At 62.8% G+C, this 55,179-nt stretch carries 54 protein-coding genes (2 of these 54 cut by a window edge); 34 read left to right on the top strand and 20 right to left on the bottom strand.

Going from position 1 to position 55,179, the window contains the following annotated elements:
- Positions 1 to 2,474 carry the 3' portion of an RNA polymerase-associated protein RapA gene (gene rapA, locus SJI00_RS12630; RefSeq protein ID WP_322462040.1) on the top strand. The gene continues 373 nt to the left of window position 1, outside the view, so only the last 2,474 of its 2,847 coding nucleotides appear in the window; its start codon lies off the left edge, out of view; its stop codon occupies positions 2,472 to 2,474.
- Between the two features lie 74 nt (positions 2,475 to 2,548).
- On the opposite strand, the gene SJI00_RS12625 is transcribed toward rapA, so the two are convergent.
- Complete coding sequence (locus SJI00_RS12625; RefSeq protein WP_322462039.1) at positions 2,549 to 3,436, bottom strand: NAD(P)-dependent oxidoreductase; 888 nt, start codon at positions 3,434 to 3,436, stop codon at positions 2,549 to 2,551.
- 156 nt (positions 3,437 to 3,592) lie between these two features.
- Positions 3,593 to 3,904 (bottom strand): DUF2288 domain-containing protein, encoded by a 312-nt coding sequence (locus tag SJI00_RS12620; RefSeq protein WP_322462038.1) that lies wholly within the window; start codon positions 3,902 to 3,904, stop codon positions 3,593 to 3,595.
- A 359-nt stretch (positions 3,905 to 4,263) separates the two neighbouring features.
- Between SJI00_RS12620 and SJI00_RS12615 the strand changes: the two genes are divergently transcribed.
- From SJI00_RS12615 to SJI00_RS12585, 7 genes are all read left to right on the top strand, one after another.
- Complete coding sequence (locus SJI00_RS12615) at positions 4,264 to 5,379, top strand: branched-chain amino acid ABC transporter substrate-binding protein (RefSeq protein ID WP_322462037.1); 1,116 nt, start codon at positions 4,264 to 4,266, stop codon at positions 5,377 to 5,379.
- A 225-nt stretch (positions 5,380 to 5,604) separates the two neighbouring features.
- The gene (livH, locus tag SJI00_RS12610; RefSeq protein ID WP_312934823.1) at positions 5,605 to 6,528 is read left to right on the top strand and encodes a high-affinity branched-chain amino acid ABC transporter permease LivH; all 924 of its coding nucleotides are present in this window, start codon (positions 5,605 to 5,607) and stop codon (positions 6,526 to 6,528) included.
- A complete protein-coding gene (locus SJI00_RS12605) occupies positions 6,525 to 7,781 on the top strand; it encodes a high-affinity branched-chain amino acid ABC transporter permease LivM (protein ID WP_322462036.1) in 1,257 nt (418 codons plus the stop codon). Before livH ends, SJI00_RS12605 begins: the two co-directional genes overlap by 4 nt.
- Complete coding sequence (gene livG / locus SJI00_RS12600) at positions 7,778 to 8,545, top strand: high-affinity branched-chain amino acid ABC transporter ATP-binding protein LivG (RefSeq protein ID WP_322462035.1); 768 nt, start codon at positions 7,778 to 7,780, stop codon at positions 8,543 to 8,545. Before SJI00_RS12605 ends, livG begins: the two co-directional genes overlap by 4 nt.
- Positions 8,546 to 9,247, top strand: a complete 702-nt coding sequence (locus SJI00_RS12595) for an ABC transporter ATP-binding protein (protein ID WP_322462034.1) — start codon at positions 8,546 to 8,548, stop codon at positions 9,245 to 9,247.
- Between the two features lie 122 nt (positions 9,248 to 9,369).
- Positions 9,370 to 10,044: a COG3650 family protein gene (locus SJI00_RS12590; RefSeq protein ID WP_322462033.1), complete on the top strand. Its 675-nt coding sequence runs from the start codon at positions 9,370 to 9,372 to the stop codon at positions 10,042 to 10,044.
- Between the two features lie 105 nt (positions 10,045 to 10,149).
- Positions 10,150 to 11,766 (top strand): NAD(P)/FAD-dependent oxidoreductase, encoded by a 1,617-nt coding sequence (locus tag SJI00_RS12585; protein ID WP_322462032.1) that lies wholly within the window; start codon positions 10,150 to 10,152, stop codon positions 11,764 to 11,766.
- A gap of 122 nt (positions 11,767 to 11,888) precedes the next feature.
- On the opposite strand, the gene SJI00_RS12580 is transcribed toward SJI00_RS12585, so the two are convergent.
- From SJI00_RS12580 to dinG, 6 genes are all read right to left on the bottom strand, one after another.
- Positions 11,889 to 12,353: an outer membrane lipoprotein gene (locus tag SJI00_RS12580; protein WP_322462031.1), complete on the bottom strand. Its 465-nt coding sequence runs from the start codon at positions 12,351 to 12,353 to the stop codon at positions 11,889 to 11,891.
- A 194-nt stretch (positions 12,354 to 12,547) separates the two neighbouring features.
- Positions 12,548 to 13,195 carry a pyridoxamine 5'-phosphate oxidase gene (gene pdxH / locus SJI00_RS12575; protein ID WP_322462030.1) on the bottom strand — a complete coding sequence of 216 codons (648 nt, stop codon included), beginning with the start codon at positions 13,193 to 13,195 and terminating at the stop codon, positions 12,548 to 12,550.
- Positions 13,196 to 13,213: 18 nt separating this feature from the next.
- Entirely contained in the window at positions 13,214 to 14,224 is a 1,011-nt protein-coding gene (locus SJI00_RS12570; protein ID WP_322462029.1) for an OmpA family protein, read from the bottom strand.
- A gap of 98 nt (positions 14,225 to 14,322) precedes the next feature.
- Positions 14,323 to 15,468: a serine hydrolase domain-containing protein gene (locus tag SJI00_RS12565; protein ID WP_322462059.1), complete on the bottom strand. Its 1,146-nt coding sequence runs from the start codon at positions 15,466 to 15,468 to the stop codon at positions 14,323 to 14,325.
- A 123-nt stretch (positions 15,469 to 15,591) separates the two neighbouring features.
- A complete protein-coding gene (locus tag SJI00_RS12560; protein WP_322462028.1) occupies positions 15,592 to 17,829 on the bottom strand; it encodes a beta-galactosidase in 2,238 nt (745 codons plus the stop codon).
- 82 nt (positions 17,830 to 17,911) lie between these two features.
- Positions 17,912 to 20,056: an ATP-dependent DNA helicase DinG gene (gene dinG, locus SJI00_RS12555; protein WP_322462027.1), complete on the bottom strand. Its 2,145-nt coding sequence runs from the start codon at positions 20,054 to 20,056 to the stop codon at positions 17,912 to 17,914.
- Between the two features lie 95 nt (positions 20,057 to 20,151).
- On the opposite strand from dinG, the gene SJI00_RS12550 reads away from it, so the two are divergent.
- On the top strand, positions 20,152 to 20,616 hold the full coding sequence (locus tag SJI00_RS12550) for a CopD family protein (protein ID WP_322462026.1): 465 nt from the start codon (positions 20,152 to 20,154) through the stop codon (positions 20,614 to 20,616).
- A 12-nt stretch (positions 20,617 to 20,628) separates the two neighbouring features.
- On the opposite strand, the gene SJI00_RS12545 is transcribed toward SJI00_RS12550, so the two are convergent.
- Positions 20,629 to 20,895 carry a DUF1145 domain-containing protein gene (locus SJI00_RS12545; protein WP_322462025.1) on the bottom strand — a complete coding sequence of 89 codons (267 nt, stop codon included), beginning with the start codon at positions 20,893 to 20,895 and terminating at the stop codon, positions 20,629 to 20,631.
- A gap of 183 nt (positions 20,896 to 21,078) precedes the next feature.
- On the bottom strand, positions 21,079 to 21,783 hold the full coding sequence (locus tag SJI00_RS12540; protein WP_322462024.1) for a PA1041 family peptidoglycan-binding anchor lipoprotein: 705 nt from the start codon (positions 21,781 to 21,783) through the stop codon (positions 21,079 to 21,081).
- A gap of 163 nt (positions 21,784 to 21,946) precedes the next feature.
- On the opposite strand from SJI00_RS12540, the gene SJI00_RS12535 reads away from it, so the two are divergent.
- From SJI00_RS12535 to SJI00_RS12520, 4 genes are read left to right on the top strand one after another with little or no spacing between them, the layout of a single operon-like run.
- The gene (locus SJI00_RS12535; protein WP_322462023.1) at positions 21,947 to 22,441 is read left to right on the top strand and encodes a DUF6231 family protein; all 495 of its coding nucleotides are present in this window, start codon (positions 21,947 to 21,949) and stop codon (positions 22,439 to 22,441) included.
- 4 nt (positions 22,442 to 22,445) lie between these two features.
- Positions 22,446 to 22,922 carry a YchJ family protein gene (locus tag SJI00_RS12530; protein WP_322462022.1) on the top strand — a complete coding sequence of 159 codons (477 nt, stop codon included), beginning with the start codon at positions 22,446 to 22,448 and terminating at the stop codon, positions 22,920 to 22,922.
- A 3-nt stretch (positions 22,923 to 22,925) separates the two neighbouring features.
- Positions 22,926 to 23,402 (top strand): LEA/WHy family protein, encoded by a 477-nt coding sequence (locus SJI00_RS12525; protein WP_322462021.1) that lies wholly within the window; start codon positions 22,926 to 22,928, stop codon positions 23,400 to 23,402.
- A gap of 6 nt (positions 23,403 to 23,408) precedes the next feature.
- A complete protein-coding gene (locus SJI00_RS12520) occupies positions 23,409 to 23,624 on the top strand; it encodes an SEC-C metal-binding domain-containing protein (protein WP_322462020.1) in 216 nt (71 codons plus the stop codon).
- A 30-nt stretch (positions 23,625 to 23,654) separates the two neighbouring features.
- Here the strand turns inward: SJI00_RS12520 and SJI00_RS12515 are convergent, their stop codons facing one another.
- Positions 23,655 to 24,431, bottom strand: a complete 777-nt coding sequence (locus tag SJI00_RS12515) for an EAL domain-containing protein (RefSeq protein WP_322462019.1) — start codon at positions 24,429 to 24,431, stop codon at positions 23,655 to 23,657.
- Positions 24,432 to 24,693: 262 nt separating this feature from the next.
- On the opposite strand from SJI00_RS12515, the gene SJI00_RS12510 reads away from it, so the two are divergent.
- The 6 genes from SJI00_RS12510 (at position 24,694) to pdeM (ending at position 34,356) form a co-directional block, all read left to right on the top strand.
- Positions 24,694 to 27,132, top strand: a complete 2,439-nt coding sequence (locus tag SJI00_RS12510) for a penicillin acylase family protein (protein ID WP_322462018.1) — start codon at positions 24,694 to 24,696, stop codon at positions 27,130 to 27,132.
- 72 nt (positions 27,133 to 27,204) lie between these two features.
- Positions 27,205 to 28,221 carry a ligase-associated DNA damage response exonuclease gene (locus SJI00_RS12505; protein WP_322462017.1) on the top strand — a complete coding sequence of 339 codons (1,017 nt, stop codon included), beginning with the start codon at positions 27,205 to 27,207 and terminating at the stop codon, positions 28,219 to 28,221.
- Entirely contained in the window at positions 28,218 to 29,876 is a 1,659-nt protein-coding gene (locus SJI00_RS12500; protein WP_322462016.1) for an ATP-dependent DNA ligase, read from the top strand. The genes SJI00_RS12505 and SJI00_RS12500 overlap by 4 nt, the downstream gene beginning before the upstream one ends.
- A 98-nt stretch (positions 29,877 to 29,974) precedes the next feature.
- The gene (locus SJI00_RS12495) at positions 29,975 to 31,090 is read left to right on the top strand and encodes a succinylglutamate desuccinylase/aspartoacylase family protein (RefSeq protein WP_322462015.1); all 1,116 of its coding nucleotides are present in this window, start codon (positions 29,975 to 29,977) and stop codon (positions 31,088 to 31,090) included.
- A 109-nt stretch (positions 31,091 to 31,199) separates the two neighbouring features.
- The gene (locus tag SJI00_RS12490) at positions 31,200 to 33,656 is read left to right on the top strand and encodes a ligase-associated DNA damage response DEXH box helicase (RefSeq protein ID WP_322462014.1); all 2,457 of its coding nucleotides are present in this window, start codon (positions 31,200 to 31,202) and stop codon (positions 33,654 to 33,656) included.
- A 76-nt stretch (positions 33,657 to 33,732) separates the two neighbouring features.
- Positions 33,733 to 34,356, top strand: coding sequence for a ligase-associated DNA damage response endonuclease PdeM (gene pdeM / locus SJI00_RS12485; protein WP_322462058.1), 624 nt, complete (start codon positions 33,733 to 33,735; stop codon positions 34,354 to 34,356).
- Here pdeM and SJI00_RS12480 read toward each other — a convergent pair whose 3' ends face one another.
- Complete coding sequence (locus SJI00_RS12480; RefSeq protein ID WP_322462013.1) at positions 34,357 to 34,572, bottom strand: hypothetical protein; 216 nt, start codon at positions 34,570 to 34,572, stop codon at positions 34,357 to 34,359.
- Between the two features lie 99 nt (positions 34,573 to 34,671).
- Positions 34,672 to 35,238, bottom strand: coding sequence for a dCTP deaminase (dcd, locus tag SJI00_RS12475; RefSeq protein WP_312936554.1), 567 nt, complete (start codon positions 35,236 to 35,238; stop codon positions 34,672 to 34,674).
- A 323-nt stretch (positions 35,239 to 35,561) separates the two neighbouring features.
- Here dcd and SJI00_RS12470 point away from each other — a divergent pair, with 323 nt between their 5' ends.
- The gene (locus SJI00_RS12470; RefSeq protein WP_312936556.1) at positions 35,562 to 35,771 is read left to right on the top strand and encodes a cold-shock protein; all 210 of its coding nucleotides are present in this window, start codon (positions 35,562 to 35,564) and stop codon (positions 35,769 to 35,771) included.
- A gap of 132 nt (positions 35,772 to 35,903) precedes the next feature.
- Here the strand turns inward: SJI00_RS12470 and apbC are convergent, their stop codons facing one another.
- A complete protein-coding gene (gene apbC / locus SJI00_RS12465) occupies positions 35,904 to 36,998 on the bottom strand; it encodes an iron-sulfur cluster carrier protein ApbC (RefSeq protein WP_322462012.1) in 1,095 nt (364 codons plus the stop codon).
- Between the two features lie 158 nt (positions 36,999 to 37,156).
- Between apbC and metG the strand changes: the two genes are divergently transcribed.
- From metG to SJI00_RS12450, 3 genes are all read left to right on the top strand, one after another.
- A complete protein-coding gene (metG, locus tag SJI00_RS12460; protein WP_322462011.1) occupies positions 37,157 to 39,190 on the top strand; it encodes a methionine--tRNA ligase in 2,034 nt (677 codons plus the stop codon).
- A 117-nt stretch (positions 39,191 to 39,307) separates the two neighbouring features.
- Positions 39,308 to 39,946 (top strand): endonuclease III, encoded by a 639-nt coding sequence (nth, locus tag SJI00_RS12455; protein WP_322462010.1) that lies wholly within the window; start codon positions 39,308 to 39,310, stop codon positions 39,944 to 39,946.
- Positions 39,947 to 40,049: 103 nt separating this feature from the next.
- On the top strand, positions 40,050 to 40,223 hold the full coding sequence (locus tag SJI00_RS12450) for a PA3496 family putative envelope integrity protein (RefSeq protein ID WP_322462009.1): 174 nt from the start codon (positions 40,050 to 40,052) through the stop codon (positions 40,221 to 40,223).
- 30 nt (positions 40,224 to 40,253) lie between these two features.
- On the opposite strand, the gene SJI00_RS12445 is transcribed toward SJI00_RS12450, so the two are convergent.
- Positions 40,254 to 40,877 carry a response regulator transcription factor gene (locus SJI00_RS12445; RefSeq protein WP_322462008.1) on the bottom strand — a complete coding sequence of 208 codons (624 nt, stop codon included), beginning with the start codon at positions 40,875 to 40,877 and terminating at the stop codon, positions 40,254 to 40,256.
- Between the two features lie 312 nt (positions 40,878 to 41,189).
- Here SJI00_RS12445 and SJI00_RS12440 point away from each other — a divergent pair, with 312 nt between their 5' ends.
- Positions 41,190 to 41,642 carry a hypothetical protein gene (locus tag SJI00_RS12440; RefSeq protein ID WP_322462007.1) on the top strand — a complete coding sequence of 151 codons (453 nt, stop codon included), beginning with the start codon at positions 41,190 to 41,192 and terminating at the stop codon, positions 41,640 to 41,642.
- Positions 41,643 to 41,706: 64 nt separating this feature from the next.
- Here the strand turns inward: SJI00_RS12440 and SJI00_RS12435 are convergent, their stop codons facing one another.
- On the bottom strand, positions 41,707 to 42,924 hold the full coding sequence (locus SJI00_RS12435) for an argininosuccinate synthase (protein ID WP_322462006.1): 1,218 nt from the start codon (positions 42,922 to 42,924) through the stop codon (positions 41,707 to 41,709).
- Positions 42,925 to 43,056: 132 nt separating this feature from the next.
- Positions 43,057 to 44,082 (bottom strand): flagellar protein MotY, encoded by a 1,026-nt coding sequence (locus SJI00_RS12430; protein ID WP_322462005.1) that lies wholly within the window; start codon positions 44,080 to 44,082, stop codon positions 43,057 to 43,059.
- 154 nt (positions 44,083 to 44,236) lie between these two features.
- On the opposite strand from SJI00_RS12430, the gene pyrC reads away from it, so the two are divergent.
- Both pyrC and rnt read left to right on the top strand, forming a co-directional pair.
- A complete protein-coding gene (gene pyrC / locus SJI00_RS12425; protein ID WP_322462004.1) occupies positions 44,237 to 45,283 on the top strand; it encodes a dihydroorotase in 1,047 nt (348 codons plus the stop codon).
- Positions 45,280 to 45,954: a ribonuclease T gene (gene rnt, locus SJI00_RS12420; protein WP_322462003.1), complete on the top strand. Its 675-nt coding sequence runs from the start codon at positions 45,280 to 45,282 to the stop codon at positions 45,952 to 45,954. The genes pyrC and rnt overlap by 4 nt, the downstream gene beginning before the upstream one ends.
- A gap of 71 nt (positions 45,955 to 46,025) precedes the next feature.
- Here rnt and SJI00_RS12415 read toward each other — a convergent pair whose 3' ends face one another.
- Positions 46,026 to 46,628 carry a peroxiredoxin gene (locus tag SJI00_RS12415; protein ID WP_322462002.1) on the bottom strand — a complete coding sequence of 201 codons (603 nt, stop codon included), beginning with the start codon at positions 46,626 to 46,628 and terminating at the stop codon, positions 46,026 to 46,028.
- Between the two features lie 210 nt (positions 46,629 to 46,838).
- On the opposite strand from SJI00_RS12415, the gene SJI00_RS12410 reads away from it, so the two are divergent.
- Positions 46,839 to 47,060 carry a bacterioferritin-associated ferredoxin gene (locus SJI00_RS12410; protein ID WP_322462057.1) on the top strand — a complete coding sequence of 74 codons (222 nt, stop codon included), beginning with the start codon at positions 46,839 to 46,841 and terminating at the stop codon, positions 47,058 to 47,060.
- 199 nt (positions 47,061 to 47,259) lie between these two features.
- On the top strand, positions 47,260 to 47,733 hold the full coding sequence (gene bfr / locus SJI00_RS12405; protein WP_322462001.1) for a bacterioferritin: 474 nt from the start codon (positions 47,260 to 47,262) through the stop codon (positions 47,731 to 47,733).
- A gap of 100 nt (positions 47,734 to 47,833) precedes the next feature.
- On the opposite strand, the gene grxD is transcribed toward bfr, so the two are convergent.
- Positions 47,834 to 48,169 (bottom strand): Grx4 family monothiol glutaredoxin, encoded by a 336-nt coding sequence (gene grxD, locus SJI00_RS12400; protein ID WP_322462000.1) that lies wholly within the window; start codon positions 48,167 to 48,169, stop codon positions 47,834 to 47,836.
- A 416-nt stretch (positions 48,170 to 48,585) separates the two neighbouring features.
- Between grxD and argF the strand changes: the two genes are divergently transcribed.
- On the top strand, positions 48,586 to 49,506 hold the full coding sequence (gene argF, locus SJI00_RS12395) for an ornithine carbamoyltransferase (RefSeq protein WP_322461999.1): 921 nt from the start codon (positions 48,586 to 48,588) through the stop codon (positions 49,504 to 49,506).
- Complete coding sequence (locus tag SJI00_RS12390) at positions 49,503 to 50,612, top strand: ABC transporter ATP-binding protein (protein ID WP_322461998.1); 1,110 nt, start codon at positions 49,503 to 49,505, stop codon at positions 50,610 to 50,612. Before argF ends, SJI00_RS12390 begins: the two co-directional genes overlap by 4 nt.
- A 41-nt stretch (positions 50,613 to 50,653) precedes the next feature.
- On the opposite strand, the gene ybaK is transcribed toward SJI00_RS12390, so the two are convergent.
- Positions 50,654 to 51,124: a Cys-tRNA(Pro) deacylase gene (gene ybaK, locus SJI00_RS12385; protein WP_322461997.1), complete on the bottom strand. Its 471-nt coding sequence runs from the start codon at positions 51,122 to 51,124 to the stop codon at positions 50,654 to 50,656.
- Between the two features lie 294 nt (positions 51,125 to 51,418).
- On the opposite strand from ybaK, the gene SJI00_RS12380 reads away from it, so the two are divergent.
- The 4 genes from SJI00_RS12380 to glpD all read left to right on the top strand — a co-directional run.
- A complete protein-coding gene (locus tag SJI00_RS12380) occupies positions 51,419 to 52,264 on the top strand; it encodes an MIP/aquaporin family protein (protein WP_322461996.1) in 846 nt (281 codons plus the stop codon).
- Positions 52,265 to 52,324: 60 nt separating this feature from the next.
- On the top strand, positions 52,325 to 53,824 hold the full coding sequence (gene glpK, locus SJI00_RS12375; protein WP_322461995.1) for a glycerol kinase GlpK: 1,500 nt from the start codon (positions 52,325 to 52,327) through the stop codon (positions 53,822 to 53,824).
- 144 nt (positions 53,825 to 53,968) lie between these two features.
- Positions 53,969 to 54,724 (top strand): DeoR/GlpR family transcriptional regulator, encoded by a 756-nt coding sequence (locus SJI00_RS12370; RefSeq protein ID WP_322461994.1) that lies wholly within the window; start codon positions 53,969 to 53,971, stop codon positions 54,722 to 54,724.
- A gap of 172 nt (positions 54,725 to 54,896) precedes the next feature.
- Positions 54,897 to 55,179, top strand: partial view of a glycerol-3-phosphate dehydrogenase gene (glpD, locus tag SJI00_RS12365; protein WP_322461993.1) — the 5' portion only. It continues 1,256 nt past the right edge of the window; the window shows 283 of its 1,539 coding nt (coding positions 1–283); it begins with the start codon at positions 54,897 to 54,899; its stop codon lies beyond the right edge, outside the window.

The following is a 55,179-nucleotide window of genomic DNA, read 5'->3' as shown; positions in this document are numbered from 1 at the left end:
GGTTCTCACTGCGCTACAACACCTTGCTGCACACCAGCAAGCAGATGCAGTCGTCGCTCTGGGGATTGGGCGGTGTGCGTGCGCAGCCCATCGCGCACCAATTGCACATTGCCCGCGAAGTGGCGGACCGCATCGCGCCGCGTGTTTTGCTGGCAGACGAAGTCGGCCTGGGCAAAACGATTGAAGCTGGCCTCATCATCCACCGCCAACTGCTATCGGGCCGCGCCAGCCGTGTACTGATTCTGGTGCCGGAGAACCTGCAGCATCAGTGGCTGGTGGAAATGCGCCGCCGCTTCAACCTGGAAGTGGCGCTGTTCGACGCCGAGCGCTTTATCGAGAGCGATGCCAGCAACCCGTTCGAAGACGCCCAGTTGGCGTTGGTCGCGCTGGAATGGCTGATCGAGGACGAAAAAGCCCAGGATGCGCTGTTCGCGGCAGGCTGGAACCTGATGGTCGTCGACGAGGCGCACCACCTGGTGTGGCATGAAGAGCACGCCAGCCGCGAATACGCACTGGTGGAACAACTTGCCCAGGTGATCGACGGTGTCCTGCTACTGACCGCCACCCCCGAGCAGCTGGGCCAGGACAGTCACTTCGCCCGCTTGCGCCTGCTGGACCCCGACCGTTTCCATGACCTGGCCACCTTCCGCGCCGAGAGCGAGCACTACCGGCCAGTGGCCGAGGCGGTGCAAGAGCTGCTTGACCAAGGCCGACTGTCCAGCAAAGCCCATGACACCATTCAAGGTTTCCTCGGCGCCGAGGGCGAGGCATTGCTCACCGCCGTCGACGATGGCGATAGCCAGGCCAGCGCCCGCCTGATTCGCGAACTGCTCGATCGCCACGGTACCGGACGCGTGCTGTTCCGCAACACCCGCGCGGCGATTCAAGGCTTCCCCGAGCGTCAGTTGCATGCTTATCCGCTGGCCAATCCGCCGGCGTATGCCGCGCTCGACCCGAGTGAACGTGCCGAGTTCTACCCGGAAGTGGCGTTCCAGGCCCAGGCCGAGAGTGCGGAAGATGAGCGCTGGTGGCGCTTCGATCCACGCGTGGATTGGCTGATCGATACGCTGAAGATGCTCAAGCGCACCAAGGTACTGGTGATCTGTGCCCATGCTGAAACGGCCATGGACCTGGAAGACGCCTTGCGCGTGCGTTCGGGCATTCCGGCCACGGTGTTCCACGAAGGCATGAACATCCTTGAGCGCGACCGCGCTGCGGCCTACTTTGCCGATGAAGAGTTTGGCGCCCAGGTGCTGATTTGCTCGGAAATCGGCAGTGAAGGTCGCAACTTCCAGTTTGCCCATCACCTGGTCATGTTCGACCTGCCGGCACACCCCGATTTGCTGGAGCAGCGGATCGGCCGTCTCGATCGTATCGGTCAGAAGCACACGATCGAGCTGCACGTGCCTTATCTGCAGGACAGCCCGCAGGAACGCCTGTACCAGTGGTATCAGGAGGCGCTCAACGCGTTCCTGGCAACATGCCCGACCGGCACCGCCTTGCAGCATCAGTTCGGGTCACGCCTGCTGGCACAGCTCGGCGGCGGCGATCGCCAGGCCTGGGAAGCGCTGGTGGTCGAGGCGCGTGCCGAACGCGAGCGCCTGGAAGCCGATCTGCACAGTGGTCGCGACCGTCTGCTGGAATTGAACTCCGGAGGCGCCGGCGAAGGTGAAGCACTGGTGGAAGCCATTCTCGAGCAGGATGACCAGTTCGCCTTGCCGATCTACATGGAAACCCTGTTCGACGCCTTCGGCATCGACAGCGAGGACCACTCCGAGAATGCGCTGATCCTCAAGCCCAGCGAGAAGATGCTCGATGCCAGCTTCCCGCTCGGGGACGATGAAGGGGTGACCATCACCTATGATCGAGCCCAAGCGTTGTCACGCGAAGACATGCAGTTCATCACCTGGGAACACCCCATGGTGCAGGGCGGCATGGACCTGGTGCTGTCTGGCTCCATGGGCAACACCGCCGTCGCGCTGATCAAGAACAAGGCGCTCAAGCCCGGTACCGTGCTGCTGGAACTGTTGTATGTCAGTGAAGTGGTGGCGCCGCGTCACCTGCAACTGGGTCGCTATTTGCCACCGGCCGCCCTGCGCTGCCTGCTCGATGCAAATGGCAACGACCTGGCGGCCCGGGTAGCCTTCGAGACGCTGAACGAGCAGCTGGAAAGCGTGCCGCGGGCGAGCGCCAACAAGTTTGTGCAGGCTCAGCGTGACGCGCTGTCCAAACGGATTGCCGCTGGCGAAGAGAAAATCATGCCGGCCCATATCGAGCGGGTGGCACAAGCCCAGCGCCGCTTGGCGGCCGAGGCGGATGAAGAGCTGGCACGGATGACAGCCCTGAAGGCCGTGAACCCGAGCGTTCGCGATACCGAGCTCGATGCATTGCGCAAGCTGCGCAAAGACGGTGTGGCGATGCTGGAAAAAGCCGCGCTGCGTCTTGAAGCCATCCGCATTCTAGTGGCCGGCTGACACCCCCTCCGCGCACCGCGTTTCACGCGGTGCTGCGGTTCAGGCCAAGACTGTTCAGCTCAAGACTGTTCAACTCAAGAAAGCCCCCGATACAACTCCACTAATGTGGCTGGATCATGCTCCAGATGGCCCTGGCTGCCGTGCAGGCGCATCAGTTGCGCAGCCAAGCCTGTAACAGGCGTGGCCGAGCCTTGCTCGTGGGAGAGCTTCACCGCACTGTCCAGGTCTTTGAGCAATGTCTTGACGTGCCACTTGATCGGCGCGAAGCGACTTTCTGCCATTTGCCCCGCCAGTATCTGCAGCGGCTTGGAGTCGGCAAAGCCACCGGCCAGTGCCTGCGCCAATAATCGCGCATCGACGCCAGAGCGCTCGGCCAATGCCACTGCCTCGGCAATCACCAACGCGTTGCAGGCCACGATCATCTGGTTGCAGGCCTTGGTCACCTGCCCTGCCCCTACCCCACCCATGTGCGTGACACGCTCGCCCAGGCTCAGCAATACCTCACGCACGCGCCGCAAGGGCTCGTCTTCAGCCCCGACCATGATGGCCAGGCTGCCGGCTTCAGCGCCCTGAACGCCACCTGAGACTGGCGCATCGACCCATGCCATGGCACAGGTCGCTGCGAGCTCTGCCGCCATTTCTCGGGTTGCCGAAGGATCAAGGCTCGACAGGTCGACCAGCACATGATCCGCACTGCCGGCAGAGGCTATGCCCTGCTCGCCGAATACGACGCTGCGCACGGCTACCACGTCGGCCAGACACGTGAGCACGATATCGGCCTCATGGCAGAGCTGCGCGGGGGTTTCTGCAAAGCGTGCACCGGCCTCGAGCAGCGCATCACATTTGTCGGCGCTGCGGTTCCAGACGATCAGGGGATAGCCCGCAGCGAGCAGGCGTTGGCACATGGGCAGCCCCATCAGACCGACCCCGGCAAAGCCTAGTGAAGGTAGTGCAGTCGTCATGAATGACCTCGTGAGATGATCAGAAGTTATTACGCCCTGCGTAAGTTGTTACCTCAGTGTGCAAATCGACAGGGTGCTGTTACCAACCTGCACCGTTGCCGATCCGGACTGTGCTTCAAAATGGAATGTTTCTGAAGCTAGCCGCACCAAAAAAGCTCACATGTTGTTTCCAGTCTTTTCCTGAATCAGGATGAAGGGCGAGACAACCACGGCCCATATCTCTGGATCGCGGGTTTGCAGGCTCAGCGCGACCTCATCGGAGACTGCGCCGACAATGCCATCAGAACGCCATTTCGCCACGGTTTCGTGGTGATTCTCGGCCATTGCAGCGGCGGCTTCGATCAAGTCCAGGTGGGGGGCGACCCAAATCAGGTCACCTTTGGCCCAGAAACGCTCCAGCGCTTTCCATTCGATGATTGCGGTCTCGCCGAGCAATTTGGCATAGAGGGTGCTTGTGTGATCAGTCATGGGGCCCTTGCACGAAAAATAGCTTTACAAAAAGGCCGCTATTTTTGCAGAAAACCTGGGCTTCAAACACGTAATTGATCGATCAGCCTCGAACGCGTCCGTCTAATCGGTTCTGAAACTGGGCGTTATGGCGCTTTCTTGTATCTTTGTATCGATCACGCGACACCCCTTGAAAGCGTTGTGTCGTGCCGGCTTTTCAAGCGCGCAAACAGCGCTCTACACTGTACCGGTACAGTTCCGGGACACGTTGCAGGGGAACGTGGGCTTGCTGCGCGATGCGTTCGCACGGCGACCCCCGCCCCGGTCTGTAGCCCTGGCCGCCAGGACTATAAAAATTACAACAGAATGAGTGGAGCACTATGATCAAGATTTCCAAGCTGTTCGCTGCAATGGTACTGGCTGGCGTTGCTAGCCATTCGTTTGCTGCCGATACCATCAAGATCGGCATCGCCGGCCCCAAAACCGGGCCTGTGACCCAGTACGGGGACATGCAGTTCGTAGGCGCCAAGCAGGCTATCAAGGACATCAACGCCAAGGGTGGCGTCGATGGCAAGATGCTCGAAGCCAAGGAATATGACGACGCTTGCGATCCCAAGCAGGCCGTGGCGGTTGCCAACAAAGTGGTCAACGATGGCGTCAAGTTCGTGGTTGGCCACCTGTGCTCCAGCTCGACACAACCTGCTTCGGACATCTACGAAGACGAAGGTGTGATCATGATCACGCCAGCAGCCACCAGCCCGGAAATCACCAGCCGTGGCTACAAGATGATCTTCCGCACCATCGGCCTGGACAGCGCCCAGGGCCCTGCCGCCGGCAACTACATCGCCGACCACGTCAAACCCAAAGTGGTTGCCGTACTGCACGACAAGCAGCAATACGGTGAAGGCATCGCCACTGCGGTGAAGAGCACGCTTGAGAAAAAAGGCATCAAAGTCGCCGTCTTCGAAGGCCTGAACGCCGGCGATAAAGACTTCTCATCGGTTATCCAGAAGCTCAAGCAAGCCAACGTCGACTTCGTCTACTACGGCGGCTACCACCCGGAACTCGGTCTGATCCTGCGCCAAGCCCAGGAAAAAGGCTTGAAAGCCAAGTTCATGGGCCCTGAGGGCGTGGGTAACGATTCGATCTCGCAGATCGCCCAGAACGCCTCCGAAGGTCTGCTGGTCACCCTGCCGAAGTCCTTCGATGCCGACCCACAGAACAAGGCCATCGTCGACGCCATCAAGGCTGACGGCAAAGACCCGAGCGGCCCGTTCGTGTTCCCGTCCTACTCGGCCGTTGAAGTGATCGCCGCAGGCATCACCAGCGCCAAAAGCGAAGACACGGCCAAAGTGGCTGAGGCTATCCACAACACCACCACCAAAACGCCGACCGGTGACCTGTCCTACGACGCGAAAGGCGACCTGAAAGACTTCAAGTTCGTGGTCTACGAGTGGCACTTCGGCAAGCCGAAGACCGAAGTCTCTCCTCAATAACCGCCTGATCATCAGTTGACCTACAAGCCCACTGTGCGAGCAGTGGGCTTTGTTTTACGAGGTTCATGGGCCCGATTGCCGCGATCCGGCAGCCAACCCACCTGAAAATCTTAAAACCGTCACCCGCGGTTCACTGGCCAAGCCCCGCCATCGTCGCCCAGGCCACGAGGCGCGCCGGGTTACCCCCCGCCAGCGAATGCACATCAGGTTTTTAGGAGCGCTTCAATGCCTGAGCTCTATCACTTCTTCCAGCAATTGGTTAATGGATTGACCATCGGCAGCACCTATGCCCTGATCGCCATTGGCTACACGATGGTGTACGGCATCATCGGCATGATCAACTTCGCCCATGGCGAGGTGTACATGATCGGGTCCTACGTCGCCTTCATTGCCCTTGCCGGCCTGGCCATGATGGGCATCGACTCGTTGCCGATTCTGATGACCGTGGCGTTCGTCGCCACCATCTTCGTCACCAGTGCCTATGGCTATAGCATCGAGCGGGTGGCCTACCGGCCGCTGCGTAACAGCAACCGCCTGATTCCGCTGATCTCCGCCATTGGCATGTCGATCTTCCTGCAGAACACCGTACTGCTGTCGCAGGACTCCAAAGACAAATCCATCCCCAACCTGATCCCGGGGAGTTTCTCTTTCGGCCCGGGCGGCGCGGAGGAAGTCCTGGTGTCTTACATGCAGGTTCTGGTGTTCGTCGTCACCTTGGTGGCCATGACCCTGTTGACCCTGTTCATCTCCCGCTCCCGCTTGGGCCGCGCCTGCCGCGCCTGTGCCGAAGACCTGAAGATGGCCAACCTGCTCGGCATCAATACCAACAACATCATTGCCCTGACCTTCGTCATCGGCGCGGCACTGGCTGCCGTGGCGGCAGTGCTGCTGAGCATGCAATACGGTGTGATCAACCCCAACGCTGGCTTCCTCGTAGGGCTGAAGGCGTTTACCGCGGCGGTTCTGGGCGGTATTGGCAGCATTCCGGGCGCGATGCTCGGCGGTTTGGTGCTGGGGGTGGCCGAAGCATTCGGTGCCGATATCTTTGGTGATCAGTACAAGGACGTCGTAGCGTTCGGCCTCCTGGTCCTGGTCTTGCTGTTCCGGCCGACCGGCATTCTGGGCCGCCCGGAGGTTGAGAAAGTATGAACAGAAATCTCAAACAGGCGCTGTTCAGCGCCATCCTGGTGTGGGCGGTCGCGTTCCCCGTGTTGGGCCTGAAGCTGAGCATCGACGGCATCCGTCTGGTGGTGCACACCCAGAGCGACTTCACCTTGATGGTGATTGCCGTGTCTTCGGTGCTGATGTTCCTGCGCGTGCTGTTCGACCGACAGTGGAGCGCAGCCATGGGACAAGGCTCCGGGCGCAAGCTGGTGCCGGCCTCGGTGAGCAATTTCCTGACCCTGCCCAAGACCCAGCGCTGGATTATTCTCGGCCTGGTCGTGGCAGCGCTGGCCTGGCCGTTCTTCGGCTCACGCGGCGCGGTCGATATCGCCACGCTGATCCTGATCTACGTGATGCTGGGCCTGGGCCTGAACATCGTGGTTGGCCTGGCGGGGCTGCTCGATCTGGGGTATGTCGGTTTCTATGCCGTGGGTGCCTACAGCTACGCGATGCTCTCGCACTATCTGGGCTGGGGCTTCTGGATCTGCCTGCCGATTGCCGGCCTGATGGCCGCCACCTTCGGTTTCCTGCTGGGCTTCCCGGTGCTGCGCTTGCGCGGCGACTACCTGGCCATCGTCACCCTGGGCTTTGGCGAGATCATCAGGCTGTTCCTACGCAACCTCACCGACTGGACCGGCGGACCGAACGGCATCAGCAACATCGAAAAACCGAGCTTCTTCGGTTTGACCTTCGAGCGCCGCGCCGCCGAAGGCATGCAGACCTTCCACGAGTACTTCGGCCTGCCGTACAACTCGATGAACAAGGTCATCTTCCTGTACCTGGTCGCACTGGTACTGGCCTTGGTGGCGCTGTTCGTCATCAACCGGCTGCTGCGCATGCCCATCGGCCGCGCCTGGGAAGCGCTGCGTGAAGACGAGATCGCCTGCCGCGCGCTGGGCCTGAACCCGACGATCATCAAGCTCTCGGCCTTTACCCTGGGCGCCACCTTCGCAGGCTTTGCCGGCAGCTTCTTCGCCGCGCGCCAGGGCCTGGTGACGCCGGAGTCGTTCACCTTCATCGAATCGGCCATCATTCTGGCCATCGTGGTACTCGGCGGCATGGGCTCGCAGTTGGGCGTGATCCTCGCGGCCATCGTGATGATCCTGCTGCCGGAGCTGATGCGCGAGTTCAGCGAGTACCGGATGCTGATGTTCGGCGCCATGATGGTGCTGATGATGATCTGGCGCCCGCAAGGTCTGCTGCCTATGCAACGTCCCCATATGGAGCTGCGTCGATGAGCCGCGAAATTCTGCAAGTCAGCGGCCTGAGCATGCGCTTCGGTGGGCTGTTGGCGGTCAATGGCGTGGGCCTGACCGTCAAGGAAAAACAGGTGGTGGCATTGATCGGCCCGAACGGCGCCGGCAAGACCACCGTGTTCAACTGCCTGACCGGCTTCTACAAGCCCAGCGGCGGCAGCATCCTGCTCGACGGCCAGCCGATCCAGGGCCTGCCAGGCCACCTCATCGCTCGCAAGGGCGTGGTGCGCACCTTCCAGAACGTGCGCCTGTTCAAGGAGATGACCGCGCTGGAAAATCTGCTGATCGCCCAGCACCGTCATCTCAACACCAACTTCTTCGCCGGCCTGTTCAAGACCCCGAGCTTTCGCCGCAGCGAGAAGCAAGCCATGGAACGGGCGGCGTACTGGCTGGACAAGGTCAACCTGACCGAGTTCGCCAACCGCACCGCAGGCACCTTGGCCTATGGCCAACAGCGGCGCCTGGAAATCGCTCGGTGCATGATGACCCAGCCACGCATCATCATGCTCGATGAGCCAGCGGCGGGCTTGAACCCCAAGGAAACCGAAGACCTCAAGGCCCTCATCGGCTATCTGCGCGAATCCCACAACCTGACCGTGCTGCTGATCGAGCACGACATGAAGCTGGTGATGAGCATTTCCGATCACATCGTGGTGATCAACCAGGGCACGCCCCTGGCCGACGGCACGCCCGAACAGATTCGTGGCAACCCTGATGTGATCAAGGCCTACCTGGGGGAGGCGTAAATGCTCAAGTTCGAAAACGTATCCACCTTCTACGGCAAGATCCAGGCGCTGCACAGCGTCAACGTCGAGATCAACCAGGGTGAGATCGTCACCCTGATCGGCGCCAACGGCGCCGGCAAGTCGACCTTGCTGATGACCCTGTGCGGCTCCCCGCAGGCCCACAGCGGCAGCATCAAGTATCTGGGTGAAGAACTGGTCGGCCAGCCCTCCTCACTGATCATGCGCAAGAGCATCGCGGTGGTGCCCGAAGGCCGCCGGGTGTTCGCCCGTCTGACGGTGGAAGAGAACCTGGCAATGGGCGGCTTCTTTACCAACAAAGGCGACTATCAAGAACAGCTCGACAAGGTCCTGCACCTGTTCCCGCGCCTCAAGGAGCGTTACGTGCAACGCGGCGGCACCATGTCCGGTGGCGAACAGCAGATGCTTGCGATCGGCCGGGCACTGATGAGCAAACCCAAGCTGTTGCTGCTCGACGAGCCCTCCCTGGGCCTGGCACCGATCATCATCCAGCAGATCTTCGACATCATCGAACAGCTGCGCCGCGATGGCGTGACGGTGTTCCTGGTGGAGCAGAACGCCAACCAGGCGCTGAAAGTGGCCGACCGTGCCTATGTGCTGGAAAACGGGCACGTGGTGATGCAGGGCACAGGTGCAGCACTGCTGGTGGACCCGAAAGTGCGCGACGCCTACCTGGGAGGTTGAACGAAAGGGCCTACGGGCCCTTTTCTTTTGCCTGATAGCGGGCCATCGGTGCCGGCCCCTTGAGATCGCCGGCGTGCCTCGGTAACGTTGCCCGCTCTTTTCGTCTTAACGCTGGAGCTTCCATGCGCGCCACCCCTACGTTGTTGCTCGCCACCCTGCTGCCGCTGTTCGCGGGCTGCCAGATGTTCGCCGATAAGCCCAGCGATCCGAACATCGGCAGCACGCGCATGCAGGGCGAGCTGAGCGCTGGTAACGGCAAGCTACTGTTCAAGCCCTGCAACGAGAATCGCCGTTTCCTGGTCAACGATGCGGGCAACACCGGGCTGCTGCAGGAAGCCGACAGTCTGGCATCCAACGCCAAGACCCGCCTGTTCGCCGACCTGCGCGGCCGGCTGGGCGGCAGTCGCCAGGCTGACAGTGACGGCCAGTTCGACGTGCAGCGCCTGTACCGGCTAGAGCGTATCAGCAATGGCTGTGAAGACCCGAACTTCAAGCACCTGACCCTGCGCGCCGAGGGCCACTCACCCGACTGGGACGTCAAAGCCAGTGGCCGCGGGATGATCATCGATCGCGCAGGCAAAGATGCGCTTCCCCTGCCGTTTCTCGAAGAAGAAATTCCCGGTGGCGGTTTGAGCCTGTCCAGTGAAGCCAATGGGCAGCACGTCGAACTGTGGGTCGCTCCACAGCGCTGCGTCGAGCCTGCGAGCGGCGCCATCCGGCACCTGCGCGCCGAGCTGCGCATCGACGGTCAAGTGGCCCAAGGCTGCGCCTACTTTGGCGGTGCACGCGACAACTGATCGGCTATGTACGTTTTGCGCTGCCTGTCGAGGCGGGCAAGCGCTTATACTCGTTGGTTTGTATAAAGCCGCCGGCCGACCTGGGCCGGGATACTGGACCTTGTCATGTTACGAATCACCGAACTGAAGCTGCCACTGGATCATCCTGACGACGCCTTGCGCCATGCCATCGTGCAACGCCTGGGCATCACCGATGACCAGCTGCTCAGCTTCACGCTGTTCAAGCGCAGTTACGATGCGCGCAAGAAGAACAGCGAACTGCTGTTCATCTACACCATCGACCTCGAAGCCAGCAACGAGGCGCAGTTGTTGCGCACCTTCGAAGATGATCGCAACATCGGGCCGGCGCCGGATGTCACCTACAACTACGTTGGCCATGCGCCGAGCGAGCTTGTGGAACGGCCGCTGGTGGTCGGCTTCGGTCCCTGCGGCATCTTTGCCGCCCTGCTCCTGGCGCAGATGGGCTTCAAGCCGATCGTGCTGGAACGTGGCAAAGAGGTGCGTCAGCGCACCAAGGACACCTGGGGCCTGTGGCGCAAGGGCGAGCTCAATCCAGAATCCAATGTGCAGTTTGGCGAAGGCGGCGCAGGCACGTTCTCCGACGGCAAGCTGTACAGCCAGATCAAGGACACCCAGCACCACGGCCGTAAAGTGCTCGAAGAGTTCGTCAGGGCCGGCGCGCCGGACGAGATCCTGTACATCAACAAGCCGCACATCGGCACCTTCCGCCTGACTGGCATGGTCGAGACCATGCGTCAGGAGATCATCGCCCTGGGCGGTGAAGTGCGTTTCCAGGAAAAAGTCAGCGACATCCTCACCGAGGGTGACCAACTGCTTGGCGTGGTACTGGAAAGCGGCGAAGAACTGTTGTCGCGACACGTAGTACTGGCGCTCGGCCACAGTGCTCGCGATACCTTCCGCATGCTGCACGGCAAAGGCGTATTCATGGAGGCGAAGCCGTTTTCCGTGGGCTTTCGCATCGAACACCCGCAGACCCTCATCGACCAGGCGCGGCTGGGCAAGTATGCCGGCCACCCGAAACTCGGCGCGGCGGATTACAAGCTGGTCTATCACGCCAAGAACGGCCGCTCGGTGTACAGCTTCTGCATGTGCCCGGGCGGTACCGTAGTGGCTGCCACCAGCGAGCCGGGACGCGTGGTCACCAATGGCATGAGCCAGTACTCACGCAACGAGCGCAATGCCAACTCGGGCTTGGTGGTGGGCATCGATCCGGAGCGCGACTACCCTGGCGGTCCCTTGGCCGGCATCGAGTTGCAGGAGCGCCTGGAAACCCTGGCCTATGAAATGGGCGGCAGCAACTATCAGGCGCCTGCGCAGTTGGTGGGTGATTTCGTGGCCGGGCGTGCGTCAACCGCACTGGGTAGTGTCGAACCTTCCTACAAACCTGGCGTCACGCTGGTGGACCTGGCCAAGAGCCTGCCGGACTTCGCCATCGAAGCCATCCGCGAGGCGCTGCCGGCATTCGATCGGCAGATCAAAGGCTATAACCTGCATGATGCGGTGCTGACTGGTCTTGAGACACGCACCTCTTCGCCGCTGCGCATCACGCGCGGAGTCGACTTCCAGAGCGTCAATCTCAAAGGGCTGTTCCCGGCAGGTGAAGGCGCAGGGTATGCGGGCGGGATTCTGTCAGCCGGCGTTGATGGTATTCGTATTGCCGAAGCCGTCGCCCGCGCGATGCTCGACAGCCACGCGCACTGAACCTGTGGGTGGCCGGGCTGCGCGATACGCGCCCGGCTAGTGCCGAGCCACCCACAGCGCCCCAACGGCAGACGTAAAAAAACCCGACCGGCCTAGCCAGTCGGGTTTTTTAATGCCTCGAATCAGTGCGAAACGCGGCTGGTGCCATCCACCGTCATGATGCGCACGCGCTCGCCGACTCGGAACACTTCGTTCTGCTGCACCGACTGCACATAGGCGCGCATGCTGCCGTCGTCCTCACGCACCGTGATTTCAACACCCTGGGTGCGGGTGATGCCTTCTTCGGCCGCAGAACCTGCCAGGCCCCCTGCTACCGCACCGATCACGGCAGCCACCAGGCTGCCGCGGCCACCGCCGATGGCGCTGCCGGCGACGCCGCCGACCACTGCGCCAGCACCGCCGCCGATGGGTGTCTTGGTGCCCTCGATCTTGACCGGGCGCAGGGATTCGATGGTCCCCATACGGACGGTCTGCACGCGGCGGGCCTCGTCACGGGAATAACTGTCACCTGACAGATTGGAAGCACAGCCTCCAAGCAGCAGCGACGCGGTGGTGAAGGCCGCCATCAGCAAAGCGGATTTACGCATGGGTCAAATCTCCATTGGCAAGGTGTCCATTAGACGTCGAGCGATCACGGCTGTCACGACGGCAACACAGAAAAACCACGTGTCGTTCAGCCCACGTACAGCTTGGGCCAAGGCGACGCGGCTGCGTCATAGCCGTATGACCCTCCGTGAAGGCCTATCGTTGCATGCAGGGTGCACGCGACGGCGCCGGTGGATCAGGGCGCGAGCCGGTCGCGCTGCCATAGCCCTTGACTGAGGTGGTAGTTCAGCCGGTCATGCAGACGGCTGGAGCGCCCTTGCCAGAACTCGATGCGATCAGGGAGCAGACGGTAGCCCCCCCAATGCTCCGGGCAATGCGGCTGGCTGTCGGAAAACCGCGCTTCGGTGGCTTTGACCAGCGCTTCAAGTGCCTGACGATCCGCAATCACCTGGCTCTGTGGCGAGGCCCAGGCCCCCAGACGGCTACCTAACGGGCGTACCTGGAAATAATCGTCCGACTCCTGAGCCGAAACCTTCTCGATCCGCCCTTCGATGCGCACCTGACGCTCAAGCGCCGGCCAGAAGAACGTCATGGCGGCAAACGGGCGCGCCGCCAGTTGCTGGCCTTTGGCACTGTCGTAATTGCTGAAGAAGGTGAACCCTTGTGCATCCAGACCTTTCAGCAACAGCACCCGGCAGTGGGGGCGCCCGTCAGCATCGACCGTGGCCAGGGTCATGGCGTTGGCTTCGACTGGCGCCTGCTCGGTCTGGACCGCATCGCCGAACCACTGCTGAAACAGACTGAAGGGTTCGGCGGGAGCCTGGTCCTCGACCAGGCCATCGCGGGTGTAGTCGCGGCGCATATCGGCCAGAGACTGGGTCATCACACGGTTCCTTGACGATCAGTTGGTCTTGGCCGAGGTATTAGCGGCAACGCGCTTGTCGCTGTCGGCCTTCTTGGCAGCGGCCTTCTTGGCAGCCGGTTTGACCGGCGCCTTGGCCTTGGCGACAGGCTTCTTGGCAACCGGCTTGGCGGCCTTTTTCGCGGCCGGCTTGGCAGCGGCCTTGGCCGCAGGTTTGGCAGCCGGCGCAGCGGCGACAGGCTTGACGCTCTGCACGGCGACCATCGAGGCCGGGGTCGGCGCGGGTGCTGCCTGCTGATACTTGGCCATCAGGGCGAGCATGGTGTTCTGCGGGGTCAGCAGCAGCTCCACCCGACGGTTCAGTGCACGACCTTCCGCGCTGTCGTTGGCGGCACGCGGCATGACCGCGCCCATACCCTTGAGGATGAGCCGATCACGTTGCAAGCCGCTGAGACGGAAGATCGCCGACACCGAGGCGGCGCGTTCCAGGCTCAGGCGTTGGTTGGCTGCTGCAACGCCACTGCTGTCGGCGTGCCCCAACACCAGCACGGCGGTTTTCGGATCGCCTTCGACGACCTTGGCCACGCGTGTGATTGGCGCCAGGGTCACTGGCAACAGCATGTTCGGGCGATCAGGGTTGTACGAGCCATCGACCGGAATAGTCACCGCCAGCACGTCTTCGCGCCGCTCCAGCTCGAATTTGCTGTCTTTGAGCGCTTCACGCAGCTTGGGCTCGTACTGGTCGAGCCAGGCCTGAGTGGCTTTCTGGTCAATCTTGGGCACTGCGGCCACCGGATCTTTCGCGGCGCCATCATTGCCACCGAACGGCCACCACCAGCGGTTGCCGGCAGCATCCTTGCCGGCGGCTTTGGCATCGGCCTGGGCGACCTTTTCAGTCACGGCATCCTTGACGTCTTGATCGGCCACCTTGTCCGAGCCAAACGGCCACCAGCTACGACCGCTGTCGCCCGAGGCGTTCTGTGGCGAGTGCTGAGCGCAGCCAGTCATGGCCAGGCACAGGGCAAGAGCTAAGGTTTTATGTGAAGACATCAGCGATACACCATGAATTGAAAAGGAATTTTGCCAGCGCACATCGAGCAGTGGCCTTCAGGATAGACAAAGGACTCAGGCAATACAGCACAACCCGATCAAAGGCAGGCGCGCAGTACCTGCACCAGCCGCTGAGCGCGTGGGTCCATCAATATGTAGGGGCCCAGGGTGTTGGTGACAAAGCCAAAAGCCACGTCGTACTCGGGGTCCGCGAAGCCTACCGAGCCGCCAGCGCCGGGGTGTCCGAAGGCCCGCGCGCCAAGGCCGAAGGTGGCATTGGGAACCTCTGGCTGATCGAGCATGCAACCTAGACCGAAGCGCGTCTGGGTCAACAGCGTGCGATCCTGGCCAAGACTGTGTTCGCGCGTCAGCTCGTCAAGCAGCTCGGACTCCAGCAGGCTGCCGTCCAGCAGGCCGGCATAGAACCCCGCCAGGCTGCGGGCATTGCCATGGCCATTGGCCGCCGGCTGCTGCATGCGCCGCCACTCCGGTTTGTTGGTGCTGGTAAGAATCGCCGGTGGGTTGGTGAAGGCGCGGGTCGACAGCGCCTCGGGCTCACGCAGGGTCACCTGCAGCAGACGCTGGGCCGCCGCATCGCCCGGATTGCCTTTGCCACGAGCGATATGGGCCACGCGGTAGAACTCTTCATCCGCCAACCCGACATGAAAATCCAGCCCCAGAGGCTTGGCAGTGCGAGCAACGATCGACTCACCAGGACCACGCCCGTCGACTCGGCGGATCAGTTCGCCGATCAGCCAGCCATAGGTGATTGCCGCATAGCCGTGTTCGGAACCCGGAGTCCACCACGGGCGCTCGGCGGCCAGCGCTGCGGTCATCGCGTGCCAGTCATACAAGGCTTCTGGCGCCAGTAGCTCACGCAGGGCAGGCAAGCCGGCGCGGTGGCTGAGCAATTGGCGCAGTGTGATGGCGCCCTTACCGGCCTGGGCAAACTCGGGCCAGTACTGAGCAACGGGTACGTCGAACGCCAATTTGCCTTCGTCCACCAGTTGCAAGGCGGTCACTGCGGTGAAGGTTTTGGTGCAGGAGAACAGGTTGGCTAGGGTGTCGCTGTGCCAAGCCTGTTGGCCATCGCGGTCGGCGGTGCCGGCCCAGAGGTCGACGACTGTCTGGCCGCCGACTTGCACGCACAGGGCCGCGCCGCGTTCCTGGGGATTGTCGAACAGAGACGCGAAGGCCTCGCGCAGCGCCTCGAACTTCAGCTCGTAATGCCCCTGAATCTGCACGCGTTGACGCTCCTGACGGTGGGAAATGGCGTGCATTGTTTCAGCACTTGACCTGTTTGCATACAGGCCAAGTGCCTTGAGGGGCACCTCAGGCGCTGGGCCCGCACCTGGCGCTGATGTCGATCAAGGGGCAGGCGTGCCCAGCTGCTTGGCCAGATGTTCGCTGAGCAGCAGATTGCGCTTGCGCACCGCCTCGACGAAACCGGTCCAGGCCACATCGGTGATGGCCACCAGCCCAAGGTGACCGTTCTCGCCATCGAGCAAGCGGCCACTGGCAGGCTGATCGAGGTATTGGAACCAGTGCGCGCCGACGATCATCGGCTGCTCCAGCGCGGCCGTCAGGAAGGTGGCGTAGGCGGCGCCACGATCCTCTTCACGCGGCAACTCAAGCGGGCCAGGCCAGAATGGACCGCGGTCACGCGAGCCGAACTGGAACTCCGATACCAGCACCGGTTTGTCCAGTTCGGCCAACTGGGCAAAATCGTAGCCGTCCTGAGGTTTGAGGGTATAGAAGTTGAAGCTCAGGACGTCGCAGAACTCAGCGCAGGCCTTCACCGCCTCTGGCGAGGTAACGCCGTAACGCCCCCCGAGCAGCAAGTGGTTGGGCGCATGCCATTTCAGGGCATCGGCGATGGTCTTGAAGTAGGTCTGGGCGAAGACTTCCTGGAAATGCTGGTAATCGCGCTCGATCTCCGGGTGTTCAGGGTTGGGCAGCGGCGCCTCGAATCCTGGGTCTTCCATCAGTTCCCAGGCTTGCAGATCGATGCCCCACGCCTTGGACAGCCCCTGCTGGTTACGGTATTTGTCGCGCAGCTGCTTGAGGAAAGCGCGCTTGGCCGGCACATCGGTGGTCAGGCGCAAGGTGCCGAAAGCCAGGCCGTATCGGGCCTTGGCATCGGCGCCAGGCGCGGCCCACGCCAGTTCGTTGTCGGCGAAGTAACCGATCAGCCAAGGGTCGTCGCGGTGATCACGTGTGGCGATCGCCACAGCACGCTCGGTGGCCATGGCAAAGCGCGGATCGAACGGGTCAGGCATGCGCCCCCACCAGTCCATGCCAGTGCTGATGCTTGCGTAGTCGCCAACGATGGCCAGCGGCAAGGTATAGGGAATGCGTTGCGTCTGGCCCAGCGCCGGGTCGCTCCAGTTACCCAGGGTGTTGAAGCCCCAGGCGAGCAGCCGATCGATGGCCTGGGTCTGCCAGCGGTCAGTGTCAACGCCTGGCGCCGGACACGCGCCTGGCGGCTGCCCTTCGACCTGCGCCGGGCATGGGCTGGCATGGCTGCGATACAGATTGGCCGCATAGAAGTCGTACCAATTGCCCTGCTTGAAGCCACGGCCTTGCGAAGACGCATTGCCGTCGTCGTTGTTGCCTTTGCCGGAGAACGCGGCGAGCGGTTCGCCTGGCGCTGGCAACGCCTTGAACATGCCCTCGCGCCCGGTGACATAGGTCCGCCCACCGTCGGCCGCGACCGCATTGACACCCAGCGAGAAGAACCCGTGCCCGTCGGGCGTTACCAGGTACCAGTGACCGTTACGTTTCTCGGTGCGGAAAAACCCCCTGGCCTCGAAGGCAGGGCCTGCCAGCACTCCGCCATAAGGGTCGAGCTCGAGCGCGCCACGCTCGCCCAGCCATGCCTGCACGTGTTGATGCTCACGGCTGGCGGCCGCTTTGAGCTGCTCGTCATTGACGATCTTGTCTGGCCAGTTGCCGCGGGTCGACTGGCCGTAGCCGTCGATCAGGCCCGCATAGGCTGCCGTGTAGGCCTGGTCGTCGTCTTGCAGGCCGACCTTTTCGATCAGCAGGCTCTGCGCGACATTGGGCTTGGGAATGCTCAGGCTGACCGAGCTCACCTGCTTCAAGTCCACAGCCCCCGCGCTGCTGGTCAACAGCAGACGTTGCCCTTCATGGTTCCAAGGCATCGGCGGCCCGGCGCGCATGCCCTGGCTCAGTGCCGAGCGCGCCGTCAGCGGCACCATCACCGTTTGCGCGGGGCCCGAGGGCACGTCGATGCGGCTGGTCAGGGTCTGTCCATCCTGGCTCTTGACCACGACATCCACGCTCAATGCCCAGTCCATGCCACTTTGCAGGCGCAGGGTGAGAAACTGCCCAGTGGACCAGTCCCAGCTGCCAGTCTGCGCGGTGAGCTGCAGCGTGGGCCGCTCGGCCGGATTGAACACCACCCGCCGGAGCACTTCGCCCTGAGCCGTCTGTTCAGCGTTGTACTGCGGCAAGGCAGTGTCCTGGGTGACCACATTGATCACCGAAGTGGGCCGGACGAAACTGAACAACGTCTGCTGCCCGGCCCAGAGGGGCGAGCTGAACATCAGGGCAAGCACGGCAGGCAGGCTGCGAGGGATCATGGGGCGGTAGTACTCCTTGAAGAGCCCCAGTGGGCTCACGACCTAATAGATGACAACGGCCCGACGCATCATGCGCCGGGCATCAGCCGATTTCCCGCCGGAAGGGCGGCAGCGCATTGAGGATAGCTTTCCCATAGCGCTGGGTGACCAGACGCCGATCGAGCAAGGTAATGACGCCACGGTCCTGCTCGGTACGCAGCAATCGACCGCAGGCCTGGATAAGCCGCAGTGAGGCATCGGGTACGGCGATTTCCATGAAGGGATTGCCGCCGCGAGCTTCGATCCACTCGGCAAGGGCGGCTTCGACCGGGTCGTCTGGCACCGCAAAGGGAATCTTGGCGATGACCACGTGCTCGCAATAGGCGCCCGGCAGGTCGACCCCCTCGGCGAAGCTGGCCAGCCCGAACAACACGCTGTGCTGACCGTCATCGACGCGCGCCTTGTGCTTGTTGAGGGTTTCCTGCTTGGACAGGTTGCCCTGAATCAGCACCAGCTTGCGCCAGTCGCGGTCCAGGCCATCGAACACGTCCTGCATCTGCTTGCGCGAGGAGAACAGCACCAGCGCGCCGCGGGCGTCTTCGACGATACCCGGCAGGTCGCGGATGATGGCCGCGGTATGCGCCGTGGCATCACGCGGATCGGCGCGTAGATCAGGCACCCGCAACACGCCGGCGTCACCGTGCACGAACGGGCTCGGCACGACGCAGGTCATGGCGTCGCGCGGCAAACCCGAGCGCATGCGGAAGCGATCGAACTTGCCCAGCGCGGTCAGCGTGGCTGAGGTCACCAGCGCGCCATAGGCCACGTTCCACAGGTTGCGTCGCAGCATTTCAGCAGCCAGGATCGGGCTGGCATTGACCTCGATGTCGTACTGGGCACCGCTTTCGGCCAACGACAACCAACGCGCCATGGGCGGGCTGTCTTCGGGGTCTTCGGCGGTGAATGCCGTCCACAGCTCCCAGTTGCCCTGGGCGCGGGTCACCAGGCTGCCGAACAGCGGGTACCACTCCTCGGCCTGGTGGCTGGGGATGCCAATGCTGACCTCGCTGTCCATGCCTTCCTTGAGCAGATCAGCCAGGCGTGTGAAGAGGTCATTGAGACGCGCAAAGCCTTTTTTCAGCTCAATGCCGGCGTCGCGGATCTCGTCGGGCACCACGCCGCCAACGAAGCGGTAGCGTGGGCGGTCGCGACCTTCCGGGTCTTCGCTGGGGCGGAACTCGGCCACCTGCTCGCACAGGGTGAACATGAACTGCTGCTGGGTACGGATTTCCCGAGCCAGCTCTGGCACCTGCTCGATCCATTTGCCCAGATCACCGGGCAGGGTTTGCTGAGCCAGCAGCTTGGTGAGGTTCTTGGCCGTCTGCTCCAACCAATCGGCGGTGGAACGCAGGCGCGAGAAATGCGCGAAATGGCCGATGGCCTTGTCGGGCAGGTGGTGCCCTTCGTCGAACACGTACATCGTTTCGCGCGGGTCGGGCAGCACCGCACCGCCGCCCAGGGCGAGGTCGGCCAGGACCATGTCGTGGTTGGTGACGATGACATCGACCTTGCCCATGCCTTCACGTGCCTTGTAGAACACGCACTGCTGGAAATTCGGACAATGACGGCCGGTGCACTGGCTGTGGTCGGTGGTCAGGCGTGACCAGTCCTGGTCTTCCAGGGCCTCTGGCCAGCTGTCGCGGTCGCCGTCCCAGCGGTTGCCGGCGAGCTTTTCGATCATGCCGTTGAACAGTTTCTGGCTGCGCTCGTCCACCTCGATGTGGAAGCCTTCCTCCTCGAACAATTGGGCAGTGGCCGACTGCGCCTGACCTTCCTGCAGCAGTACGTCGAGCTTGGACAGGCACAGGTAGCGACCGCGGCCCTTGGCCAGGGCGAAGCTGAAGTTCAGGCCGCTGTTGCGCATCAGGTCAGGCAGGTCTTTGAAGACGATCTGCTCCTGCAGGGCCACCGTGGCGGTGGCGATGACCAGGCGCTTGCCGGCAGCCTTGGCGGCAGGGATGGCCGCCAGGCTGTAGGCCACCGTCTTGCCGGTACCGGTGCCGGCCTCGACCGCAACCACGGCGGGTTCGCCTGAGCGCTTGCCTTCTTCGTCCACGGCGATGTCGCCGAGTACCTTGGCGACCTCGGCGATCATCAGTCGCTGGCCATAGCGCGGCTTGAGGCTCTTGGCTTCGAGGAAACGCGAGTAGGCGCCTTGGATGGTGGCTTTGAGTTCGTTGCTGATCATGGTCTGCGCGCCCGAAGGGCTGGATATATTTTCAGTGCTTTCACGGGCCGGCTATCATACCCGGCTATTGCCCGTTATGCCCGAGGGAGTTCTGCATGCTCGCCTTTACCCTGCCCTACACACTGCATGTTCTGGCGGCCCTGATCTGGGTCGGCGGCATGTTCTTCGCCTGGCTGATACTCCGCCCGGCGCTGGCTGCAGCCTTGGACGGGCCATCGCGGCTGCGCGCCTGGGCGGAAGTTTTCCCACGCTTCTTCGGATGGGTCTGGGTGTCGATAGCGACCTTGGCGATCAGCGGCGTGGCCATGATTCACCTGCGCTTCAACGGCTTCGAGACCGCCCCGCGCTATGTGCAGTGGATGATGGGTGGGGCCATCGTCATGGTCGCGGTGTTCCTGCGCGTGCACGCGCTACTACTGCCGCAATTGCGCGCGGCGGTGCACAGCGAGGCATGGACAGAAGGCGCACAGGTGCTGGCGCGCATCCGACGGATGGTGGGCCTGAACCTGCTGCTGGGCTTGCTGGTGGTTGCACTGGCCAGCGCTCGCTGGAGCTTTTGAGCAATCGGGTGGTCAGCGTCGAGGCAACGGCCTGGGGATGGCCATGATGTGGAATATCCCGGTCAGCAGAATCTGCAGGCGATCGAACCAGCGGTGGCTACGCTCGCGCAGGCTGCCATTGAACAGCAGCACCTCCAGCACATGCAGCCCGAACAGCCCACTGCCGGCGGCCCGAATCAGCAGGTCGAAGGGCATGGCCTGTGGCCGCAGGCCGTTGAACAGCACCACTCCCCAGAACAACACGGTCAGGGCCTTGCCCAGGGCCAGAATGACTTTCATCGCGCGCCTCCCCCGTGAACGGTGACATTGCTGATAGCGGTTGTATCGAACCCAAACGGTCGGCAGGCATGTCGCTTCAGGCGGTGGCCTCAGCCAGGCACCTGGACGGGGTGATTCACCTCGCCGCCCCACTCGATGCCCGCCCGCGCATGCTGGATGAATCACACGCGGGCGAGCCGGTCTTCAGCGTTGGATCTTGATTTCCGTACGGCGGTTCATCGCCCGGCCATCGGCAGTCGCATTGTCGGCCACTGGCTGGCTTTCACCGGCGCCGCGCACCGCGACGAAGCTAGCGCGTGGCACGCCGCTGCTGATCAGGTAATCGGTCACCGAATGCGCGCGGCGGTCAGACAGCTTCTGGTTGTAGCTGTCGGCGCCGACGCTGTCGGTATGCCCGGTCACGCTCAGCCGAGCACTGGCCGCTTCCTGTTTCAGGCGCGTGGCGATGGTATTGAGGCGGTCTTTGTCGGCCGCTGTCAGGCGCGCCGAGTCGAACTCGAAGTGCACGTCGCGGATCACGATGGTTTCTTCCCGCTCGACCACCACCACCTCTTCGACCACCGGCGGCGGCGCTGGCGGCTGCAGCGGGCAACCCGTGGCATCGACCTGCACACCGCGTGGCGTTGCGGGGCACTTGTCACGGCTGTCTGGCACGCCATCGCCATCTTCGTCACCGTCGCCATGGGCCCAGCAGTAACCGGCCGCCAGGCCGCCGCCGAGCAGTGCGCCCCAACCGGCCCAGCTGGAGCTTTCAATGGCGCCGAGGGCAGCGCCACCGACGCCGCCTACCGCAGCGCATTTGGGCCAGTCGGTTTTTTGCAGGCCAGCGCAACCGCTCAACAGGCCGGTGAGCAGAACCAGAGGTATCGCCGTGCGGACTATGCTCATTCGTTGCTTCTCCTGAGGATGGGAGCCGGCCTGCGGGCCGGCTCACCGGAGTAAAGACTGCAGCGTGCGGCTCTGCCAGCGTTGCGCCAGCATCCAACGCTGCAGCCCCTATGCCGACGGGCCGCAGACCGCTAGTCTTGAGCGATTCCAACGAGGAGCGGCAATGACCACGATTTTTTCCGAGCGCACCCCGCAGCACGCCTTGGCGGCCCTGCTCGAACGCGTCCAACCGCAGCGCCTGTTGCTGGTCGGCAGCCATTTCCCCGCCTTGGACGCCTTTGCCCAGACGCACCCTGACTGCACCATCGACACCGCCCCACCAGGCCCGCTGCCCGCCCCGCTGGCCGCACGCCGCTACGACCTGGCGCTGCTGGTGGAATGCCTCGAACACCTGCCCAGGCGCAGCGGCTTGGAACTGCTGGGCGGCATCCGCAATCTGAACGCCAGCAAAGTGGCGGTGCTGGCCGATCTCCAGGCGTGCGGTTGGCAGGACACCGACTTCTTCGCCCTGGCCCTGTCGGCCAGCGAACGCTTCAGCCGTGGCGAGCAGCATCTGTGCCTGTTCACCTATGATCTACGTGATTACAAGCAGGTCCCTGACTGGCTCAACGCCAGGTTCTGGGCCAACCCGGAAAATTTTGGCAAGTACTGGTGGTGATTTCATGAGCGTTTCGGTCTGCCCTTGCGGCAGTGGCAATCTCCTCGACGCCTGTTGCGGCCACTGGCACGCCGGTACCCCGGCCCCCGACGCGCAGTCGTTGATGCGCAGTCGCTACAGCGCCTACGTGCTGGGCCTGGTCGACTACCTCTACGCCACCACCCTGCCCGCCCAGCAACCTGGCCTGGACCGCGCTGCGATCAGCGCCTGGAGCGCGCAAAGCACCTGGCTGGGGCTGGAGGTCGACGCCGTCGAGGTCCTCGGCGGCCAGCCCGAACACGCCTTCGTCACCTTTACCGCACGCTGGCACGACGCCGAGGGCGATCATCAGCACCGCGAGCGATCGGCGTTCGTGCAGCGCGAGGGCCGTTGGTACTTCATCGATCCCACCGTGCCCCTCAAGGCCGGTCGCAACGATCCCTGCCCTTGCGACAGCGGGCAGAAATTCAAGAAATGCTGCGCCAGCTACCTGGCCGGGTGACCGATGATCCTATTGAGCCGTGCGTTACTGTTGGGTGCCCTGCTGAGCCTGCTGACCGGCTGCATGAGCTGGGGCGCCAGCCAATGGCGCGAGCCGCAGGTCCATCTGGTCAAGGTGAAGACGGTCAAGGCCCGCCTGCACCAGCAGGAGTTCATCCTCCACCTGCGGGTCGACAACCCCAACGACAGCCGGCTGTTCATCCGCAACCTCGACTATGCGGTGAAGCTCAACGACATCCCGCTGGTGCTCGACAACGCCAGCCTCTGGCGCAGCGTGGCCGCACATGATTCGCGCACCTTCAAGATCACCGTGCGCACCAACCTGTGGCGTCATCTCAAACCGCTGGCGCGTCTGATCCGCAGCAAGAAGCCGCTGCTGTACAGCCTGGAGGCCGAGATCAATACCGGGGTGTTCTTCCACGACACCCTGCATGTCTCGCGCAGTGGTGAGATACTGCACAGCGATTTTCTACCGGAGTGACCCGCAATGACCCAGCAACCCCACGTGCACGGCCCTGACTGCAACCACGACCATGACCACGGCCATGACCATCATCATGCTCATGACCACGGCCACGTGCATGGCCCGCACTGCAACCACGCCCCTCAGGAGCCGGTGCGCAACACCCTCAAAGACGTCGGCCGCAACGACCCTTGCCCGTGCGGCAGCGAGAAGAAATTCAAGAAGTGCCACGGCGCCTGAGGCGCGTGATGTGACCGGTCGCTGGCCGCCTCAGGCCAGCGGCCACTGCGGCACCGGCAAGGCCTCGTAGGCGGGCCTGGCGAACAGGTAGCCCTGAAACAACGAGATCCCCAGCGCCTTGAGCGCCGCATATTCATCGACGTGCTCGATGCCCTCGGCAATGATCTGGATGTTGAGCTTGCGGCAGATGCCGACGATCCCCTCGACGATGGCAAAGCGTGCCGCGTCGTTGTGGATGCCGCGAATCAGTTCCATGTCCAGCTTGATGATGTCGGGCTGAAATTCGGCTAGCAGGCCGAGCCCCGAATAGCCGGCACCAAAGTCATCGATAGCCGTCTTGAAGCCCTGGCGCTGGTACTCCAGCAGGATGTTCTTCAGGTGCGTACGGTCGGTGAGCTGCTCGTTTTCAGTGACCTCGAAGATGATCCGCTCGGTCGGAAAGCCGACTCGCTGCGCCGCGTCGAGGGTGGCGCGGATGCACGCCGCCGGCTGGTACACGGCGTTGGGCAAGAAGTTGATGCTCAGGTAACCCTGCAGTTGCAGCTTTGCGGCCAGTTCCACGGCTTTGATCCGGCAGGTCTGGTCGAAGGTGTAGCGATTGTCTTCGGTGACCTGCTGCAGAATGCTGTACGCGCCACTGCCATCGGTGCCACGCACCAGCGCCTCGTACCCGAAGATGTGATGTCCAGCGGCTTGGACGATCGGCTGGAAGGCCATACTGAAGTCGAACGGCAGCGGTGCCTGATCTGCGCACCGGCGGCAACCGACCGGGCGGGGTGAATCGATGGGTGTCGATGGGCGTGTCATGTGTGTCTACCTCGGGTGGCCAGTTGCGCTGTGACTGGCTTTGACGCTCGCAGCGGGTCAGTGGTTCGACAGTGCCATCATGCAACCTGTCATCGCCCATTCAGTCAGACTGCACGCGGTCTGTGTAGCGCCCTCTATCGGCTTCTGGGCAGTGTCACGACGCGTACAGTAAAAAAGCCTACAGCGGCGCTTGCGCAGCGACCCTGCCCTCACTAACGTAGCGCCTTCAAAAAATCACCCCCGCCCTCCAGGAGCCCCCGCCATGGCCGCCGCCTTCGCGCCTTTTCGCCCACGCCTCACCGCGGCTGCCGCCTTGCTCGGCATGCTCGGCCTGGCCGGCTGCCAGATGGCCGCTCAACCCGGTAGCGTGCCCCCCACCGTCGGCGTGCAGCCGCTCAAGGGCCTGGCCCAGGGCGCCTCGGTACGGCGCAACGGCATGGGCGCGCCGCTGATCGAAAGCAGCAACTTCCATGATGCGCTGTTCAGCTTGGGCTACGTGCATGGCGTGGACCGCATCGAGCAGATGATCACCCTGCGCCTGCTGGCCCAGGGGCGCATGGCTGAAGTGGCCGGTGAAGATGCGCTGGACATCGACCGCCTGATGCGGGCGGTCAACCTGCGCCAGAGCGCCGCCCAGCTGTACGCCGACGCCTCGCCGCGGCTGCAGCGTTTCTTCGAGGTCTACGCTCGCGGGGTCAACGCCTACCTGTTCCGCTACCGCGACAACTTGCCGGAGGGCCTGGTCCGTAGCGGCTATCGCAGCGAATACTGGAAGCCCGAGGATTCGGCGCTGATGTTCAGTCTGTATGCCTTCAGCCAGTCGGTGAACCTGCAGGAAGAGCTGTCTGCCTTGACCCTGGCCCAGCAGGTCGGCAGCGATAAACTGGCCTGGCTGCTGCCGGTCGCCGCCGACGAGCCGCTGGCCGAAGGCGAGGCAGACAAGCTCAAGGGTATCGACCTCACCCGCCAGTTGCCAGGCCTGGCCGCCCTCGCCGGCGCTGCGCAGACACTGGCCGACCACCACCTGCTGGGCAACCCGGGCTCGGCCAACCTGGCCCTGGCTGCGCAACGCAGCCGCAATGGCAAGAGCCTGCTGGCCAGCGACAGTCGCGCAGCGTGGGCGCTGAGCCCCGTACAGATGCACACCGGCAAGTACCAGGTGGCCGGCTTGTCGCTACCGGGTTTGCCGATCGTGCTGGCCGGCTACAACGGCAAGCTGGCCTGGAGCAGCAGCGCGGTGATGGCCGACGACCAGGACCTGTACCTGGAACAGATCCGCCGCCAGGGCAACCAGCTGACCTACCTCGCTGACGGCAAGTGGCTGCCGGCCCGCGCCCGCAGCGAAACCTTCTTCGTCAAAGGCCAGCGGCCACAGCGCGACGTGCTGTATGACACCCGCCACGGTACCTTGCTGGGCCAGCCGGGCACCAGCGGCCTGGCCCTGGCGCTGCACATGCCGTCACTCAAGGGCGATCGCAGCCTTGATGCGCTGTTCGACCTGACCCGCGCCGGCTCGGTCGAGAAGGCCTTCGACAGCACCCGCGAGGTCGGCGCCGCCGCGCTCAACTTCGTCTTCGCCGAACCCCAGCACATCGGCTGGCAGGTCAGTGGCCGCTACCCGAACCGTCGCGACGGCCAGGGCCTGGTGCCCTCGCCCGGCTGGGACGCGCGCTATGACTGGGACGGCTACGCCGACCCGATGCTGCACCCCTACGACCAAGACCCGACCAGCGGCTGGATCGGCCACGCCAACCAGCGCAGCCAGCCCAAGGGTTATGGCATGCAGCTGTCCAGCAGCTGGTACTACCCCGAGCGCGCCGAACGCCTGGCGCAGCTGGCCGGCAGCGGCCGGCACGACAGCCGCAGCCTGATGGCGATGTTCAACGACCAGACCACCCCGCTGGCCGACAAGCTCAAGCAGATGTTCGAGGCCCCTGGCATGGCGCAACCGCTCAAGCAGGCCATCGACGCCCTGCCTGCAGGCGAGCGCGAACAGGCCCGCGAAGCGCTGACCCGGCTCAAGGCCTTCGATGGACGGCTCAGCACAGGCTCGGCGGACGCGGCGCTGTACGAACTGTTCCTGCAAGCGTTCGTACGGCTGACCTTCCTCGACGAACTGGGCCCTGAATCGAGCCCGGCCTGGCAGGCCTTCGTCAGCGGTGCCCAACTGTCCTATTCCGCCCAGGCCGACCATCTGCTGGGCCGCGACGACAGCCCGTTCTGGGACGACCGCAACACCGCGCAACGTGAAGGCAAACCTGCCATCCTCGCGCGCAGCCTGGCGAGCGCCATGAAAACCGGCATCACCGAGCTTGGCGCCGACCGCCGTGCCTGGCAATGGGGCGCGCTGCACCAGTACCGTTGGCCAGCGCCAAGCCTGGGCGGCCTCGGTGATCGCCTGGCCCACGCCCCCATGGCGGCCGGCGGCGACTTCAGCACCCTGGCCCTGACCCCCTATGCCTGGGGCAGCAGCTTCGATACCGCCCTTCCCGCCTCGGCACGCATGGTCGTTGACTTCAGCCAGGTCGAGCCACTGCAACTGATGACCAGCGCCGGGCAGTCGGGCAACCCCTCCAGCGCGCACTTCGGCGATGGTCTGGAGGCCTGGTTCAAGGGCCGTTACATGAGCCTGCCGGTGCAGCCGCAGAACTTCGAGCGGGCCTATGGCAAGCAGCGCCTGTCGCTGGTGCCGGCCAAGTGACGGCCTGATCCGGTCGAACTTCCAGCGTGGCGTGGCGCTCCCAACAGGAACCCCCTGATCGGCGCCACCGCCATGGACCTCGTCATCGCAAGACCCGAAGGGCTGTACTGCCCGCCGGGCGACTTCTACATCGACCCCTGGCGCCCCGTGTCGCGGGCGGTGATCACCCACGGCCATGGCGACCACTCGCGCCCCGGCAACGCTCACTACCTCACCGCCGCGCCCGGTGCCGGCGTGCTGCGCAGCCGCCTGGGCCAGGACATCAACCTGCAGACCTTGCCCTATGGCGAGCGCCTGGTGCACCACGGCGTGACCCTGAGCCTGCACCCAGCCGGCCATGTGCTGGGGTCGGCGCAGGTGCGTCTTGAATATCAAGGCGAGGTCTGGGTGGCCTCGGGCGACTACAAAGTCGAGCCGGACGGCACCTGTGACCCGTTCGAGCCCGTGCGCTGCCACACCTTCATCACCGAATCGACCTTTGGTCTACCGATCTACCGCTGGCCCCGCCAGGCCGAGATCTTCGCCCAGGTCAACGACTGGTGGCGCGGCAACTGTGCCCAAGGCAAGGCCAGCGTGCTGTTCTGCTATGCCTTCGGCAAGGCGCAGCGCCTGCTGCACGGTATCGATTCGAGCATTGGCCCGATCCTTGTGCATGGCGCGGTCGAGCCGCTGAACCGGGTCTACCGCGAAGCCGGCATTGCCCTGCCCGAAACCCGCTATGTCGGGGATATCGCACGTAACGACCCGTTGATGCGCCAGGCCCTGATCGTCGCTCCCCCCTCAGCCGGTGGTAGCAGCTGGATGCGCCGTTTCGGCGACTACAGCGATGCGTTCGCCAGCGGCTGGATGCGCCTGCGCGGCACCCGTCGTCGGCGCGGAGTGGACCGTGGCTTCGTGCTGTCCGACCACGCCGACTGGCCCGGCCTGCTCTGGGCCATCGAACAGACCGGCGCCGAGCGGGTAATGGTCACCCACGGCTCGGTCAACGTGCTGGTGCGCTACCTCTGCGAGCGGGGTCTGGATGCGCGCGGCTTCGTCACCGAATACGGCGAGGAAGACGACGCTGGCGCCGCGGAGCCGAGCCCATGAAAGCCTTCGCCGCGCTGTACCTGCGCCTGGACGCCACCACCTCGAGCAACGCCAAACTGCAAGCGATGCGCGACTATTTCGCCGATGCGCCGCCGGCCGATGCAGCCTGGGCGGTGTACTTCCTGTCCGGCGGTCGGCCGCGGCAACTGGTGCCCACGCGGGTGCTGCGCGAGTTGGCCACGCGGATGTCGGGCTTGCCGGAATGGTTGTTCGAGGAAAGCTACCAGGCGGTCGGCGACATGGCCGAAACCATTTCCCTGTTGCTGCCCGAAGCCGAGTACGCCAGTGACGAAGGCCTGGCGCACTGGGTCGAGGCCTACCTGCTGCCGTTGCGTGGGCAGAGCCCGGAGGCGTTGCACGAACACTTGCCCACACTCTGGGCGCAACTCGATCGCCCGAGCCTGATGCTGTGCCTCAAACTCATCACCGGCAGCTTTCGCGTCGGGGTGTCCAAGCTGCTGGTCACCCGGGCCCTGGCGCAGCTGGCCGAGCTTGACCCCAAGCGCGTGGCCCAGCGCATGGTCGGCTACACCGATCTCAGCCACCGGCCCACGGCCGAGCGCTACCTCAAGCTGATTGCTGATGAATCGGACCAGGAACACCGCGAGCGCGGCGGCCAGCCTTACCCGTTCTTCCTGGCGCATGCGCTGCAGGCGCCGGTCGAACAGTTCGACGCGCTGCTGGGTGCGCCCAGCGACTGGCAGATCGAATGGAAGTGGGATGGCATTCGCGCGCAAGTGGTCAAGCGTGAAGGCCAGCTGTGGATCTGGTCGCGCGGTGAAGAGTTGGTCACCGAGCGCTTCCCGGAACTGCACAGCCTGCTCGAAGCCTTGCCGGACGGCGTGGTGCTCGATGGCGAGATCCTGGTGTGGAAACCCGGCAGCACCGCTGAGGATGTGGCGGTACAGCCCTTTGCCTTGCTCCAGCAACGCCTGGGCCGCAAGACCCTGGGCAAGAAACTGCTCACCGATGCACCGGTGGTGCTGCAAGCCTATGACCTGCTCGAATGGCAAGGCGACGATTGGCGCAGCCGCCCGCAGCATGAACGGCGCAGCCAGCTGGAACGGCTGGTCGAGGCGCACCCATTGGTGCCCGTGCTGCTGTCACCGCTGCTGACCGGCGAGGACTGGGCCGATCTGGCGCGCCAGCGCGAAGACTCCCGGCGCCTGGGCGTCGAGGGCATGATGCTCAAGCAGCGCGAAGCGTTGTACGGCGTGGGACGAACCAAAGACATGGGCGTCTGGTGGAAATGGAAGGTCGACCCGTTCAGCGTCGATGCCGTGCTGATCTACGCACAACGCGGCCATGGACGCCGCGCCAGCCTCTACAGCGACTACACCTTCGCGGTCTGGGACGCACCACCGGGCACCCCCGAGCGCACCCTGGTGCCCTTCGCCAAGGCCTACTCAGGGCTCAGCGATGAAGAGATGCGCAAGGTCGACGCCATCGTGCGCAAGACCACCGTCGAGACCTTCGGCCCGGTGCGCAGCGTCACCCCGACGCTGGTCTTCGAGCTGGGCTTCGAGGGCATTGCCCTGTCCAAACGGCACAAGAGCGGCATCGCTGTGCGCTTCCCGCGCATGCTGCGCTGGCGCCAGGACAAGACCGTCGAACAGGCCGATGACCTGGCCATCCTGCAAGGGTTGCTCGAATGAAGTGAGTGCGAGCGGTGTGGGCGATCCTGTGCTTTCATTGCAGGCGCTGCTTTCTTGGCCCGCTCGCCCCTCTTCACCTCGCGCACTCAGGACCCTTCATGCAACTCGTCAGCCACGACCTGCTCTCGCCCGTTCCCGGCGTCACCCGCCAACTGCACAGCTTTCACTTCGGCCCACGTGGCGCCGGCAAGGTGTACATCCAGGCCTCGCTGCACGCCGACGAACTCCCCGGCATGCTCGTGGCCTGGCACTTGAAGCAGCGGTTGGCCGCGCTGGAAGCGGCCGGGCGCTTGCGCCGCGAAATCGTGCTGGTGCCTGTGGCCAATCCGGTGGGCCTGGAGCAGGTCGTGCTCGATGCACCGCTGGGGCGTTTCGAGCTGCACAGCGGCGAGAACTTCAATCGCCGCTTCGTCGACCTGTCGGATGACGTCGGTGATCGCATCGAAGCGCTGTTGACCGACAACGCCGAGCGTAACCAGGCACTGATTCGCCAGCATCTGTGTGAAGCCCTGGCTCAGCATCAGGCCCAGACGCCGTTGCAATCGTTGCGCCTGGCCCTGCAGCGGTTGGCCTGCGATGCGGAAATAGTGCTCGACCTGCACTGCGACTTCGAAGCTGTCGAACACCTCTACACCACACCAGACGCCTGGCCGCAGGTCGAGCCGCTGGCGCGCTATCTGGGGGCCCAGGCCAGCCTGCTGGCCAGCGACTCGGGCGGGCAGTCGTTCGACGAATGCTTCAGCCTGGTGTGGTGGCAGCTGCAACAGCGCTTTGGCAAACGCTTTCCGATTCCGCTGGGCAGCATTTGCGTCACCCTGGAGCTGCGCGGCCAGGCCGATGTCAGCCATGCCCTGGCCGAGCAGGATTGCCAGGCGATCCTCGATTTCCTCGGCTACCGCGACGTCATCGCGGGTGAAACCGCAGCGCTGCCTGCGCTGCCCCGGCCCGCCACACCGCTGGCCGCCGTGGAGCTGGTGGTGGCCGCCACGGGCGGTTTGCTGGTGTACCAGGCGAAGCCCGGGCAGTGGGTCGAGGCCGGCGCGGTGATCGCCGAAGTCATCGACCCGCTGACTGATCAGGTGCAGGTGTTGCGCAGCGTCCAGGCCGGGCTGCTCTACGCCCGCAGCGTGCGACGCCTGGCCACCGCTGGCATGGTGATCGCCCATGTGGCCGGCGAGCAGGTGTGCCGCAGGGGCTACCTGCTAGGGCACTGATCCAGGCCCGCTGACGCTGTGCCCTCGAACCGGTGGCACTGAGCGAATAAAACCAACCGGCGCGACGTGCGGTCTGTTGCAACACAGCCTTCGTCCGGACCGGCCCCGCATGCCTGCACCTTCTGATCCTGCCAGCTCTTGGTTCGCCACCCGCGGGTGGCGCCCGTTCGCCTTTCAGCGGCGGGTCTGGGCGGCAGTCGGGCGCGGCGAATCCGGCCTGCTGCACGCCAGCACCGGCGCCGGTAAGACCTACGCGGTGTGGCTGGCCGCCCTGCGCGCACTGATCGGCAAGGCCCAGACAACCGGCGGCAAGCCTGCCCCGCTGCAGGTGCTTTGGATCACCCCCATGCGCGCGTTGGCGGCAGACACCGCCAAGGCGCTGCAAGCCCCGCTGGACGACCTGCAGCTCAACTGGACGGTCGGTGTGCGCAGCGGCGACACCCGCGCGGCCGAACGCGCCAGACAAGCCCGGCGCCTGCCCACCGCACTGATCACCACACCCGAAAGCCTCACCCTGCTGCTGACCCGCGCCCAGGCTGAGCAGGATTTCGCCAGCCTGCGCATGGTGGTGGTAGACGAATGGCACGAGCTGCTGGGCAACAAGCGCGGTGTGCAGTTGCAGCTGGCGTTGGCACGGCTGCGCCGCTGGCAACCGGGGCTGGTGGTATGGGGGCTGTCAGCGACCCTGGGTAACCTCGACCATGCGCGCGAGGTGCTGTTGCCCGGTGGCGGCGAGCTGGTCGAGGGCCGGCAGGACAAACGTCTGGACGTCGACACACTGCTGCCACCCGATATCGAACGCTTCCCGTGGGCCGGGCACATGGGCCTCAAGCTGCTGCGCCAGGTCGTCGAACAAATCGAGTCAAGCAGCAGTTGCCTGGTGTTCACCAACACCCGCGCGCAGTCAGAGCTGTGGTACCAGGCCGTGCTCGATGCGCGCCCGGACTGGGCGGGGCTGATCGCGCTGCATCATGCCTCGCTGGCAAGGGACACTCGCGACTGGGTCGAACGCAGCCTCAAGGAAGGGACGCTGAAAGCGGTGATCTGCACCTCCAGCCTCGACCTTGGCGTGGATTTTCTGCCCGTGGAGCGGGTGTTGCAGATCGGCTCGACCAAAGGCATCGCGCGCCTGGTGCAGCGTGCCGGGCGCTCCGGCCACGCCCCCGGCCGACCTTCACGCATCACCTTGGTGCCCACCCACAGCCTGGAGCTGGTAGAGGCTGCTGCGGTACGGCAGGCCTTGGCGCAGGGGCATCTGGAAGGGCGGCAGTCGCCCCGGCTGTGCATGGATGTGCTGGTCCAGCATCTGGTGAGCATGGCCTTGGGCAGCGGTTTCGTGGCCCAAGAGCTACTGGCAGAAGTGCGCAGTACCTGGGCCTTTCACGAGCTGCGCGACAGCCAATGGCAATGGGCGTTGAACTTCGTCCGCCATGGCGGCGATTCGCTCACCGCCTACCCCGACTACCAGCGCGTGGACATGCACCCCGACGGGCGCTGGCGAGTGGTCAGCGAACGCCTGGCGCGGCGCCATCGCATGGGCATCGGCACCATCGTCAGCGACGCCACCTTGCAGCTCAAATACTGGAGCAAGGGCGGCGGTGGCAAGCAGCTGGGCAGTGTCGAAGAGTCGTTCATCGCGCGCCTGAAACCTGGCGATGCGCTGGTGTTCGGTGGCCGTGTCCTGGAGTTGGTTCGGGTCGAAAACATGACTGCCTACGTGCGCCGCAGCACGGCGCGCAAAGCCGCGGTAGCACGCTGGAGCGGCGGGCGCATGCCGCTGTCCAGCGAATTGGCCCAAGCACTGGTGGAGCAGCTCGATGCCGCCGCGCACGGGCGGTTCGATGGCCCGGAAATGCGTGCGGTCAGGCCGCTGCTGGCATTGCAGGCAAGCTGGTCAGCGCTGCCCACCATGGGCACGCTGCTGGCCGAAACGCTGTCGACCCGTCAAGGCTCGCACCTGTTCCTCTACCCCTTTGGCGGGCGCATGGCCAATCTGGGCCTGGCAAACCTGATCGCCTGGCGGGTCAGCCAGGCGCAACCGCTGTCGATTTCCATCGCGGTCAACGACTACGGCTTCGAGCTGCTCAGCCCGAGCAACGTCGATTGGGCGGCCTACCTGCCCCTGGCGCTGTCGACCGAAAATCTGCTCGACGATGTCACCGCCAGCCTGAATGCCGGCGAGATGGCCCTGCGGCGGTTCCGCGAAATTGCCCAGATCGCCGGGCTGGTGTTTGGCGGCTATCCAGCAGCGCAAAAAAGCATGCGGCAGATCCAGGCCTCCAGCGGGCTGTTCTACGAAGTGTTTCGCAAGCACGATGCCAACAATCTGTTGCTTGGCCAGGCACGCGATGAGGTACTGCGTGAGGAACTGGACATCGATCGTCTGAACGGCCAGTTGCTGCGCATTGGCGGCCTGCGCCTGGATCTGCATGACCTGAAACGGCCGAGCCCATTGGCCTTTGCACTACTCGTAGAAGGATTACGCGACACGATGAGCAGCGAAAAACTCGCCGACCGCATTGCCCGCATGGTGGCTGATCTGGAGAAGGTAGCCGACCGTGGATGAGCGGTTGCAGCCTGCCGCTCTGGCCGACGAACATCCCTGTGTCGGGGAATACCACGTGACTGACCACTGTGGTGAAATGCTCTGGCTGCTGCCTGAAAAAGCCGTGTATTGGCCCGCGCAAAAGGCGCTGTTGGTCGCCGATGTGCACATCGGCAAGGCAGCCAGCTACCGCGCGCTGCATCAACCCGTGCCGCGTGGTACGACCCAGGCCACGTTGGCGCGGCTCGACGCCTTGCTCAGGCACTATCCATGCAAGCGGCTGATCGTACTGGGGGATTTTCTGCACGCCCGCACGGGCCGCGCGCCGGCCACGCTCGCCCTTTTGCAGGCATGGCGAGAAAGGCACGCACACATCGAAATGACGCTGGTGCGGGGCAACCACGACAAGCATGCCGGGGATCCGCCCAGCGCCTTGAACATCGAGGTGGTCGAAGAGCCTTGGCTACTGGGCCCGTTCGCACTGCAGCATGAGCCCGACCCCCACATGCAGCGGCCAGTGCTGGCGGGGCATGTGCATCCGGCTTATGTGCTACGCGGCAGGGGGCGGCAACGGTTGCGCCTGCCGTGTTTCGTGCTCGACGCCAAGGTCAGCTTGTTGCCGGCCTTCGGCGAATTCACCGGTGGCTGGACCATCGACAAACCCGCAGGCGCCCGCCTGTTCGTGGCGGGCGCTGGCAAGGTGTGGGGCGTGGCAGGTTGATCAGGCCATGGGCGTGGGTGGCGGCTCGTCCGGAATCGTAGGCTCGCCGGGGGGCGTGGGCTGAGGATAATCCGGTTCCGGCTGACCGGGTACACCGCCAAGATAATGCGGCATCGGCGGCACTGGCGGATGAGCCAACAGTGACCACACAGGCGCGCCGATCTGGTTAGGCTGTAGACCCGCCAGCTTTGCACTGACAGCAGCATGGAGTTTCATAGGCTTCTCCTGTCGAGCGCCGCCGCGCGTTATGCGCGAGCAGCGTTACTGACTGGTTGGAGTGCCTGGCGGGGAAACAATTCCCCCGAGGTGAGCAGATCAGGTGCGCGGCAGGGTGACGCCGCGTTGGCCCTGGTACTTGCCGCCGCGATCCTTATAGGACACTTCGCATTCTTCATCCGATTCGAGGAACAGCATCTGCGCTACCCCTTCGTTGGCGTAGATCTTCGCCGGCAGCGTGGTGGTGTTGGAGAATTCGAGGGTCACGTGGCCTTCCCACTCCGGCTCGAGCGGCGTCACGTTGACGATGATGCCGCAACGCGCATAGGTGCTTTTACCCAGGCAGATGGTCAGTACATTGCGCGGAATGCGGAAGTACTCGACGGTGCGGGCCAGGGCGAACGAGTTGGGTGGAATGATGCATACGTCGCTTTTGACATCGACGAAACTGCCGGCATCAAAATTTTTCGGGTCGACGGTGGCGGAATTGATGTTGGTGAAGACCTTGAATTCATCGGCGCAGCGCACGTCGTAGCCATAGCTGGAAACGCCGAAGGAAATGACACGACTGCCTTCGTCACCGCGCATCTGGCGCTCGACAAACGGCTCGATCATGCCGTGTTCCTGTGCCATGCGGCGAATCCACTTATCCGATTTGATGCTCATGGCGGGGTGTCCTGAAGGTGCGAAAAGAAAACGAGGTGCGCATCTTACCGGTCCCGGCGCCAGGGTTAAAGTTCCACGCCCGGCCCCACGCGGCACGCGGCCTGAGCCGTCGGTCGCGATCAATCACGACAATGCACACTCAGACCATTGGCAGGCCGTACAAAGTGGGTTATGGTGTTGCCACTGTGCTGCACGTGACACCGAGAACTCTAGTTAGATGCACGATTTCCATCTGCCCATCGCTGAATTTTCCGACTCTTTGCACTCAGTCCGGCCAGGGCAATTCCTGTGCCGAAATCAACTTTGTCCAAGGAGACAGACACATGTCCAACCGTCAAAACGGTACTGTTAAGTGGTTCAACGATGAGAAAGGCTACGGCTTCATCACCCCGCAATCGGGCGATGACCTGTTCGTGCATTTCAAAGCCATCCAGTCCGACGGCTTTAAATCCCTGAAAGAAGGCCAGGCTGTTACTTTCGTCGCTACCCGCGGCCAGAAAGGCATGCAGGCTGAAGAAGTTCAAACCGCCTAAGTCGGTTTAGCTTCCTCGCTTCAAAAAAACCCGCTTCGGCGGGTTTTTTTATGGGCGCGCACAATGCCCGTTGGGTGCGGCGACCCACTGTTGCGACGGCCAACGGCTCGCCATCGCAACAGAATGATGCCGTCAGTCTTCGCTGACCGTGATGGTAGGCATGTCCGGCGCTGCCGCCGCTTGCGAGACGATTCGCGCGCCCACCTGCCGCGCCAGCTCCTGATACACCAGCGCGATCTGGCTGTCAGGCTCAGCGATTACCGTAGGCTTGCCGTTGTCTGCCTGCTCACGAATCAACATCGACAGCGGAAGCGATGCCAGCAGGTCGACGCCATAGTGGCTAGCCAGCTTCTCACCCCCACCCTCGCCGAACAGGTGCTCGGCATGGCCGCAGTTCGAGCAGATGTGCACCGCCATGTTCTCCACCACGCCCAGCACCGGAATGCTGACCTTGCGGAACATCTCCACCCCCTTCTTGGCATCGAGCAGGGCGAGGTCCTGCGGCGTGGTGACGATCACCGCGCCTGCGACCGGCACCTTCTGCGCCAGGGTCAGCTGGATGTCACCGGTGCCCGGCGGCATGTCGATGACCAGGTAATCAAGATCATCCCAGGCGGTCTGGGTGACCAGCTGCAACAGCGCCCCGGAAACCATGGGCCCGCGCCAGACCATCGGGGTATTTTCATCGGTCAGGAACGCCATCGACATCACCTCGACCCCATGCGCCTTGATCGGCACGAACCACTTCTGCTCACGCACCTCGGGCCGCGTGCCCTCGGCGATACCGAACATGATGCCTTGGCTCGGCCCATAGATGTCGGCATCCAGAATGCCGACCCGCGCGCCCTCGCGCGCCAGCGCCAGCGCCAGGTTGGCAGCGGTCGTGGATTTACCGACACCGCCCTTGCCCGAGGCCACGGCAATGATGTTCTTGACGTTACTCATGCCCGGCACCTGAGCCTGGGCCTTATGTGCAGTGATGACCGACTCGATGCTCACCTGCGCCTGCTCGACACCGTCCAGGTTCTCGAGTGCGGTGGTCAGCACCTGCGCCCAGCCGTTGACGAACAGCCCGGCGGCGTAGCCAAGTTGCAGCTGCACGCTGACCCGGCCACCATTGATGTCGATGGCCCGCACGCAACCCGCGCTGAGCGGATCCTGGTTCAGATAAGGGTCGGTGTACTGGCGCAGTACATCTTCTACTGCGGCACGTGTGACGGCACTCATGGAGGCTCCCGCTGCAAGACAGTCAATGGATCAGAGGGGCTATGCTAACCCGTCAATCGTCAGCAGATGTGCACACGGGGTGAAATATATTCCCTGGCGCTTTATAGTGGCCGATCAACTTTTTGCCATTCAAACGCCAGATAAGTAGCCGAGCCACCATGTCCGAGCCACGCCAGATTCTCGTCACCAGCGCCTTGCCCTATGCCAATGGTTCCATTCACCTTGGTCATATGCTCGAGTACATTCAGACGGACATGTGGGTGCGTTTCCAGAAGATGCGTGGCAACCAGTGCATCTACGTTTGCGCTGACGACGCCCATGGCTCGGCCATCATGTTGCGTGCGGAAAAGGAAGGCATCACGCCCGAGCAACTGATTGCCAATGTACAGGCCGAGCACAGCGGTGATTTCGCTGACTTCCTGGTGGACTTCGACAACTTCCACTCCACCCACTGCGAAGAGAACCGCGAACTGTCGGCGCTGGTGTACACCCGCCTGAAAAAAGCCGGGCATATCTCAACCCGCTCAGTCACGCAGTACTTCGATCCTGAAAAAGGCATGTTCCTCGCCGATCGGTTCATCAAAGGCACCTGCCCCAAGTGCGCGGCGCAAGACCAGTACGGCGATAACTGCGAAAAGTGCGGCGCCACCTATGCGCCCACCGAGCTGAAAGACCCCAAGTCGGCCATTTCCGGCGCTACGCCCGAACTGCGCGACTCCCAGCACTTTTTCTTCAAGCTGCCCGACTTCCAGGCCATGCTCGAACAATGGACCCGCAGCGGCACCTTGCAGGATGCGGTCGCCAACAAACTCGCCGAGTGGCTCGATGCCGGCTTGCAGGAGTGGGACATTTCCCGCGACGCGCCATATTTCGGCTTCGAGATTCCGGGCGAGCCTGGCAAGTTCTTCTATGTCTGGCTGGATGCGCCCATCGGCTACATGGCCAGCTTCAAGAACCTCTGCGCGCGCCGCCCCGAACTGGACTTCGATGCGTTCTGGAAAGCGGGCTCCACGGCCGAGCTCTACCACTTCATCGGCAAGGACATCGTCAATTTCCACGCCCTGTTCTGGCCCGCCATGCTCGAAGGTGCCGGCCTGCGCAAGCCGACAGCCGTCAACGTGCACGGCTACCTCACAGTGAACGGGGCCAAGATGTCCAAGTCGCGCGGCACCTTCATCAAGGCGCGCACCTACCTGGATCACCTGGCACCGGAATACCTGCGTTATTACTACGCAGCCAAGCTCGGCCGGGGCGTCGATGACCTCGACCTGAACCTGGAAGACTTCATCCAGAAGGTCAACTCCGACCTGGTGGGCAAGGTCGTCAACATCGCCAGCCGCTGCGCAGGCTTCATTCACAAGGGCAACGACGGCCTGCTGGTGAGCGGCGACGCTGCGCCGGAGCTCACCGAAGCCTTTCGTAGCGCGACGCCGTCGATCACCGAGGCCTATGAAAACCGCGACTTCGCCCGCGCCATGCGCGAAATCATGGCCCTTGCAGATCGCGCCAATGCCTGGATTGCGGACCAGGCCCCCTGGTCGCTGGCCAAGCAGGACGGCAAACACGCCGAGGTGCAGGCCATCTGCGCTCAGGGCATCAACCTGTTCCGTCAGCTGGTGATCTTCCTCAAGCCGGTTCTGCCGTTGCTGGCCGCAGACGCCGAGGCGTTCCTCAATGTACAACCGTTGACGTGGAGCGACCTGGGTTCGCGCCTCGAGAACCATGCGCTCAAGCCCTTCAAGCCACTGATGAGCCGGATCGAGCCGGCCAAGGTCGAGGCCATGATCGCAGCCAGCAAAGAAGACCTGGCGGCCACGCAAGTGGCAACCGGCAACGGTGAGCTGACCAAGGACCCGCTGGCGGCGCAGATCGAATTCGACGCCTTCGACGCGGTTGACCTGCGGGTCGCGTTGATCCTCAAGGCCGAAGCCGTAGAAGGCGCAGACAAGCTGCTGCGCCTGACTCTGGACATCGGCGACGAGCGCCGCAATGTGTTTTCCGGCATCAAATCCGCATACCCCGACCCCGCCAAACTGGAAGGCCGCCTGACCATGATGGTGGCCAACCTGAAGCCACGGAAAATGCGGTTCGGCGTGTCTGAAGGCATGGTGATGGCGGCCGGCCCTGGCGGGGAAGACATCTACCTGCTCAGCCCGGACAGCGGTGCCAAGCCGGGTCAGCGCATCAAGTAAGCTCCTCCAGATGACTGGCCACGGCGCTCGCGCCCTGGCCAGTGCTTCTCCTGCTCAACGATGACGCCTGGGCGAGCCAGGGCAAAGTCACCCAGACGTCGTCATGGAAACCCAACCATGAACGCTGCCAAACGCCTGGAAATCTTTCGCAGGCTGCATGAAGACAACCCCGATCCGAAAACAGAGCTGGCCTACACCTCACCGTTTGAGTTGCTCATTGCCGTGATCTTGTCGGCGCAATCGACAGACGTTGGCGTCAACAAGGCCACCGCCCGCCTCTACCCGGTCGCCAACACGCCTGAAGCCATCCTTGCCTTGGGCGTGGAGGGCTTGAGCGAGTACATCAAGACCATTGGTCTGTACAACAGCAAGGCCAAGAATGTCATCGCGACCTGCCGGCTGCTCATCGAACACCATGCCAGCCAGGTGCCCGATACGCGCGAGGCACTGGAGGCGCTGCCAGGGGTTGGCCGCAAGACCGCCAATGTGGTGCTCAATACGGCATTCAGGCAGCCGGTAATGGCCGTGGATACCCACATTTTTCGCGTGAGCAACCGCACAGGCATCGCGCCCGGCAAGAATGTCGTGGAAGTGGAGAGGCAGTTGGTCAAGTTCGTGCCCAAGGCCTACCTGCTCGATGCCCACCACTGGCTGATCCTGCATGGCCGTTACGTGTGCCAGGCGCGCAAGCCACGTTGCGGCAGCTGCCGCATCGAAGACCTTTGCGATTACAAGGACAAGCCCTCGGACGATTGAGCCAATAGAGCGGGCAGACGCTCCTGATTGAAAAAATCTTTTTTACCGGAATGCTCATTCTCGCTATAAGAACGGCCAATAGCCCTTAGGCGTGGAGTGACCCATGAGCAGTGATAAAGAAGATGAATTGCTTGACGATGACGAGGTGGGCGACGACGAAACGCCTGCCCCTGTCGAACGCATCAGAGCCGACCTGAGCAAGCGCCGGACCATTGATAACCTGCTTGAAGAACGACGCTTGCAGCGACAACTTGCGGACTTCGATTTCGACCTGTAGACCGCTGTAACGTGCACCTCCCTGCAGCGGTCAAATCAGGCTATGCCGCTGCGCCAGCTCGATCAGATCCACCAGTGAACGAGCGTTGAGTTTGAACAGCAAACGGCTTTTGTAAGTGCTTACCGTTTTATTGCTTAGAAACATGCTGTCAGCGATCTCTTTGTTGGAGCGCCCCTTGGCCAGTTGCTGAAGCACCATCATTTCACGACTTGAAAGCCGCTCGACCATTTCCGACTCGGTACTGCCCCCCGGATTGCGTGCGGTATGGATAGCCTGATTGGGGAAGTAGCTGTAACCGGATAACACTGCCTTGATGGCACTCAACAGTTCGGTGAGTTCCTGTTGCTTGCACACATAACCTGCAGCGCCAGCCTGCATGCAGCGCATCGAGAAGTGCCCAGGTGATTGCGAGGTCAGCACCAGCACCTTGCTCTCCGGGCTCAATGCTTTCATTCGCGCAATGACTTCCAGGCCATCGAGCTTGGGAATACCGATGTCCAAGATGACGATGTCAGGAAGCATGTCGCGTGTGAGCTGGAGCGCATCGACACCGTTGTCGGTTTCCGCGACGACATCGTAACCATGCCGCTCCATCAACATCCGTACGGCCAGACGAATGACCGGGTGATCATCCACGATCAGCACTTTGTTCATGCAATATCCATCTTTTCGTTGTTGTATTAGAGAAGCGCAACAACAAGCAAGACTACGCGCACGAGCAGTCGCTGTCCGGCCTCTTTGACACCTGCAGATCACGCCTACGACAAGTAGGGAAATTTCCTACATAAGATCTCAATGCAAAACAGTGCTGCTCCTGAAACGCGCTGCCGGGTTGTTTGCCAAAGATCGCATGCTTTTAACGGCGAGCGCCGTTCATCACTTTCAGGGGCGCAGGGAAGTCCGTCAGGTGTCAATCGCGGGTACGACAGCGTACATAGCTACCAAGCTTCTTCCGATACCGCCGCCATGAACAGACCCGACTCGATAAGCCCCTTGACGATCATCGCCATTTTCGCAGGCATCATCGAAGCCTCAGCGCTGGCTTCGCTGCCGTTCCTGAGCACCGAAAGCCAGTACATCTACACATGGTTCCTCGTTGGCTTTCCCTTCTTCCTCACGGTGCTGTTTTTCCTCACCCTGAACTTCAACTACCAATCGCTGTGGAAGCCCTCGAGCTGGCTGGCCCATCGAGAAGCCGAGCGCAGCCCGCCGGCCAACCGCTGCGACAGCACCACCTGGGAGCGAACGCTGACCCTGGCACTGTCCGGGTCCAACACCGAACAGGAAATCCAAAATCGTCTGATCCAGGCGGTCAGCCAGGCGTTGCCCGAGGAGCGCTCGTGGGTCATCTACGACCTCGACAACCACAAGCGTATTTGCCTCACGCTGACCCCGAACGTCGATCCGCCCGCCTACTGAAGCGGATCTGCACGCACAAAAAACCCCAGCCAATGGCTGGGGTTGGTTGGACTACGGCTGGGCGTCAGAGCAGCGAACGACCCTTGTTCGCAGCAATGCGCATGCGCAGCGCGTTGAGCTTGATGAAACCTGCCGCATCGGCCTGGTTGTAAGCGCCGCCGTCTTCTTCGAAGGTGGCGATGTTGGCATCGAACAGCGAATCGTCGGACTTGCGGCCCACGACCGTCACGTTGCCTTTGTACAGCTTCAGGCGCACAACGCCATTCACATTGACCTGCGAGGCGTCGATCATCTGCTGCAGCATCGCGCGCTCCGGGCTCCACCAGTAACCGGTGTAGATCAGGCTGGCGTACTTGGGCATCAGCTCGTCTTTGAGGTGAGCCACTTCGCGGTCGAGGGTGATCGACTCGATGGCGCGGTGGGCACGCAGCATGATGGTGCCGCCTGGGGTCTCGTAGCAGCCACGCGATTTCATGCCCACATAACGGTTCTCGACGATGTCGAGACGACCGATACCGTTGGCGCCGCCAATGGCGTTCAGTTCAGCCAGTACGGTAGCCGGGCTCTTCTCGACGCCGTCGATGGCAACGATGTCGCCGTTGCGGTAGGTCAGTTCGAGGTAGGTCGCCTGGTCAGGAGCATTCTCAGGCGAGACGCTCCAGCGCCACATGTCTTCTTCGTGCTCGGTCCAGGTGTCTTCCAGGACGCCGCCTTCGTAGGAGATGTGCAGCAGGTTGGCATCCATCGAGTACGGCGATTTCTTCTTGCCGTGACGCTCGATTGGAATGGCATGCTTCTCGGCGTAGTCCATCAGCTTTTCACGCGAGAGCAGGTCCCATTCGCGCCACGGGGCGATGACTTTGACGCCCGGCTTGAGCGCATAGGCGCCCAACTCGAAGCGCACCTGGTCGTTGCCTTTGCCGGTGGCGCCGTGGGAGATGGCGTCGGCGCCGGTCTCGTTGGCGATTTCGATCAGGCGCTTGGCGATCAACGGACGAGCGATGGACGTACCCAGCAGGTACTCACCTTCGTAAACGGTGTTGGCGCGGAACATCGGGAAGACGAAATCACGCACGAATTCTTCGCGAAGATCGTCGATGTAGATTTCTTTGACGCCCATCGCCTGGGCTTTGGCGCGAGCCGGCTCGACCTCTTCGCCCTGACCGAGGTCAGCGGTGAAGGTCACCACTTCGCAGTCGTAGGTATCCTGCAGCCACTTGAGAATCACCGAAGTATCAAGGCCGCCGGAATACGCCAGTACGACCTTCTTTACGTCCGCCATGCCATCACTCCACGGGGTTGTACGGAAAGCCTCCGATTCTACCGGCCTTGCGCACAGATTTACAGGGGCGCGACAGCTTGTGATGACAAAGCGACAGTGGCCGAACGTGCGCCGCCGTTCATGGCTTGACCCTCATTTGCCCTGGGCAGGCGCGGCCGCTGGAACAGGGGCGGCCTGGGCAGCGGCAGGCGTGGCAGGCGATGCAGGGGCTGAGGTGGATGCCTTGCCCTCAGCCGCCGCTGGGCCAGGCTCCGCGGAGGCCGCTTGCGGTGCCTGCGCGGGCTTCTCGGCAGGCCGAGGAGCTGGCGTGACACGCTCGAGCTGGATGTTCACCCGCCGATTTCGCGCACGGTTGGCGGCGGTGTTGTTTTTCACCAGCGGGTAACGCTCGCCATGGAAGCGCACCAGAATCTGCTCCATCGGTACGCCATGGCCGACCAGATAATCCGCCACGGCCAACGCACGGCGGCGGGACATGTCACGGTTGCTCAGGCGGTTGCCGCTGTTGTCGGAATGGCCATCGAGCTCGATGTGGTTCACCGACGGATCAGCCTTGAGGTAGTCCAGAATCAGGTCCAGCCGCGTGCGCGCAGCACTGTCCAGCTCGGCGCCCGTGCCAGGGAACGCGACCTGGGTCTGCCGCACCTGGTCGTAGTTCATCGGCAACAGTTTGCCCGCGCAGGCCAGGTAGTCATCGAACCCCTTGGCGAAGCTCACCGGCAACACACGCACTTCGATGGCCTGCCCACCCATGCCGGAGGCTTTGCGCACCACGGCGCTGCGCCCCTCCAGCAGGCCACTGATCACCCGGCTGGCCTGGGCCTGAGTCGAGGTGAACAACAGGCCACTGGCCGCCAGGCGCACCGAGCCCAGGCCGATATCGCCACGCCCCGGCTGCCAGGGCGCTGCTGCGGCCAGCAGGGAGGCGCTGCCAGTGCCCAGCAAGTGGCTGTCAGAGCGCAGGCTGAAGGTCGGCTGCTCGCCAGCCCGGCGAACGAATTCACCGCTGCCAAACCCTTTGATCGGCTGGACCAGACGGCACTCGAACTGATCGCCCTCGACCTTCCAGGCGACGTCTTCCAAGCGGCTCTGCAGGGTCATGGCCCCTGCCGGCAGGCTGGCGAGCAGCGTGAGGATGAACAGGTAACGCTGGCGCACGGGTGGCTCCATGAATCGTTGCGGCATACCTGCAGGCTATCGGACGTGTCGGCTAAAACTTGATAGTGGCCCTGCAGCCTTGGCAGCGCAGATGCTCGGACGGCGCTTTTCCGGTAGCATTGGCGCCCTGAGTTCGACCCGCCTGGAATCCCCAATGTCCGATCGCCTGACCCTCCTGCGCCCCGACGACTGGCACATCCATCTGCGCGATGGTGCTGTGCTGCGTCACACCGTTGCGGATGTCGCACGCACCTTCGCCCGCGCCATCATCATGCCTAATCTGGTGCCCCCGGTGCGCAGTGCCGATGAAGCCGGCGCCTATCGCGAGCGCATCCTCGCCGCCCGTCCAGCGGGCAGCCGCTTCGAGCCGCTGATGGTGCTGTACCTCACCGACCGCACCACCCGCGAGGACGTCCTGGCCGCCAAGGCCAGTGGCTTCGTGTATGCCGCCAAGCTCTATCCGGCAGGCGCCACGACCAACTCCGACTCCGGCGTGACCAGCATCGACAAGATCTTCCCGGCCATCGAAGCCTTGGCCGAAACCGGCCTGCCGCTCTTGGTGCACGGCGAAGTGACGCGCCCCGAGATCGACGTGTTCGACCGTGAAAAGCGCTTTATCGACGAGCACATGCGCCGTCTGGTCGAGCGTTTCCCCGACCTGAAGGTGGTTTTCGAGCACATCACCACAGGCGATGCGGCGCAGTTCGTCAACGAGGCCTCGGCCAACGTGGGCGCCACCATCACCCCCCAGCACCTGCTGTACAACCGCAACCACATGCTGGTGGGCGGTATCCGTCCGCACTTCTATTGCCTGCCGATCCTCAAGCGCAACACCCACCAGGTGGCACTGCTCGATGCGGCTACCAGCGGCAGCCCGAAGTTCTTCCTGGGCACCGATTCGGCGCCGCATGCGCGTCATGCCAAGGAAAATGCCTGCGGTTGCGCCGGCTGCTATACCGCCTACGCCGCCATCGAGCTCTATGCCGAGGCATTCGAGTCGCGTGATGCGCTGGACAAGCTCGAAGGCTTCGCCAGCCTGCACGGCCCGGCGTTCTATGGCTTGCCGGCCAACACCGACCGCATCACCTTGGTGCGCGAAGAATGGACCGCCCCTGACAGCCTGCCTTTCGGCGAGCAGACCGTGATTCCGCTGCGCGCAGGTGAAACCCTGCGCTGGCGCCTGCTGGAGAACCAAGCGTGAGCGACGAACACTACGAAGACGAGCAGGAAACCTCCGGCAGCCCAGGCACGCGTCACCCGATGGCAGAGCGTTTCCGCGGCTACCTGCCGGTGGTGGTGGACGTCGAGACCGGCGGTTTCAACAGCGCCACCGATGCCTTGCTGGAAATCGCTGCGGTCACCATCGGCATGGACGAGAAGGGTTTCCTGTTCCCCGAGCACACCTACTTCTTCCGCGTCGAGCCCTTCGAAGGGGCCAACGTCGAAGCCGCAGCCCTGGAGTTCACCGGGATCAAGCTCGACCATCCGCTGCGCATGGCCGTCAATGAAGATGTGGCGCTGACCGATATCTTCCGTGGCGTGCGCAAGGCCCTGAAGGCCAATGGCTGCAAACGCGCCATCCTGGTTGGGCACAACAGCAGCTTCGACTTGGGCTTTCTCAATGCCGCGGTCGCGCGCAATGACATCAAGCGCAACCCGTTCCACCCCTTCTCCAGCTTCGATACCGCCACCCTCGCCGGCCTCGCCTACGGGCAGACCGTTCTGGCCCGCGCCTGCCAGAGCGCCGACATCGATTTCGATGGCCGCGAAGCGCACTCGGCGCGTTATGACACCGAAAAGACGGCGGAGCTGTTCTGCTCCATCGTCAACCGCTGGAAAGACATGGGCGGCTGGCGCGACTTCAACGACTGAGTGTGTTCGTTGAAACACGCGCATAAAAAAACCGGCCTTCTCAGGCCGGTTTTTTGGTATCTGGCGAAAGCTTACAGCTTGCCAGCATTTTCGCTCAGGTAGGCAGCGACACCTTCTGGCGAGGCGCTCATGCCCTTGTCGCCTTTCTTCCAGTTGGCAGGGCAGACTTCGCCGTGCTCTTCGTGGAATTGCAGGGCGTCTACCAGACGCAGCAGCTCGTCCATGTTACGACCCAGTGGCAGGTCGTTGATGATCTGCGAGCGAACCACGCCGTTGGTGTCGATCAGGAACGCGCCACGGAAAGCGACACCGCCTTCGGACTCGACGTCGTAGGCTTTGCAGATTTCGTGGGTCATGTCGGCAGCCAGGGTGTACTTCACCTGGCCGATGCCGCCATTGTTGACCGGGGTGTTACGCCAGGCGTTGTGGGTGAAGTGCGAGTCGATGGAGACACCGATCACTTCCACGTTGCGAGCGACGAAGTCTGGAATGCGGTTGTCCAGGGCGATCAGCTCGGACGGGCAGACGAAGGTGAAGTCCAGTGGGTAGAAGAACACCAGGCCGTACTTGCCCTTGATGGCCGAGGCCAGGTTGAAGCTGTCGACGATCTCGCCGCTGCCAAGGACGGCAGGTACGGTGAAGTCTGGGGCTTTCTTGCCAACGAGTACGCTCATTCTTTATCTCCTGATGAGGGGGAAACGGTTGTCACCCGAGGAACGACTTCACCCGGGATTACACAAGGCCGCCCATCATACACACCTTGAGGTGACAGTCCGAATCTACCGCCGGTCGCTCTGGACCCATGGAAGGAGCGGGTGTTTTGACAAGCATTATCATTACCATTAAGCTCCAAACCATCGAACCACCCAGCGATGGTCAGCCCCATGTATGTGTGTCTTTGTGTCGGTGTCACCGATGGTAAGATCCGCGAAGCGATCTACGAAGGATGCTGTAGCTACCGAGAAGTACGCGAGGCCACCCAAGTGGGCACGCAGTGCGGTAAATGTGCCTGCCTCGCCAAGCAGGTGGTTCGCGAAACCCTGACGGAATTGCAGCTCAGCCAGCAAACCGCGTCTGTTTATCCTGTGGAATTTACCGCAGCATAAAACACCCTATTTAAAGAACCGGACCTCGCGTCCGGTTTTTTTATGCCTTAAATTCAATAAGTTAGCGTGCCAACGCGGTTCACAAACATTCTTATTCCTATTAATTTTCACTTATTATTCAATAACTTAGGTTTGACAGTCTGAGTGGCGGCGCTCAAACTTCGGCTATTGGCACACTTCACATGGCAGGCACCCAGACATGAAAGGCGATATCAGCGTCATCCAGCATCTCAACAAGATCCTCGGAAACGAGCTGGTCGCGATCAACCAGTACTTCCTGCACGCTCGCATGTACGAAGACTGGGGCCTGAACAAACTCGGCAAGCACGAGTACAAAGAGTCCATCGATGAGATGAAGCACGCTGACAAGCTCATCAAGCGCATTCTGTTCCTCGAAGGCATTCCCAACGTTCAAGACCTGGGCAAACTGCTCATTGGTGAACACACCAAGGAAATGCTCGAATGCGACCTCACGCTGGAGCGCAAGGGCCTGCTGGATCTCAAAGCTGCAATCGCACATTGCGAAACGGCGGGTGACTTCGGCAGCCGCGACATGCTCGAAGACATCCTCGAGTCCGAGGAAGAGCACATCGACTGGTTGGAAACCCAGCTGGGCCTGATCGACAAGATCAGCATCGAGAACTACCTGCAGTCGCAGATGGGCGAAGAATAAAAGCCCGCTTGCACTAAAAAGCCCCGCTACGTTTACGCGTAGCGGGGCTTTTTCATGGGCTACCGGGCGAGCAGTCGGCTGCCCGGCCCGCCGAATGCACTCAGGCTTGGGCAGCCTTGGCCTTGGCGGCAGCGTCCTTGACCAGGGTTTGCAGTTCGCCGTTTTCAAACATCTCCATCATGATGTCGCTGCCGCCGACCAGTTCGCCGCCCACCCACAATTGTGGGAACGTAGGCCAGTTGGCGTACTTGGGCAGGTTGGCGCGGATTTCAGGATTCTGCAGGATGTCGACATACGCGAACTTCTCACCACAGCCCATCACAGCTTGCGAGGCCTTGGCCGAAAAGCCGCACTGCGGCGCATTGGGGGAGCCTTTCATATAGAGCAGAATGGTGTTGTTGGCGATCTGCTCTTTGATTGTTTCGATGATATCCATGAAGCACCTCTGCTGAACTTTCCGACAGGTTCGTCGGCACGGTGCCGCATTGTATCGGAAACCCGACCACGCTGCTCGGTCTGACTGACGCGTGCCATCACCCGACCGGCTCGCGGGTGTCGTCGATCGCGGCACAGGCACCGATCCGGCTCAGGCTGGCGAACGGCCGCATTTGCACACCCCTGCCCTGCCCCTGTACAAACGATGTAATAAATAAACAACGCGACGGCGCTGGTAGCGTGAGCGCCCTGTAACAATGCAAAGGTTCACCCCCTTGGTTTCGGGCGACATTTAATTATAGTATTGCGCCCTTCCCCTTCCCTGTCCGCGTTATGCGGCTTACGCCGCAGGTCATGCCCGTTGTCAAGAAAACTCAACGGCGCACCTGCAAAACGTTGTAATTAAGGTAGTCAATCATGAGCGCTAGGCACTTTCTCTCCCTGATGGATTTCACTGCTGACGAATTGCTCGGCGTGGTCCGTCGAGGCATCGAGCTAAAAGACCTGCGTAACCGCGGCGTGCTGTTCGAGCCGTTGAAAAACCGCGTGCTAGGGATGGTGTTCGAGAAGTCATCGACGCGGACGCGGGTGTCGTTCGAGGCTGGCATGATCCAGCTCGGCGGCCAAGCCATCTTCCTCTCGCCGCGCGATACGCAACTGGGCCGCGGCGAGCCGATCTGCGACAGCGCCAAGGTACTGTCGCGGATGGTCGACGCCATCATGATCCGTACCCACGCTCACTCGACGCTGACCGACTTCGCCGAACACTCTCGCGTACCGGTCATCAATGGCCTGTCGGACGAATCGCACCCTTGCCAGCTGCTGGCAGACATGCAGACCTTCATCGAGCACCGCGGCTCGATCCAAGGCAAGACCGTGGCCTGGGTGGGCGACGGCTTCAATATGTGCAACTCCTATATAGAAGCGGCCGTTCAGTTCGACTTTCAGCTGCGCATCGCCTGCCCGGAAGGCTACGAGCCCGATCCGCGCTTCATGGCCTTGGGCGGTGACCGCGTGCAGATCGTCCGTGACCCCAGAGCGGCCGTCAGCGGCGCCCATCTGGTGACCACGGACGTCTGGACTTCCATGGGTCAGGAAGAGGAAACTGCACGGCGCCTGGCGCACTTTGCGCCTTACCAGGTCACCCGCGAACTGCTCGACCTGGCGGCACCCGACGCCCTGTTCATGCACTGCTTGCCCGCTCACCGTGGGGAAGAAATCAGCCAGGACCTGTTGGACGACCCGCGCTCGGTCGCCTGGGACCAGGCTGAAAACCGCCTGCATGCGCAGAAGGCCCTCCTCGAATTCGTCATCGAACCGGCTTACCATCACGCATGAGTCAATCCCTACTGCTGAACCTGCGGAACCTGGCCTGCGGCTATGGCGATCAGCGTATCGTCCAGTCGCTCAACTTGCACCTCAACGCAGGCGACATCGGTTGCCTGCTGGGCTCATCGGGCTGCGGCAAGACCACCACCCTGCGTGCCATCGCCGGTTTCGAGCCCGTGCACGAGGGTGAAATCAGCCTGGCGGGCGAGGTGATCTCTCGCCCGGGCTTCACCCTTTCGCCGGAAAAACGCCGGATCGGCATGGTGTTCCAGGACTACGCCCTCTTCCCGCACCTGACCGTGGCGCAGAACATTGCGTTTGGCATCGGCAAGCATCCACGTCAGGCCGCGGTAGTCGAAGAGATGCTCGACCTGGTCAAGCTCGGCGGCCTGGGCGGGCGTTACCCCCATGAGTTGTCGGGCGGCCAGCAGCAACGGGTTGCCCTGGCCAGGGCGCTGGCGCCCGAACCTCAATTGCTGCTGCTCGACGAGCCGTTCTCCAACCTGGATGTCGAGCTGCGCCGACGCCTGAGCCATGAAGTGCGCGACATTCTCAAGAGTCGCGGCACCAGTGCCATCCTGGTCACCCATGACCAGGAAGAGGCGTTCGCTGTCAGCGACCAGGTCGGGGTATTCAAGGCGGGACGGCTTGAGCAGTGGGACACGCCCTATAACCTGTACCACGAACCCCAAACGCCTTTTGTCGCCAGTTTTGTCGGTCAGGGCTACTTCATCCGCGGCCAGATGAGCAGCCATGAAGCCGTCACCACCGAGCTGGGCGAGTTGCGCGGCAACCGCGCCTACCCCATGGCGGCCGGCACCTCGGTCGATGTGCTGCTGCGCCCGGACGACATCGTCTATGCCCCGCACAGCCCGCTGCGCGCGCGCGTGGTCGGCAAGAGCTTCCTCGGCGCCTCGACCTTGTACCGCCTGCAACTGCCCACCGGCAGCCAGCTCGAAGCGATCTTCCCCAGCCATAACGACCATCAGTTGGGCGAGGATGTCGGCGTCAGCGTTGCAGCAGACCACCTGGTGCTGTTCGCCGTGCCTGGCAGCGTCGCCGCGCAGTTGAATCCCCCCGACAGCAGCGTTCGCCGGCACAGCTCGGCCGTGTGAACGCCGTCAGGCCCGTCCCCTGGGATGGGCCTGGCGGGCTGTCAGCGTTTGCCGATCACGGCAAAGCTGCCTTGCGTGCACTGCGCCAGCACTGCCGCTGTCAGCTCGACCTCCAACCCCCGACGCCCGGCGCTGACGTGAATCGTCGCAAACGTCTGAGCCGAGGTGTCGATGAAGGTGCGCAAGCGTTTCTTCTGCCCTAACGGACTGATACCACCCACCAGATACCCGGTGGCCCGCTGCGCAGCGGTGGGGTCGGCCATCTCGCATTTCTTCACGCCTGCCGCATGGGCCAGCGCCTTGAGGTCCAGAGTGCCGACCACGGGCACCACGGCCACCAGCAACTCGTTTTTTTCGGTGCAGGCCAGCAGCGTCTTGAATACCTGCTGCGGATCGAGGCCAAGCTTCTCGGCCGCCTCCAGACCATACGATGCCGCCTTCGGATCGTGCGCATAACTGTGCACGCGGTGGTCGGCGCGCGCCTTCTTCAGCAGGTCAAGGGCGGGGGTCATGAGCTACTCCGGTGAGCATCAGTGGGGGGTGGCTACTGTAGGCGAAAGCGCAGACCCGGCCAACGCATCGACCGTCATGTAAATGATCAAGATCATTGCGCTCAGTCAGAATATGGCCGAACGTTCACTTTCGACCTTTGACATCTGCGTTTCTTGTCTATATTTTTTCGTTTTTGAATAGAGGGTGCACTTTCCTGGTGCGCCAACGCTGCTAGCCCGACGTCAACCGGACGACCACGGGCCTTGCTGTCAGGTGCCTTGCGCGCCTCACTACAACAAGAAAAGAGGTCATATATGACGACTGCACTACGCCAACCCACGCTGGCAGCTCAATGCCTGGCCGAGTTTCTCGGCACCGCACTGCTCATCTTCTTCGGCACCGGCTGCGTAGCAGCGCTCAAGGTCGCCGGCGCCAGCTTCGGACTCTGGGAAATCAGCGTCATCTGGGGCATCGGCGTCAGCATGGCGATCTACCTCACGGCCGGGGTGTCGGGTGCACACCTGAATCCGGCGGTAAGTATCGCGCTGACGGTGTTCGCCGACTTCGACAAGCGCAAACTGCCGTTCTACATCATCGCCCAGGTGTTCGGCGCCTTCTGCGCCGCCGCGCTGGTGTACACCCTCTACAGCGCGTTGTTTTTCGATTACGAACATGCCCACGCGATGCTGCGGGGTAGCGAAGCGAGCCTCGATCTGGCCTCGGTGTTCTCCACCTACCCGCATCCGTCTCTCACACTGGGCGGCGCGTTCCTGGTGGAGGTGGTGATCACTGCAATCCTGATGGCCGTGATCATGGCCTTGACCGATGACAACAATGGCCTGCCGCGCGGTGCCATGGCGCCGCTGCTGATCGGCCTGCTGATCGCAGTGATCGGCAGCGCCATGGGCCCGCTCACCGGCTTTGCGATGAACCCGGCGCGCGATTTTGGCCCCAAACTCATGACCTTCTTCGCCGGCTGGGGTGAAATCGCCTTTACCGGCGGGCGCAGCGTGCCGTATTTCCTGGTTCCGATCTTTGCGCCGATCTTGGGCGCCTGTGTCGGCGCCGGGCTGTATCGCGTCCTGATCGCGCGCCATCTGCCGGTTGGGCAAGCGCCCGAGCCCGGTGATACTACCCAGACCGAAACCCAGATTTCCTGACGTCATGCCGGGTGGCCTCACCCGCAAGACCTGTCCCTCCCCTTTGCAAGGCCAACGACCATGACTGCTACCCAGGATCAGCAATACATCATCGCTCTGGACCAGGGCACCACCAGCTCGCGGGCGATCATCTTCGACCGCGACGCCAACGTGGTAGGCACTGCCCAGCGCGAGTTCGTCCAGCACTACCCGCAGGCGGGCTGGGTCGAGCACGACCCGATGGAAATCTTCGCCACCCAGAGCGGCACCATGGTCGAAGCCCTGGCGCAAGCCGGCATCAGCCATGCGCAGGTCGCCGCCATCGGTATCACCAACCAGCGTGAAACCACCGTCGTGTGGGACCGCGAGACCGGCCGCCCGGTGTACAACGCCATCGTCTGGCAGTGCCGACGCAGCACCGAGATCTGCGCGCAGCTCAAGCGCGACGGCCACGAAGACTACATCCGTGAGGCCACCGGCCTGGTCACCGACCCCTACTTCTCCGGTTCCAAACTCAAATGGATCCTCGATAACGTAGACGGCGTGCGCGAGCGCGCCGAGCGTGGCGAACTGCTGTTCGGCACCATCGATACCTGGCTGATCTGGAAGTTCACGGGCGGCAAGGTGCACGTCACCGACTACACCAACGCCTCGCGCACCCTGATGTTCAACATCCATACCCTGCAATGGGATGAGAAACTGCTGCAGATCCTCGGCATCCCTCGGCAGATGCTGCCTGAGGTGAAGGCCTCGTCCGAGGTGTATGGCCATACCAAGAGCGGCATTGCCATCGCCGGCATCGCCGGTGACCAGCAGTCGGCCCTGTTCGGCCAGATGTGCGTGGAGCCTGGCCAGACCAAGAACACCTATGGCACCGGCTGCTTCCTGCTGATGAATACCGGCAGCAAGGCGGTGAAGTCGTCCCACGGCCTGCTGACCACCATCGCCTGCGGCCCGCGGGGCGAAGTGGCCTACGCATTGGAAGGCGCCGTCTTCAATGGCGGTTCCACGGTTCAGTGGCTGCGCGACGAGCTGAAGATCGTCAACGATGCCCTGGATACCGAGTATTTCGCCAGCAAGGTCAAGGACAGCAACGGCGTCTATCTGGTGCCCGCCTTCACTGGCTTGGGCGCGCCCTACTGGGACCCGTACGCCCGCGGTGCATTGTTCGGCCTGACCCGAGGCGTCAAGGTCGACCACATCATTCGCGCGGCCCTGGAATCGATCGCCTATCAGACCCGCGATGTGCTTGACGCCATGCAGCAGGACTGCGGCGAGCGCCTCTCGGAGTTGCGCGTCGATGGCGGTGCTGTGGCCAACAACTTCCTCATGCAGTTCCAGGCAGACATCCTCGGCACCTGTGTCGAGCGCCCGAAAATGCGCGAGACCACAGCGCTTGGCGCCGCTTATCTGGCGGGCCTGGCGTGCGGGTTCTGGAGCGGGTTGGACGAGCTGCGCAACAAGGCAGTGATCGAACGCGAGTTCAGCCCGCAGCTCGATGATGCGCAGAAGGAAAAACTCTACGCGGGCTGGAAGAAAGCCATTGCCCGGACCCGCGACTGGGAAGACCACGACGCCTGATCCACCGCCACCCTGCACACCCCGAGGCGTCAGTGCTCGGGGGTACTGCAGGGCTGCGCTCGAGCGCCCCACCGGTACACTGGTCGTCAGCCGTTTCCTACGGCATGATTGCAGGATTTTTCCGGCTGCCCAGAAGGACCGCCCATGAACCTGCCCCCACGCCAACAACAAATTCTCGAGCTGGTACGCGATCGCGGCTACGTCAGTATCGAAGAAATGGCGCAGTTGTTCGTCGTTACCCCGCAAACCATCCGCCGGGATATCAATCAGCTCGCCGAGCACTCCTTGCTACGCCGCTACCACGGTGGCGCCGCCCATGACTCGAGCATCGAAAACACCGCCTACACCATGCGTGCCGATCAGATGCGCGACGAAAAGCAGCGGATCGCCGAGACCGTGGCGCAGCAGATTCCCGACCACGCCTCGTTGTTCATCAACATCGGCACCACCACCGAGTCGATCGCACGCGCCCTGCTCAATCACCATCACCTCAAAGTGATCACCAACAACCTGCACGTTGCCTCGATCCTCGGCGCCAAGGAAGATTTCGAAGTCTTGGTGGCCGGCGGCACGGTACGGCCCGATGGCGGCGTGGTCGGCCAGGCGAGTGTCGACTTCATCAGCCAGTTCAAGGTGGACTTCGCCGTGGTCGGCATCAGCGGGATCGACGAAGACGGCAGCCTGCTCGACTTCGACTACCAGGAAGTGCGCGTTTCCCAGGCGATCATCGCCAACGCGCGGCAGGTGATTCTGGCCGCAGACTCCAGCAAGTTCGGGCGTAACGCCATGGTGCGCCTGGGCTCGATCAGCCTGGTCGACTGCCTGGTGACCGACCGTTTGCCCAGCCCGGCACTCGGCCAGTTGCTGACCCAGCACAAGGTTCGCCTCGACGTGGTCTGAGCAAAACCGCAGCGCTTTTGCCCTGAAAATGTTCGCTAATGTTCATTTGTTCGTCATCTGGTCGATTTCCCGACAATCAGACTGGAAGCCAGTGATCTGTTGCGTTAGTATTTTCGCAAACGAACACAAATGCTCATTTTCGATGATTGATTGCGTCCAGGAGGCCGTTGCCGTGTCCCAGTCCGCCCGCCCCACCCCTCACCTCGCTGACTGCTACGACGTTGCCGTGATCGGTGGCGGCATCAATGGCGTGGGTATCGCCGCCGACGCTGCCGGGCGTGGCCTGAAGGTTTTCCTCTGCGAAAGGGACGACCTGGCGCAACACACCTCTTCGGCCAGCAGCAAGCTGATCCACGGCGGCTTGCGCTACCTGGAGCATTACGAATTTCGTCTGGTGCGCGAGGCGTTGGCCGAACGTGAAGTGCTGTTGGCCAAGGCGCCGCACATCGTCAAGC

Origin of the sequence: Pseudomonas gebzensis, from assembly GCF_034427815.1 — a bacterium.
Lineage (GTDB): Bacteria > Pseudomonadota > Gammaproteobacteria > Pseudomonadales > Pseudomonadaceae > Aquipseudomonas.
The sequence above is the reverse complement of the archived record's forward strand: the minus strand, read 5'-3'. Positions and strand labels throughout refer to the sequence as shown.

What these genes read in the sequence shown, in the direction of transcription:
- SJI00_RS12545 (WP_322462025.1), bottom strand. Translation starts at nt 20,895, where the DNA reads ATGAAAGTCATTCTGGCCCTGGGCAAGGCCCTGACCGTGTTGTTCTGG.
- SJI00_RS12605 (WP_322462036.1), top strand. Translation starts at nt 6,525, where the DNA reads ATGAACAGAAATCTCAAACAGGCGCTGTTCAGCGCCATCCTGGTGTGG.
- SJI00_RS12525 (WP_322462021.1), top strand. Translation starts at nt 22,926, where the DNA reads ATGATCCTATTGAGCCGTGCGTTACTGTTGGGTGCCCTGCTGAGCCTG.
- SJI00_RS12450 (WP_322462009.1), top strand. Translation starts at nt 40,050, where the DNA reads ATGAGCAGTGATAAAGAAGATGAATTGCTTGACGATGACGAGGTGGGC.
- SJI00_RS12590 (WP_322462033.1), top strand. Translation starts at nt 9,370, where the DNA reads ATGCGCGCCACCCCTACGTTGTTGCTCGCCACCCTGCTGCCGCTGTTC.
- SJI00_RS12515 (WP_322462019.1), bottom strand. Translation starts at nt 24,431, where the DNA reads ATGACACGCCCATCGACACCCATCGATTCACCCCGCCCGGTCGGTTGC.
- SJI00_RS12415 (WP_322462002.1), bottom strand. Translation starts at nt 46,628, where the DNA reads ATGAGCGTACTCGTTGGCAAGAAAGCCCCAGACTTCACCGTACCTGCC.
- argF (WP_322461999.1), top strand. Translation starts at nt 48,586, where the DNA reads ATGAGCGCTAGGCACTTTCTCTCCCTGATGGATTTCACTGCTGACGAA.
- nth (WP_322462010.1), top strand. Translation starts at nt 39,308, where the DNA reads ATGAACGCTGCCAAACGCCTGGAAATCTTTCGCAGGCTGCATGAAGAC.
- grxD (WP_322462000.1), bottom strand. Translation starts at nt 48,169, where the DNA reads ATGGATATCATCGAAACAATCAAAGAGCAGATCGCCAACAACACCATT.
- SJI00_RS12480 (WP_322462013.1), bottom strand. Translation starts at nt 34,572, where the DNA reads ATGAAACTCCATGCTGCTGTCAGTGCAAAGCTGGCGGGTCTACAGCCT.
- livH (WP_312934823.1), top strand. Translation starts at nt 5,605, where the DNA reads ATGCCTGAGCTCTATCACTTCTTCCAGCAATTGGTTAATGGATTGACC.
- SJI00_RS12535 (WP_322462023.1), top strand. Translation starts at nt 21,947, where the DNA reads ATGACCACGATTTTTTCCGAGCGCACCCCGCAGCACGCCTTGGCGGCC.
- SJI00_RS12505 (WP_322462017.1), top strand. Translation starts at nt 27,205, where the DNA reads ATGGACCTCGTCATCGCAAGACCCGAAGGGCTGTACTGCCCGCCGGGC.
- metG (WP_322462011.1), top strand. Translation starts at nt 37,157, where the DNA reads ATGTCCGAGCCACGCCAGATTCTCGTCACCAGCGCCTTGCCCTATGCC.
- SJI00_RS12445 (WP_322462008.1), bottom strand. Translation starts at nt 40,877, where the DNA reads ATGAACAAAGTGCTGATCGTGGATGATCACCCGGTCATTCGTCTGGCC.
- ybaK (WP_322461997.1), bottom strand. Translation starts at nt 51,124, where the DNA reads ATGACCCCCGCCCTTGACCTGCTGAAGAAGGCGCGCGCCGACCACCGC.
- SJI00_RS12490 (WP_322462014.1), top strand. Translation starts at nt 31,200, where the DNA reads ATGCCTGCACCTTCTGATCCTGCCAGCTCTTGGTTCGCCACCCGCGGG.
- dcd (WP_312936554.1), bottom strand. Translation starts at nt 35,238, where the DNA reads ATGAGCATCAAATCGGATAAGTGGATTCGCCGCATGGCACAGGAACAC.
- SJI00_RS12380 (WP_322461996.1), top strand. Translation starts at nt 51,419, where the DNA reads ATGACGACTGCACTACGCCAACCCACGCTGGCAGCTCAATGCCTGGCC.
- SJI00_RS12510 (WP_322462018.1), top strand. Translation starts at nt 24,694, where the DNA reads ATGGCCGCCGCCTTCGCGCCTTTTCGCCCACGCCTCACCGCGGCTGCC.
- SJI00_RS12625 (WP_322462039.1), bottom strand. Translation starts at nt 3,436, where the DNA reads ATGACGACTGCACTACCTTCACTAGGCTTTGCCGGGGTCGGTCTGATG.
- SJI00_RS12500 (WP_322462016.1), top strand. Translation starts at nt 28,218, where the DNA reads ATGAAAGCCTTCGCCGCGCTGTACCTGCGCCTGGACGCCACCACCTCG.
- SJI00_RS12560 (WP_322462028.1), bottom strand. Translation starts at nt 17,829, where the DNA reads ATGATCCCTCGCAGCCTGCCTGCCGTGCTTGCCCTGATGTTCAGCTCG.
- SJI00_RS12580 (WP_322462031.1), bottom strand. Translation starts at nt 12,353, where the DNA reads ATGCGTAAATCCGCTTTGCTGATGGCGGCCTTCACCACCGCGTCGCTG.
- dinG (WP_322462027.1), bottom strand. Translation starts at nt 20,056, where the DNA reads ATGATCAGCAACGAACTCAAAGCCACCATCCAAGGCGCCTACTCGCGT.
- SJI00_RS12410 (WP_322462057.1), top strand. Translation starts at nt 46,839, where the DNA reads ATGTATGTGTGTCTTTGTGTCGGTGTCACCGATGGTAAGATCCGCGAA.
- SJI00_RS12440 (WP_322462007.1), top strand. Translation starts at nt 41,190, where the DNA reads ATGAACAGACCCGACTCGATAAGCCCCTTGACGATCATCGCCATTTTC.
- bfr (WP_322462001.1), top strand. Translation starts at nt 47,260, where the DNA reads ATGAAAGGCGATATCAGCGTCATCCAGCATCTCAACAAGATCCTCGGA.
- SJI00_RS12570 (WP_322462029.1), bottom strand. Translation starts at nt 14,224, where the DNA reads ATGTCTTCACATAAAACCTTAGCTCTTGCCCTGTGCCTGGCCATGACT.
- SJI00_RS12585 (WP_322462032.1), top strand. Translation starts at nt 10,150, where the DNA reads ATGTTACGAATCACCGAACTGAAGCTGCCACTGGATCATCCTGACGAC.
- SJI00_RS12550 (WP_322462026.1), top strand. Translation starts at nt 20,152, where the DNA reads ATGCTCGCCTTTACCCTGCCCTACACACTGCATGTTCTGGCGGCCCTG.
- SJI00_RS12495 (WP_322462015.1), top strand. Translation starts at nt 29,975, where the DNA reads ATGCAACTCGTCAGCCACGACCTGCTCTCGCCCGTTCCCGGCGTCACC.
- SJI00_RS12620 (WP_322462038.1), bottom strand. Translation starts at nt 3,904, where the DNA reads ATGACTGATCACACAAGCACCCTCTATGCCAAATTGCTCGGCGAGACC.
- SJI00_RS12390 (WP_322461998.1), top strand. Translation starts at nt 49,503, where the DNA reads ATGAGTCAATCCCTACTGCTGAACCTGCGGAACCTGGCCTGCGGCTAT.
- pdeM (WP_322462058.1), top strand. Translation starts at nt 33,733, where the DNA reads ATGCTCTGGCTGCTGCCTGAAAAAGCCGTGTATTGGCCCGCGCAAAAG.
- SJI00_RS12470 (WP_312936556.1), top strand. Translation starts at nt 35,562, where the DNA reads ATGTCCAACCGTCAAAACGGTACTGTTAAGTGGTTCAACGATGAGAAA.
- SJI00_RS12520 (WP_322462020.1), top strand. Translation starts at nt 23,409, where the DNA reads ATGACCCAGCAACCCCACGTGCACGGCCCTGACTGCAACCACGACCAT.
- SJI00_RS12435 (WP_322462006.1), bottom strand. Translation starts at nt 42,924, where the DNA reads ATGGCGGACGTAAAGAAGGTCGTACTGGCGTATTCCGGCGGCCTTGAT.
- glpK (WP_322461995.1), top strand. Translation starts at nt 52,325, where the DNA reads ATGACTGCTACCCAGGATCAGCAATACATCATCGCTCTGGACCAGGGC.
- SJI00_RS12615 (WP_322462037.1), top strand. Translation starts at nt 4,264, where the DNA reads ATGATCAAGATTTCCAAGCTGTTCGCTGCAATGGTACTGGCTGGCGTT.
- apbC (WP_322462012.1), bottom strand. Translation starts at nt 36,998, where the DNA reads ATGAGTGCCGTCACACGTGCCGCAGTAGAAGATGTACTGCGCCAGTAC.
- SJI00_RS12595 (WP_322462034.1), top strand. Translation starts at nt 8,546, where the DNA reads ATGCTCAAGTTCGAAAACGTATCCACCTTCTACGGCAAGATCCAGGCG.
- SJI00_RS12540 (WP_322462024.1), bottom strand. Translation starts at nt 21,783, where the DNA reads ATGAGCATAGTCCGCACGGCGATACCTCTGGTTCTGCTCACCGGCCTG.
- livG (WP_322462035.1), top strand. Translation starts at nt 7,778, where the DNA reads ATGAGCCGCGAAATTCTGCAAGTCAGCGGCCTGAGCATGCGCTTCGGT.
- SJI00_RS12370 (WP_322461994.1), top strand. Translation starts at nt 53,969, where the DNA reads ATGAACCTGCCCCCACGCCAACAACAAATTCTCGAGCTGGTACGCGAT.
- SJI00_RS12530 (WP_322462022.1), top strand. Translation starts at nt 22,446, where the DNA reads ATGAGCGTTTCGGTCTGCCCTTGCGGCAGTGGCAATCTCCTCGACGCC.
- pyrC (WP_322462004.1), top strand. Translation starts at nt 44,237, where the DNA reads ATGTCCGATCGCCTGACCCTCCTGCGCCCCGACGACTGGCACATCCAT.
- pdxH (WP_322462030.1), bottom strand. Translation starts at nt 13,195, where the DNA reads ATGACCCAGTCTCTGGCCGATATGCGCCGCGACTACACCCGCGATGGC.